The organism is Paraburkholderia edwinii, assembly GCF_019428685.1.
Lineage (GTDB): Bacteria > Pseudomonadota > Gammaproteobacteria > Burkholderiales > Burkholderiaceae > Paraburkholderia > Paraburkholderia edwinii.
Genome location: NZ_CP080095.1, coordinates 2,932,295 through 2,989,965 on the forward strand (window position 1 = coordinate 2,932,295; position 57,671 = coordinate 2,989,965).

Consider the following 57,671-nt stretch of genomic DNA (forward strand, 5'->3'; position numbering starts at 1 on the left):
TGCGGCACGGACTGCGCGAGCTGCGCATATTCGAGCCACAAGTTCTGCTCTTCAGGCGTAACCTGAATATAAGCAAAATACCGCACCTTCTCGAGGATGTCATCTGCGAGGATCTTGCGGCATTTCGGTGAATCGTCGGTCCAGTTGTCGCCGTCTGACGCTTGCGCGCCGTAAATATTCCATTCAGTGGGTGAATAGCGCTCGTCGAGAATTTTCTGCATCAACTCGAGCGCGCTCGATACGACCGTGCCGCCGCTTTCGGTCGAATGAAAAAACGTGTCTTCGTCGACTTCTTCCGCGCGCGTGTGATGGCGAATAAACACCACTTCGATGCGTTCGTAGTTCCGCTTCAAAAACAGATAAAGCAGGATGAAGAAGCGCTTGGCGAGGTCCTTGCGCTGCTCGTCCATCGAACCCGATACATCCATCAGACAAAACATCACGGCCTGACTCGACGGCTGCGGCTGCTTCACGCGGTTCACGTAGCGCAGATCGAACGGGTCGATAAACGGAATGCGCCAGATGCGGCCGCGCAGATGGTGAATCTCTTCTTCGAGCAGCTTGATCTCGTCGCGGCGATCGGCCGGGTCGGCCTTCATCTCTTCGAGCTGCTGCTCGAGTACATGCAATTCATTGACGAGCGGCGCGCCCAGCGCGATGCGCCGGCCCAGCGCGCTACGCAGCGAACGCACGACGTCGATGTTGTTCGGCGTGCCTTCCGCCGCCCAACCCGCGCGAATGCTCTTCCACGTGGGCACCGCGAGCAGATGCGTTTTGACGAGGCGCGGCAGTTCGAGGTCGTCGAAGAAGTACTGCATGAACTCTTCGCGCGAGAGCTCGAACACGAAATCATCCTGCCCTTCGCCTTCGTTGCTCGCGCTGCTTCCGCCGCCGCCACCGCCGCCCCCTTGCGGGCGCGGAATCTTGTCGCCGCGGATGTAATCGGAGTTGCCGGGATGGACGAGTTCACGCCGGCCGCCCGGGCCATGCCGGAACGACGGTTCAGCGATGTCCTTGCGGGGAATCGTGATGCTCTGCGTGCTTTGAATGTCCTTGATGCTGCGATCGCGCACTGCATCGGACACGGCACGCCGAATGTAACTCTTTACGCGGCGCAGAAAGCGTTCGCGGTTTGCGATGCTCTTGTTCTTGCCAGCCAGCCTGCGGTCGATGATTTGATGAAGCACACCGGGTCTCCCGCTTCGATGTCGAACACGCAAGACGCAAGTTGTGCATGCAACCTCAGGTCCATGCGGCTTGCGACTTGCAAGGAGCCCGCGCGGCGCGGTTCGGAAAACCCGCGCCGCGCGGGCTGTGCGTGCCGCGTGTCATGACGACTTGCGCACGCGCAGATACCAGTCACACAGTAGCCGTACCTGCTTGGGCGTATAACCTTTTGTGACCATCCGGTTGACGAAGTCTTCGTGCTTGCGCTGTTCCTCCGCCGACCCTTTCGCATTGAACGAAATGACCGGCAAAAGTTCTTCCGTGTTCGAGAACATCTTCTTTTCGATCACGACGCGCAGCTTCTCGTAGCTGATCCACGCGGGATTCTTGCCACCATTCGCCGCACGCGCGCGCAACACGAAATTGACGATCTCGTTGCGGAAGTCCTTGGGATTGCTGATGCCCGCGGGCTTCTCGATCTTCTCCAGTTCTGCGTTCAACGCGGCACGGTCGAAGCTCTCACCGGTGTCATGATCGCGGAACTCCTGATCCTGGATCCAGAAATCCGCATACGTGACATAACGGTCAAAGATGTTTTGACCATACTCGGAATACGACTCCAGATACGCGGTCTGAATCTCCTTGCCGATAAATTCCGCATAACGCGATGCCAGCACGTCCTTGATAAACGACAGATACTTCTGTTCGGTCTCCGGCGGAAACTGCTCGCGCTCGATCTGCTGTTCGAGCACGTACATCAGATGCACCGGGTTGGCCGCGACTTCCGTCGTATCGAAGTTGAACACGCGTGACAAGATCTTGAACGCGAAACGCGTCGAGACGCCGGTCATCCCTTCATCAACACCTGCGAAGTCACGATATTCCTGGTATGACTTGGCTTTCGGGTCCGTGTCCTTCAGATTCTCGCCGTCGTATACCTGCATCTTCGAGAACAGACTCGAGTTCTCGGGCTCCTGCAAGCGCGTTAGCACCGACATTTGCGCCATCATCTTCAGCGTGCCGGGTGCGCAGACCGCATTCGCGAGCGACGAGTTACGCAGCAACTTCTCATAAATTTTCATTTCTTCCGAGTAGCGCAGGCAGTACGGCACCTTCACGACGAAGATCCGGTCGAGCAATGCTTCGTTGTTGCGGTTGTTACGGAATGCCTTCCACTCGGACTCGTTCGAGTGCGCGAGAATCACGCCGTCGAACGGGATCGCGCCGAACCCTTCCGTGCCCTTGAAGTTGCCTTCCTGCGTGGCGGTGAGCAGCGGGTGCAGCACCTTGATCGGCGCCTTGAACATTTCGACGAATTCGAGCAAGCCCTGATTCGCGAGGCACAAGCCACCGGAATAGCTGTATGCGTCCGCATCGTCTTGCGCGTATTGCTCGAGCTTGCGGATATCGACCTTACCAACCAGCGACGAAATGTCCTGGTTGTTTTCGTCGCCCGGTTCCGTCTTCGCGATACCGATCTGCCGAAGAATGGACGGGTAGCGGCGCACGACGCGGAACTTGCGGATATCGCCGTTGTACTCGTGCAGCCGCTTCACGGCCCACGGGCTCAGGATGCTCTTCAGGTAACGGCGCGGAATGCCGTATTGCTCCTCGAGAATTGGACCGTCTTCGTCGTAATCGAAGAGACCGAGCGGCGATTCGTTGACGGGTGAACCCTTGATCGAATAGAACGGCACGCGTTCCATCAACTGCTTGAGACGCTCCGCAATGGAAGACTTACCCCCGCCCACCGGCCCCAACAGATAGAGAATCTGCTTCTTTTCTTCGAGCCCCTGAGCGGCGTGCCTGAAGTAGGCAACGACCTGCTCGATCACATCTTCCATTCCGTAGAACTCACGGAACGCGGGGTATACCTTGATGACCTTGTTCGCGAAAATCCGCGACATGCGCGGGTCGTTTCGCGTATCGATCTGTTCAGGCTCTCCGATTGCCGTCAACATGCGTTCGCCAGCAGTGGCGTACGCGGCGGGATTGTCTTTGCAGAGCGCGAGGTACTCTTCGAGTGAAAATTCCTCCTCTCTCGTTTTCTCGAAGCGGGTCGCGAAACTGCTGTAGATATCCATGCTACCTCCTCGCCGAAGTCTGGAACGATGTCGTGCGCGGCGCGCTATCAGGAAACGCCATCGTTCGAATTCATCCTAAACCCTTTTAAATTTTTTTTCACGAACTACGTTAAGAAAACGCGTCAAACCGAGTACGGGCAAGCTTCACTTGTAGACGCCGTTTCGGTCACCTACAATCTCGTGCCGCTCGCGACAAACGAAGCGCGAATCAATGCGGCCTTGCTGTACTACAGCTACTTCACACAGCTTGCGTGACGCGTTGCATGCAACGTACCTCAAACTGCGTTTGCGTGCGCGATTGCGCGCAGCAAGCACTTCCATCATCTGTTCCGCGCGCGGCAATCTCTTTGCCTGCAACGCGCGTTTAGCGCAATGGCTGCCGCATCGGCGCGTGTTGTGTTTCCGGCACCTTCGCAAACTCGTCCGGCGCGCGCCGTGTGGCGCCCCACATTGCGGCGCACCGTAAGCACCCGGCGCGGCTCGCAGTGTTGTCTGCCGCTCGTACCGCGTCATCCTGCTTCCACGCGCTTGCAATGCTGCTTACGTTAACGTGCGCAACGCCGCAAGCGTCGACATTGCAACGCGCTGTTACACGTTTGTGCACGCCCGACTATTCGTCCCCGCATACCTGTTTTCGTTCAACATCGACTGACAACGTTTCATGACGCGCGTGCACGAACGCACACAGTGCACGTCACACGTCGCATTGCAGTTTTTTCGTCCATTCTTCGCTCCGCGTTGGTCGGCGCGCGGGTACATCCGCCATCAAGCCGCCATGCACTTGCGATGCACTCGCCGTGCACCCGCCGTGCACCCGCCGTGCACCAATAAGCACGCCGATACCCGCGTCGTTCGCATGGTCGGCCAACAAGATTCGCGGCAACGTTCACGGGTGCGCGTCACCGCACACCGATCGCTGCGCGGCCAACGAAATCACATCGACTGCGCATTGCCCGATGCGCTTTATTGAACCTCTCGCCTGTATGACGGTTCGCCGGAGCGGCGTCTGAATCAGTAGATACACCGTGCGCGCGACGCCGCTTGTCGCGAGTCCGCCGTAAATCCGTCGCTGAATCCGTCGTGAACCTGTCGTGTATCGGAATGCCGTGCGTCATCGTCGCAACCAATCAGGCCGATAGTCGACGCTTCGATGCAACGCGCACGAAACACGCTTTCAAGCGTAAAAATGAGGGGAATTCAGACCAGTTCGACTTCGACTTCGCCGAGGCCGTCGATATGCCCGCGCACCATGCCCGGCTCGCCAATCATGTGCGCGCCGACGTACGAACCGGTCGTAATGGTCCAGGACGGCTCGATCGTGATGCCCATCGCGGCGCAATGGTTGACGAACCACACGAGCAGTTCGCGTGGGTCGCCGGCCGGATTGCCGGGCGCTTCGGGCACGAGCGACGCACCATCGAACGCGAGTTCGAGCTCGGGCGAGACGAAGTCGAAGCTGCGCGCGCAGCCCGCATAGCTGACCGGATGGCCCGTCACGAGCGCGCCATTGTTCTGGGCGTCGGCAAGCTGCGCGAGCGGCGCGATGTTCGGCCATTCGGCAAAGCGGCTATCGACAATCTCGATAGCCGGCAACACGGCGCCGACGAGCGCGAGCACTTCGTCGCGCGCATAGGTTTGACTGCGCGGCGCGACGGGCTCGGCAAAACGGAACGCAATTTCGAGTTCGATCAGCACACGAAAGAAAGACTGACGCTCCATGCGCGCCGGCGACTTGAACGTGAGCGGCGCCGGAATCGGCGCCCCCGACGCGTCGCCGCCCGGCGAACGGGCACCGATTTTCCACGCGCCGGTCGCACACTTGAGGCCTTCGATCACAGCCTGCTGGATCGCGTACGCGGTTGCCGCATCGGGCGGCAGGCAGCTCGAGGGCAGCGCTTCGATTGCGCGGTGCTGGCGGCGCGCCGAGATCAGGCGTTGCGCGAGGTCTTGTTGCGTCATGGCGTTCCTTTCTGGCTGGCTTGCTTCAACCCGGTGCTTCAACCCGTTGCTTCAACCCGGTGCGTCAACCGATGCCTCAACCTGGCGATCGAACCCGACGCGCTTGAACCCGGTGCCTGAACCTGGTGCTTACCATACGATCAAGCGCGATGTCTCGACCGCGATGTTTCAACAGCGATGTTCAACGGCCTTTCGAACGGATACCGATGCGAAACCACGTGCGCCTGGGCGGAGTCGAGCCGGCGAACGCCGGAACGTGCGTGAATGAAAAAGTACCGCCGCTTTTTGCGAAATTCATCGTTTTCCGGTACGCATTCAGACCGCATCGGGGCTCGCCGCGTATGCCACGCTCGTGCCGCATTTATGCCTTGTTTATGCCGCGTTCAAATCATCCACAACGCTTTCAGACACGCGTGACGGCGCAACGACACGCAACGATGCACAACGCGACTCGTGTAGCAACTTGCGTACACGCACCGATGGAGACACTCGACAGCCGTGCTCGCCAATGTACCGGAACAATGTCGCGGCGGGTCGATTCGAGTGTAGAGAATGCAAAAAGGATCGCCACGCCAATTTCTTATGGCGCAGCGTTGACGAAATCGGTGTGACAGCGGCCTGATGCGATGCATAGGCGGCGGCTATCGGCGATGCCGCACGGGGCGGCACCTAAGGGTAATGCCGGCAGGTAATGCCGGCAGGTAATGTCGACGCGTAATGTCGACAGATGATGCCGACGGTCGCGCGAAGGGCGACACGCCGGCACAATGACCGATCGCTAAACGCGGCCTGGCGGCCGCATCAATTGTGCAGAGCGGCGCGTCCGGCTCAGAACGTCTCCCAATCCTGTTCCGCGGCACTCGCGCCGGCCGTTTGCGCTGCTGCGCCCGAAGCAACCGGCATCGACTGCGCACTGCGGCTTTCATGGTGCACTGCGGATTGCGCGCTGGCCGGCACAGGCCTTTGCGCCGCCGCCTTCGGCACGCTCCTGCGCGCCGCGCGCTGTTGCACTGCGCCTGACACAACTGATTTATGTGCAGCAGCCGGAACGGCACTCGCCGCCGTCTTGCCGCGCGGCACACCGCCACTGACGGCGGCGGCGCCCTCTTCGACATCGAACACGGCGACCGCGGTGCGCAGCTTCTGCGCCTGGTCCTCCAGCGACTGCGCCGCGGCGGCCGCCTCTTCGACGAGCGCTGCGTTCTGTTGCGTCGCTTCGTCCATTTGCGCGACCGCGCGCGCAACCTGGTCGATGCCGCCGCTCTGTTCCGACGACGCCGCGGCGATCTCGCCCATGATGTCGGTCACGCGCTGCACCGCGCCGATGATTTCCGTCATCGTGCGGCCCGCTTCGTCGACGAGCGCCGAGCCCGACTGCACGCGGTCGACCGACGTATCGATCAGTTCCTTGATTTCCTTCGCCGCCGCCGACGAACGCTGCGCGAGGCTGCGCACTTCGCCCGCGACCACCGCGAAGCCGCGGCCCTCTTCGCCCGCGCGCGCCGCTTCGACGGCTGCGTTCAGCGCAAGAATATTGGTCTGGAACGCGATGCCTTCGATGATCGTAATGATGTCGGCGATCTTCGCCGAGCTCTGGTTGATTTCACCCATCGTGCCGACCACCTGGCCGACCACGCCGCTGCCCTTGTTAGCGATTTCCGATGCATTCGCGGCCAGTGCGCTCGCCTGGCGCGCGTTTTCGGCGTTCTGCTTCACGGTGCCGGTCAGCTGCTCCATGCTCGCGGCCGTTTCCTGCAAGGCCGACGCCTGTTCCTCGGTACGCGACGACAGGTCGATATTGCCGGCCGCGATCTCGCGCGTCGCGGTGGCGATCGAGTCGCTGCCCGAGCGCACCGTGCGCACCGTCGCGACGAGGCTTTTCTGCATTTTCGCGAGGCCTTCGATCAGTTGCCCCATCTCGTCGCGCGACTTCGCGACGACCGGCCGGCGCAGATCGCCGGCGGCGATCGCATCGAAATGGTCGAGCGCTTCGGCGAGCGGCCGCGCAATCGCCCGGCGCAGCGTCAGGTACGACACGAACGCCGCGATCATGCCGGCGACAAGCGCCGCGATGCTGACCACGCGAAACAGATTGAAGCTCGACTGCGACGCGTCGTAGCCGGTCTGCGCCTGCTCGAACTGGAGCTTGCGCAACTCGGCCGCCGCGTTCGCCATCTCGTTGTAGGCAACCTGCAAACGGTTCGCGCCCTCGACGAGCTTGCCCTGGTCGTTCGCGGTAATCGTCGCGGCGAACGCGTCGATCGCCTGATAGTACGCATCGCGCTTCGCGGCGACGCCCTGCGCGATGCGGTCCTCGTTGGCGTCACGCGGCAGATCGAGATAACGCTTCCAGCCCTCCTCGGCCAGACCGTGCAACATGTGCGCGCGGTCGATGGTCGACTTCGCCTCCGGCGTGCCGATCTGCAGCGCCGCGCGGTCGAGCGCAAGACGCTCGCGGCCCGCATAGATCTCCATCTTGTCGATCGCAACTGCAGACGGCATCGAATTGCCATACATGCTGTGCAGCGCGTCGTTCGTGCGGCCCATGCCGAGAAGGCCAAGCGCACTGGTTGCGGCCAGCAGCACGGCCAGAAAAGCCATTGCCACGCCAATCCGTGCCTTGATCGTGATGCCCTTGCTCATGTTGTTTGTCTGCCCTGTCGAGAGTGATGGCTGCATGCGCAGGCCGGGCGCCTTGATCCGAGGACGGCATGAGACGCTCTGAGGTTGTTTACGACAGGCCTATAAAAATCTTGAAATATCTATATGGTATGAGGAATATATGCGGTTTGATTGAAATTGTTACAATGTGGCTACATCGAATTGTAGTAATGACGATGACGGATAGGCGAAGCAACGCTACGCAAAGCGAAGCATTGCTTGTGAGGAAGGGTGGGTTGTGTTGCCGCCGCGTTGATGCGGCACGCACCAGCCCGGCGGCGCGGCGACGCTTAACGGATTGCGTCGACTTCTTCGCGAGTCGGAATGGACGGCTGTGCGCCCGCGCGCGTCACGGAGATAGCGGCAGCGCGCTGCGCGAAGCGAATCGCGTCATCGACGGGCGTGCGTTGCGCGAGTTGCGCAGCGAAGCCGCCAATGAAGGTGTCGCCAGCCGCGGTCGTATCGACGGCGGCCACACGCGGGGCGGCGAAATGCGCGGGCAAGGCGTCGCCAAGCGCGGCCAGCACACCTTGAGCGCCGAGCGTGATGATGACATTGCGGGCGCCCGCTTTGCGCAGCGCAGCGGCGGCCGCGGCTGCTTCATCGGGCGAGCGTACGGGCAGGCCCGTTAGCGTTGCCGCTTCGAGTTCATTCGGAATCAGATAGTCGACCAGCGGCAGCCAGTGCGACGGCAGCGGCTCGGTCGCGGGTGCAGGATTCAGCACGACGATCTTGCCGAGGCGCTGGGCGGCCGCGAGTGCCGCTTCGACCGTTTGCGGCGGCGTTTCGAGCTGACAGACCACCACTTCAGCGGCAGCCAGCACGGCCTCATGACGCGCGATCGTCGCCGGCGTCACTTCGCCGTTGCTGCCGGCGATAATCACGATCGCGTTCTGCGAACCATCGTCGACAATGATCAGCGCGACGCCGGTCGGCGCGTTCGCGCTCGTCTCGAGCGCCGCGCAGTCGATCCGCTCGGCTTCGAGCCCCGCGCGCAACTGGGCGCCGTTCGCGTCGTGGCCAACGCAGCCCACCATCGCGACCTGCGCGCCCAGGCGCGCGGCTGCCACCGCCTGATTGCCGCCCTTGCCGCCCGGCACCTGGGCGAACGTGTGCCCGGCAAGCGTTTCGCCCGGCTGCGGCATGCGCGGCGCGCGCGCAACGAGGTCCATATTGAGGCTGCCGACTACAGCCACGCGAGCGCCTGCCTGATTTGATGCCACTGCTGTCTCCTGCGATTCGATCAACGCTCCGCTTGAGCGTTTGCCGCGATTCCGCGCGGCACGACTGCAGCCTGCGCGTCAGCGACAGGCTCGAGTTGTGCCGCGCCAGTCTGTCAGATTAGTGCCTTCTCCGGGACGTCGCCCAACCCGCCACTGCGCTGCAACGAAGCCGCAACCGAGTTGCCAACTAATCTGCCAACTAATCTGCCAACTAATTTGCCAACTAATTTGCCAACTGAGTTGCCAACTGAGCTACCAACTAAGCCGCCACACCGCCACGCCGCGCGCCCGCAAAAGCCGCCGTCGACTCGCGCAACACAAGGCGCGGCGCGATCACGCGGCGCCGGCCGGGCGGCGCGCTCGCCGCGCTGCCGCTAATCCGTTCGATCAGCGTTTGCGCGGCCATATCGCCGAGCGCCCGTACCGACTGGCCGACCGTCGATAGCGCCGGGTACGTGAAGCTGCCGAGCTCGATATCGTCGAAGCCGATGATCGAACAGTCGCGCGGCACGTCGATGCCGCGCTCGGCCGCCGCGCGCAGCGCGCCGATGCCCATCATGTCGTTGCACGCGAAAATCGCCGACGGCTGGATCGTGTCGAACAGCCGGCTCGCAGCCCAGTGGCCGCCCATTCCCGAGAAATCGCTTTCGACGATCGCCTCGGGCGCGAATTCGATGCCGCGCTCGGACATCGCGCGAATAAAACCGTGCACGCGCATCGCGCTGACCGCGGTCTCGATCGGCCCCGTGATGCAGCCGATCTTCACGTGACCCAACTGCAGCAAATGACGCGTGGCCAGATAAGCGCCCTTCTCGTGGTCGATCTGCACGAGATCGGCGCTCACCCCTTCGATATTGCGATCGACGATCACGAGCGGTTCGCGCGAATCGGCGAGTGTTTTCGCCAGCACCGCGTCGTCGCCCGCGGACGCGACGATGAGGCCGTCGATGCGCTTTTCCTGCAGGACGCGCAGGTAGCTGCGCTGCTTCGACGGGTCGTCGTCGGAGTTGCAGAAAAACACGCAGTAGCCGTTGCGCGCGCAACCGTCCTCGATGCCGCGCGCGAGCTCCGCGAAATACGGATTCGTGCTGTTCGGCACCACGAGGCCGATCGTCGCGGTCGAACGCGCCTTCAGCGACCGCGCGACTGCCGACGGCACATAGTTGAGCTGGAGGATCGCGCGCTCGACCTTCGCGCGCACATCCGCCGAAACGGGCCGCGAGTTGTTCACGACATGCGACACCGTCGTGAACGACACGCCAGCCGCTGCCGCTACATCCTTGATCGTCGCCATAAACTGTTGCTCCCCTGCCTGTTTTCACCGCTAATCGATGCGCATTGTCGCGCCGCGTCGCAGACCGCCCACGCAACGCCGTAACCGGCACGCCGTCCGCCGGACCAGCTTTGCGCGATCTGCCGCGCGACGCAACGCTTATCGTACATGCCGCATGTGGCTATCATTCAATGCAAGTTTACGTCCACACGCCTCATACGCGTTTGCGATGGCTGCGATAAGTGTCGAGAACGACCGCCACGACGATTACCGCGCCCGTAATCATGCGCTTGGTCGGCTCGTTCGCCCCAATCTGGGCGAGGCCCGCCGCCAGCACCGAGATGATCAACACGCCGAAAAACGTGCTGATCACCGACCCGCGCCCGCCCATCAAACTCGTCCCGCCGATCACCACCGCCGCAATCACCTGCAGCTCGAGACCGACGCCCGCATTCGGGTCTGCCGCCTCGAGCCGCGAGATCTGGAACAGCGCCGCGAGCCCCGACAGCGCGCCCATCAACGCAAACACGATCACCTTGTAGGGCCGCGGATTGACGCCCGCGAGCCGCACCGCCTCCTCGTTCGTGCCGATGCCGATCAGATAGCGCCCGAACACCGTGCGCGTCAGCACAAGCTGCGCGACGATCATCACCGCGACCGCGATCAGGAACGCCGGCGAAATGCCGAGCGCGATCGGATTCGACAGGAAGTCGAACGCATCGCCGATATACGCGGTGCGGGAGTTCGTCATCTGGTACGCGAGGCCGCGCGCCGCTTCCAGTACGCCGAGCGACACGATGAACGACGGAATGCGCCAGCCGACCGTCACCGCGCCGGTCAGCGTGCCCGTCAGCGCGGCGGCGGCAAGGCCGAACGCGGCCGCGAGCAGCGGGCCGAGCCCCCACTTCAGCGACGCGACGCTCACCACCGAGGCCCCGAGCGCGAGCACCGAACCGACCGAAAGGTCGATGCCCGCGATGATCAGCACGAAGGTCATACCGACCGACATCACGACGAGATCGGGAATCTGATTCGCGATCGTGATGAACGTGTCGTAGGTCAGGAAATGCGAGCTCAGCACCGAAAACAGCGCGATCATCGCGGCGAGCGCGCCCGCGAGACCGAGGTAGTTCGAGAATCCGAGGCGCGTGCCCGCCGGCTTGCCGCTCGCCAGCGGCGCCGACGGGTCGTGCGCCACGGGGGTCGCGGAACCACCCGCAGCGCCCGCGCCGCCGCTCGATGTGCCGCTGCCGGCGTTGCCGCCGACGCCCGGTTCCTTGCTCATTGCGATGCGAGGCTGTTCGATCATGGCAGCTCTCCTGCGGCATCTGTTTCATGCGTCGCGAGCATCGCTTCGCGGCTCCGGTAACCGGCGAACGCGGCGGCGAGCAGCGCGTCCTGCGACCACGCATCGCGCTCGAACATGCCCGTCATCCGGCCGGCCGACATCACGCCGATCCGGTCGCAGATCAGCATCAACTCGCGCAGATCGCTCGACACGACGACGAGCGCGCGGCCCTCGCGTGCTAGCGCTCCCATCAATGCATAAATGTCGAACTTCGCGCCGACGTCGATGCCGCGCGTCGGCTCGTCGAACAGCAAAACCTTGCAGTCGCGCGCGAGCCAGCGCCCGATCACGACCTTCTGCTGATTCCCGCCGGACAGCTCGCCGACCGGCTGCGCCGGCCCGGACGTGCGAATGCGCATGGCGCCGATCTGCTGTCTGGCGAGCGCGTTCTCGCGCGCGGTATCGATTACACCGTGCCGCGCCACGCGGCCGATATTGCCCAGCGAGATGTTCGCGGCAACCGGTTGCGGCAGCAACAAACCTTCGCCCTTGCGGTCTTCGGTGATGAGCGCGATACCCTGGCTCACCGCATCCGCCGGCGAGGCGATGTGCACCGGCGCGGGCGTCGCGCCCGGCGCCGCAGCCAGCGAAACCGTGCCGCGATCCTTCAGGTCGGCGCCATAGATGAGGCGCATCAGCTCGGTTCGGCCCGCGCCGATCAAACCGCTGATGCCGAAAATTTCACCCGCACGGACCTCGAACGACACGTCGCGCACCACCTTGCCGCGGCCGAGCCCATCGATTTTGAGCAGCGGCGCGCCGATCCGGCGTTCGCCGAGATCGATGCGCTCGCCGATCTCGCGGCCGACCATCAGTGTGACGATCTGGTCGCTCGTCAGATTCGCCATTGCGTCGACATGCACGAGCTTGCCATCGCGCAGCACCGCGATGCGCTCGGCGACGCGCGCGAGTTCCTCGAGCCGATGCGAGATATAGACCAGCGCGACGCCGCGCGCTTTCAACCGGTCGATCTGCTCGAACAGCAGGTCGACTTCGCGGGCCGTCAGCATCGCGGTCGGTTCGTCGAGAATCAGCACACGGCAGTCGCCGATCAGGTTGCGCGCGATTTCGACCATCTGCTGATGACCGATACCGAGCTCGCCAACGAGCGTGTCCGAATCGATCGCATCGAGCCCGACTTGCGCCATTGCCTCGCGCGCGTCGTCGCGCAGACGCGGCCGGTCGATCCAGCCGAACGACAGGCCGCCGCGCTTGGGCAGGCGGTTCAGGAAGAGATTCTCGGCAACCGATAAGGTCGGCAGCAGGTTCAGCTCCTGCATCACCATGCGCACGCCGAGCGCTTCAGCTTCAGTGCGGCTGGCCGGCGCATAAGGCACCCCGCCGAGGCGCATCGTACCGGCCGTGGGCGTGACGAGACCGCCGATGATTTTCGACAGCGTGCTTTTGCCTGCGCCGTTTTCGCCGGTGAGCGCCAATACTTCGCCCGCGCGCAGCGTGAGCGCGACATCGGATAACACCGGCTCGGCGTAAGTTTTCCCGATTCCGGTTACGGACAGCACGGCAGACGATGCGTCGTTGTCGGTCGAATCCATTGTGATCAAGGTTCCGGGCTGCCGCGCCGGATTTCGCTCACCAGTTGTACAGCGAACGATGCGGCGCCGGGCAGCCACGCATGTCATGTCGGCATGCTACGCAGAGGTCGTGTGCGACTGTGATGCACACGGACGGTACGCGGACCACGCCGGACGCATATGCTGCGCCGCGCCGGCCGTCATGACGCTTAACTCGATAACGGCGGCGCAGCGGATTTCTTTAGCATTTATTGAATTGACGGAAAAACATTCGCGAATAACGAAAATGCACGGTTGTTTTTCATGCCTTTCGCATGCGCGGCAATTTTCCGACGGGTTGATGCAATCGCGGGCGCCGGGCGCTGCGCTTACTTCGTCACGAGATCGACGGGCGTTTCAACCACGCCGGACAGCTGCGACTGCTTCTTGTGCTCGCTCAACGCCTTCAACGCGGTATCGATGCCGAACACAGCCTGCTTTGCCGCGTACTGATCAGCGGTCGCGAGCACGCGGCCGTCCTTCAGCATCGGCTTGATCGCGTTGATGTCGTCGTAGCCGACCACATACACCTTGCCCTGCTTGCCCGTCGCGCGCACCGCCGACACCGCGCCGATCGCCATATTGTCGTTACCGCACAGCAGCGCCTTCAGGTTCGGGTACTCGTTGAGCATAGCGGATGCAACCGCGTTGCCCTTATCAATTTCCCACTCTCCCGATTGCACCGACACGATCTTCGCGCCGACTTTCTGCATCGCGTCCTTGAAGCCCGCGGTGCGCTGCTGCGCGTTGGTGGTGGTGGAGACGCCTTCGATAATGCCGACCTCGTCGCCGGACTTGAGCTTCTGCGCGAGATAGTCGCCGACCTTCTGCGCGCCCTTGCGGTTGTCCGGACCGACGAACGGCACGTTCAGGTCTTTCGACTTCAGCACCTCGGGGTCGAGCCGATTATCGATGTTGACGACGATGATGCCGGCATCGACTGCCTTCTTGACCACAGGCACGAGCGCCTTCGAGTCGGCTGGCGCGAGCACGATCGCGTCGACCTTCGAGACGATCATCTGTTCGACGATGCGGATCTGGTTCGCGGTGTCGGTTTCGTCCTTGATACCGTTGGTGATCAGGTCGAAGGTGCCGGAGTTGTGCTGCTGATATTCCTTCGCACCGGTTTCCATCGTGAGGAAGAATTCGTTGGCGAGCGACTTCATGACCAGCGCCACTTTAGGCTTTTTCGTGGCCTGCGCATGCGCCGGCATGGCGGGCAGCGCGACGGCGGCGGTCAAGGCGAGCCCGGCGGCAAGAATGCGGCGGCGGATGCGTTGGTTCATGCGTTATCTCCGGTTGTTGGCAGGCTTAAGCAAAAAGCCTTCTTTATTGAGGTCCGCAAACGTTTGCGGAGCCTATTCTCAACGTATGCGCTTGTTCGTGTCAACGACGGCTGGTGTTGCGCCGCACAGAGCGAGGCAACGGGCGCGCCGGATTCGACTGCGTCGCGATTCCAACGCATGGATTCGACCGCATCGATTTCGCCGCATGGACTCCACCGCATGGTTGCGTGTTATAGCCAGTTGGCCTTCTTGAAGCGCCACCACAGGAACACATCGATGGCCAGCATCACGGCAATACAGATCGGGTAGCCAAACTTGTAGTGCAACTCCGGGATCTTTTCGAAGTTCATCCCGTAGATGCCGGCGATCATGGTCGGCACCGCGAACAGTGCGGCGAACGAACCGAGGCGCTTGGTCACCTCGTTCTCCGCGAGCGAGATCATGCCGAGATTCACCTGGACCGCCGTGACGATCATTTCGCGGCGCGCTTCGATGGTCCGCACAATCCGGTCGAGATGGTCGTAGACGTCGCGAAAATACGCCTGCATGCCCGAACAGATAACCGGAATGCGCCCGCCCGTGAACTTGCCAATTGCTTCGAGCAGCGGCGCGATGTGGTGCTCGAGCGTAACGAGCCGGCGCTTCAACGAGTAGAGGTCTTGAATGATCGCGCGCGATGCGGCGAGGCTGTGCCTGTCGAAAATGCGGTCTTCGATCTGTTCGATCTCGGTGCCGAGCGCCTCGAGAATCGGGAAATAGCGATCGACGACCGCGTCCGCCAGCGCGTACAACACGAAGGCCGCGCCCTGCCTGAGCAGTTGCGGCTCGCGCTCGCACCGTGCACGGACCTCCTGAAAACCGTGCCGCGTGCGATTGCGTACCGTGAGCACGTAGTTGCTGCCGACGAACACGTCGACCTCGCCGATCAGTATCTCGCCGTCGTCATCGAGTTCGAGCGTGTGCATGACCGCGAACAGCGATTCGCCGTACTCCTCGATTTTCGGCCGCTGATGGCCGTTGCGCACGTCTTCGACCGCGAGCTCGTGCAGCCCGAACTCGTTCTTCATCACATCCAGTTCGCCGGGAGCCGGATCTTTCAGTGCAACCCAGACGAAGCACTCGGGCTTCGCCACATAGACGCTGATGTCGTCGATTTCGATGTCGGCGAGCTTTCGGCCGTCCTGGTACGCGGCGCAGTTGATCAGCATGGTCAGATACCTTGAAAACGAAATATGCGAACGAGAGATGTGGGATTGTCGGGCCGCTGGCCGCTATTGCGCAACGCGCGTAAGTACGATGCGGTGGTCGGCGTTGAACGTGATGCTCGCGCGGTTCGTATAACGCGGGTCGGCGGTGACGATGAATTGCAACTCGCGTACCGGATCGAACTGTGTCGAGACTGCAAGCCGGTGTAGGCCTGGCGTCAGGTAGAACACGATGTGTTCACCATTCATCAGATCGGCCACCCGCTCACCGTCGATATAGACGAGCGCATCGCGAAACCGCACGATAACGTCGTCGCTCCGCTCGCGCCTGACATCGACCGCAACCATGCCGCTGGCGGGCTCCGTGTAGCCGGGCTTGACGATGCGATCGGCGGACACGGCCTTGAACGGTACAGGCTCGGCGGGCGTCGCGCCGCATGCGGCCACGCAAAGCGCGGCCGCTGCGAGCAGTGCGGGACGAAACACGCGGGCGAACGCGCTTTTGATCGAGCCGCGCGCTTGTCTTAACGCACGTCCGGGCGCACGCGTGCCGCCTTGATGAAGCCGAAGCGCCGGTAGCCGCATCAGTTGTCTCCGTTGGCTCTTTTATGCTGGTGTTCTTTCTGTTGTCGACTCATGCTTTTCTTTGCCGCGCCGGCACTCAACTTGATCGCGCCCGGACCCTCGATTCGCGCTATGCGCCAAACGGATTGATCACCCTCGCGCCGGTTCCTGCGAAGTCGTCGGTATTGCGGGTGACAACAGTCAGGTTATAGATCAGCGCAGTGGCGGCGATCAGCTTGTCGAGCGAGTGCTCCGCGTGCGGCACACGTAGACGCCCCCATGTTTGCGCGACGTCGTCGCCCACCGTCAGGATGTGATTGGCGAACGTTCCGAGCAGCGTGTTCAGCCATTCCTCCAGTTTGGTGGCCTGCTCGACATCGCCGCGATGTCGCATGAGGTCGACGCCGCGCCGCAATTCGCCAATCGTGATAACCGACAGGTACAGCCCCAGTTGCTCCTTTTGCGCATGACTAAAAAACTCGCGCACGCCCTCGTCGGCGCCGCGCTGCTTGCGAATTTCGCTTATTACGTTGGTGTCAATCAAATACACGGCTTCCCTCACCTTCATCATTGTTGACGCGCTCGAAATCGGCATCCTTGCCGACATCGGGCATGCTCATGAGTACCTGAGCAAAGCTGAGCTTTTTCGGGTGGCGAAGTGCTTCCGCCAGGATTTCCCGATGCTCAGCTTCGACGCTGCGGTTATTCGACGCAGCACGTTTGCGCAGGCACTCGACGAGCGCTTCTTCCAGACCTCGAACCAGCAGAGTGGGCATGAACATCTCCAGGCTTTGACATGCTATCAATGCTATCACCTCCTTTCCAGAGTTGAAAGTAAATAGGTCGCCGGCGCTGCCACGACGCTTGCGTCGCGCAGCCTTCCGCGTAATGATCGTTGGGCGACCAACCCGCGCGCCGCCTTTACGGCAAGCGGCACGCGTTGTGTGCAGGCGTCAGTAAGCCATAGCCGAAGCGGGCTGCGAAGATCGTCCAAATGGCATATGGATAAGCCGCCCGACAGCGTGTAAGCGCTCGGTGTTCTAACAAAAATCAGGCGAAAAGGGAGACGTCCATGTGGTACTTCAGCTGGATTCTCGGTATCGGCGTCGCGTTGGGTTTCGGCATCATCAACGTGATGTGGCTTGAGGCGAACGGCAGGTTCGCGCGCGACTCCACGGAGTCCGCGACGTCCGCCTCGGCTGACGAACCGCCGGAGCCTGCGCCCGCGGCAGACAAACCGCTATGACCGGCGCCTCGAGCCGCGCGCATCCTCACGCGCATTGTTCAGCCGTGTAAGCGCGGCCGCGCCGCTATCGCGCGAGGTGTGTTAGGTGCGCGAGCGGCGGCTTATCGACCGGGAATGGCGGGAAGTGGAGAACAACGAAAAGCGACGGAAAGCGAGGAAAAACGGCGCGAGAATTCGCGTCGTCTGGCTTGCGGCAACCAACGACGTTGCGCGCGAACCGATCGCAGCGCGCGGCAAAATGATCACATAGCGAAGCAACCCGCCCCGCGCGCAATGCCCTACGCAACAGCACCCGTACCGCTCAAACCGTCGCCATCGCGTCCAGCGGCTGGCCCTCATACAACTGGCCGAAGCGGTTGCCGAGAAACTCGCGCAGCGACACCTGCTCCTGGCGCACGAACCCGCGTTGCGGCAGGCGCTGCTCCCGGAACAGATCGAGCACCGCGCACATTGCGCCCGCGGTGGTGATCTGAATCGCGCTCATCGGCATGCCGCACACAGTTTTCGCGAAGATCTTGCGGGTGAAGACTTCCTGCACGAGCTGACCGTCGCGCATGCCCGTCACCGTGATGAACACGAGCACGACATCCTGCGCAGTCGACGGCACCGCCCGGCGCATGATCGACTTCAGCGTGTCGCGGTCGCTCGACAGGCGCAGATCTTCGAGCAGGAACTGCATCAGGTCGCGGTGGCCCGGGTAGCGCACCGACTTGTAGTCGAGCGACTCGACGCGACCCGACAGCGTTTCGCATAGCGTGCCGAGCCCGCCGGACGTGTTGAACGCCTCGTATTCGATACCGTCGAGCGAAAAATGCTCGAGCCCTTCGAGCGGCTGGACCCACTGCGTGCGGTTATCGCGAATCGCTTCGCATGGCTGACAATATTCGTTGATCAGGCCGTCGACGCTCCACGTCAGGTTGTACTTCAACGCATTGGTCGGAAACTCCGGCAGCGCGCCGACGCGCATTTTCACGTCGCGGATTTCGCTGAAGTGGTTCGCGAGTTCATGAGCGGCAATGCCGATAAAACCCGGCGCAAGCCCGCATTGCGGCATGAACGCATGCTCCGCTTCGTCGGCGATCGCGCGGATTGCGTGCGTGGCGCGCACGTCCTCGGTCAGATCGAAGTAATGCACGCCCGCGCCCTTTGCCGCCGACGCGACATTGACGGCAAGGTAATACGGCAATGCATTGATGAGCGCATCGAAGCCCTGCACGGCAGCGCGCAGCGCGGCGGCCTCGGCGCAATCGACGCGGCGGGTCGGAATGCCTTGGGCGGCAAGCTTGTCGAGGGCGTGCTGATCGCGGTCGAGCGTGAGCACGTCGTAGTCGCCGGTCTCGCGCAGCATGTGAGCGATCGTGTGGCCGATCAAACCTGCACCAACGATGGCAACTTTCATGCGCTTCTCCTTTTTTGTGAATGTCGTGAGCGAAATCGCGCGCCACGTGGCTTGCAGCATTTCGTGCGGCGCCCGGCGGGCAAGCCCTACGAAAAGTTTAAGGAGAAGGACAGTCAGTTCCTACGCACAGAATGCTGCGTAATGACCACGATTTTCGTCATTTCGACAACGAAAACCGTCGTTATGTCGAAAACTCATAAAAACCGCGTAAATGACGGTACAAAGATGGCGCCGCTAACCACGCTCGCCGCCGATCAACCCGCGGTCGATCTTGCGCGCAAGAATGATCGACGTGGTCGTGCGTTCGACGCCCGCGAGGCCGCCAATCTGATCGAGCAGTTCGTTGAGCCGATCCGGCGAATCGGCGCGCAGCCAGGCGACATAATCGAACTCGCCGCTCACCGCGCACAGCAACTGCACCTCGGGCATTTTCGACAGGCGCTTCTGCACGTCGGGCCCGTACTTCGGCGCGAGGATGATGCCCACATAGGCGTAGATGCTCGCATCGAGCACGTCCTGGCCGAGTCGCACGCCATAGCCCGCAATTACATTCGTCTTTTCGAGCCGGGCAATGCGCGCAATCACCGTCGTGCGCGCAACGCCCAACTGGCGCGCGAGATTCGCAACGCTTTCGCGCGCATTGTTCTGCAGCAGCGCAACGAGGTTGCGGTCGAGTTCGTCGAGTTGATCGAGGCGCGGGGGTCTCATTGAAGGCGGCGTGTCTTGTCGTGTTGTTGCGTTGACCGTCGGTTGACGTGGGCACAGCGAGGTTCGCTGATTATGCCCGTGTTCGCCCCGCACGCGCACCGCCATCGTGCCGCAAGCACACGGCTAGCGAGAGACTAACGTGCCGTCGCCTGGCGGGACCGCTCCGGCAACGCCGCAATGTGCCGCCCGATTGCCTCGCGCGCACGCACGATCCGGCTCACCACCGTGTTGACCGGCACGCCGAGCACGTGCGCGGCCTCCGCATAGCTGAGCGCTTCGACGGCGACGAGCAGCATCGCCATGCGCTGCGCATGCGGGAGTTGATCGACGGCAGCCACGGTGTGACTGGACGCATCATGCGTGGAACCGGACGCGAGCGGCTGCCGAGGTCGCATAGGATCCTGTTCCCGTTGCGGCGCTTGCGCAGCGCCGCCGGTCCGTTTGCGCGAGCGCTGCGAGCGCAGTTCATCGATCCATACGCGATACGCAATCGCGTAGAGCCCGCACAGCGGCTGCACGTCATCGCGCAGCGGCCCGACGCGCTGCAGTGCGCGCATACAGGTCTTTTGCGTGAGTTCTTCCGCATCGAGCCGATCGCCGGTGATTCGCCATGCGAATGTCCATAGCCTCGGCAGCAGGTCCGGAAGCACTCCGGCCAGTTCTGTCGTAGTCGCCAACTTGATTCCTCAGTGGAGTTGCACGCGGTTGAGTGGCGGCGCGGCGTGAAAGCCGCGCGCGGCATGAGTCATGTGCATTGGCAAAACGACTGTCCGCGACGCATTTTCATTAAACTTATTCGTCGATGGGCCGGCTTTCACATTAAACCTGCATTTCGCCTCCCTCAGTCATCAAAGCGATGCGTTCAGTAAAGAAGCATCGGTGTCCGACGCAATTTAGCGGCGGCTTCATGAGGACGTGCCGCGCGAAATAGATGAGCGTAATCTTCTATCGCAGGCTTACGGCGCAGGCGGCCGGCCTCGGAAACCGTCCGCGGAATATCCGGCCGCAGCAGGTGTTGTATCGGCACCGCCATGTATCCGATGCCGCCTCCGCCGCGCATCTGGCACACGGCGCCCCGTCCGCACTCAACGACTACGGAGAAGAAGAAATGCACGCGACCACGGTCCACCCATGCGATGAACGCCTGCCCGCCGCCCGGCTGCTTACGCTCGGTTTTCAGCACGTTCTCGTGATGTATGCCGGTGCAGTCGCGGTGCCGCTGATCGTCGGCAGCGCATTGAAATTGCCGAAGGAACAGATCGCGTTCCTCATCAGCGCCGATCTGTTCGCATGCGGCATCGCGACGCTGATCCAGACGCTCGGCATCGGCATGTTCGGCATCCGCCTGCCGATCATCATGGGTTGCACGTTCACCGCGGTCGGTCCGATGATCGCGATCGGATCCGATCCGCGCCTCGGCCTGCTCGACATCTTCGGCTCGACGATCGCCTCCGGCGTGATCGGCATGCTGCTCGCGCCCGCGATCGGCAAGCTGTTGCGGCTTTTTCCGCCGGTCGTGGTCGGCAGCGTGATCGCGGTGATCGGGCTTTCGCTGATGGAAGTCGGCATCAATTGGGCGGCGGGCGGCGTCGGCAATCCCGACTATGGAAACCCCGTGTATCTCGGGCTTTCGCTTGCCGTGCTGCTGCTGATTCTCTTGATCAACCGCTTCGGGCGCGGGTTCTTCGCCAGCATCTCGGTACTGCTTGGCATCGTCGCCGGCTTTGTGGCCGCCGCGCTGATCGGCCGCGTGAATCTCGACGGCGTAGCCGCCGCGCCGTGGCTCGGCGCGGTGGTGCCGTTCCGTTTCGGCGTGCCGCACTTCGACCTCGTCTCGATCGCGACCATGACAATCGTCATGTTCGTGACGTTCATCGAATCGACCGGCATGTTCCTCGCGGTCGGCGACATGGTTGGCCGCCCGGTGGATCAGAAAGCGCTCGTGCGCGGCCTGCGCGTCGATGGTCTCGGCACGCTGATCGGCGGCGTTTTCAACGCCTTTCCGTACACGTCGTTCTCGCAGAACGTCGGGCTCGTCGGCGTGACCGGCATCAAAAGCCGCTTTGTCTGCGCGACGAGCGGCGCGATCCTGATCGTGCTCGGACTGGTGCCGAAGCTTGCGCAAATCGTCGCGTCGATTCCGGCATTCGTGCTCGGCGGCGCCGGCATCGTGATGTTCGGCATGGTGGCGGCAAACGGCATCAAGGTGCTATCCGAAGTCGACTTCACGAAGAATCATCACAATCTTTTTATCGTTGCGGTCAGCATCGGGCTCGGGCTCGTGCCCGTGGTGTCGCCGCAGTTCTTCGCGAAGCTGCCGCCTTCGCTCTCGCCGCTTCTGCACAGCGGGATTCTGCTCGCCGCGGTGGCCGCGGTCGTGCTCAATCTGATTTTCAACGGCCTGCGCGGCGAAAGCGCGGCGCTGCACGACGCTCAGCGCATGAGCCAATGAGGTGTGCCGCGGGTGCTGCTTGCGGGTGCTACTTGCGGGTGCTACTTGCGGGTGCTGCTTGCGGGTGCTGCTTGCGGGTGCTGCTTGCGGGTGCTGCTTGCGGGTGCTACTTGCGCGTGCCATTTGCCGGTGCCATTTGCGCGCCCCCTCGCGCTGGCACGATGACCGCGAGCTGACAAATGGCTTCACCCACGCTTCATACGGACTTCACGCGGCCTTGCAGATTGACGTGCGCTCGACGAGAGCCTGATGAGGATTTGAGCGCGCCGCGAGCGCGCTTTGTTCTTCTTACACAGCATTTACCGATCGTTTCGGTTGTAAGCAGTTGTCGCATTGGCGTCGCATTGCGGCGATATCGTGGTATTAATAATGCCCTGTCCGTACCCGTACCTCGATACCAACAGACATCAGGAGTCTCGATGAAAAAAACGCTCGTTTTGCTCGTATCTGCGCTCTCGATCAGCGGCGCCTTCGCCCAGACCCCGGCTTCGTCGTCGGCCGCGCCGGCCATGACGGCTGCTTCGAATGCGGACAAGTCCGCGCGCCGCGAGCAGCATGTGGAAGACCGCATTTCGTATCTGCATCAGCAGCTCAAGATCACGCCGCAACAGGAAACGCAGTGGAACGCGTTCGCCGACGTGATGCGCAGTAACGGCGACACGATGACGAAGCTCTTTCAGGAGCGCCGCGCCGACAAGAACATCTCCGCGCTCGACGATATGAAGCAGTATGCGGAGATCACGCAAGCGCATGCGGACGGTACGAAGAAGCTTGTCGATGCATTCCAGCCGCTTTACGACAGCATGTCGGCCGACCAGAAGAAGCTCGCCGATACGACGTTCCACGAGTCGCCGCCGCAAGGTGGCCGCCACCCGCACCGCAGCGGCAAGAAGGCCGCGCCGTCGAGCGATTCGACGGACAAGTCGTGATTTACAGGCCTCGATAGGCGGTACACGCACAACGCCCGTGGTGGCTCGCCAGGCGCGACCGCATCGCGTGAGTAGCCGGCTACCATTGCAACCCGAACGCCTGCCTTAAACGGCAGGCGTTTTCATTGGCGCGGGTCGCAAGCGCTTCGCCGAGCGCGTTCGCAGGCGCGTTCTTTCGTGGACATTTTCGTTGCGCTTCGCTTGTCGCTGCGCAATCTGGCATCATGCGAGTCCCGGCCGGTATCAGCGGCCTCCTCATCTGCCATCCTTGACAAGCCCGTCATGATCGAACTGACGAACCTCGATTTGCGTACCGATCCGCTCGCACAACGCGTCGTGAAGGATGAAACGGTCAGCGTCGAATTTGCCGCAGGCGTGGGCGAATTAATGAGTCTCGAAGGACCGAACCGTTATCAGGCCGACGATGCGCTGATTACCGGGTCGACCGGCGAGCGCTGGGTCGTATCGCGCGATCGCTTCGACGCGAAGTACACGCCCGCCGATCCCGCGATGGCGCACGGTACGTCCGGCGCTTATCGCAATCGACCGGCCGTTGTGCTCGCAAGGCAGATGAGCGAAGCCTTTTCGCTTGCGCGCACGGCCGCGGGCGGCGATGTGCTGCAAGGCACGGCCGGCGACTGGGTCATGCAATATGCGCCTGGCGATTACGGCGTCGTGCAGGCCGCGCGCTTTGCGAAGGTGTATCGCCGCGCGCCGTAAGCTCGCAAGTCTCGCGTGGCCGCGTGCGCCCGATAACGCCGTGCTGTACCGCGTCGCGACACGTCTTGCACGCCGGGCCAAGCTGAACCGCAAGGCACGAGTGCTTACCGCCCCGCTTGCTACCCTGCTTGCCAACCCGCCTGCCACACGTCAGGCAAACTCGTCCCCGAGTTCAACCGTCACTTCGCGCGGCACCGCTTCCCCATTTGCATACTGCTCTTCGAGCGAACCCAGCGACGCTTCGACAAACGCCCGCAGCACCGCAAAGCTGCGCGCGCGCGCCCGCGCCGGCATGGCGCGGTAACGCGCGAGCACAGGCGGCGCGACGACGATACTCATCGTGATCCGGCGCGCGGTCGCGCCGAAGCGCATGGCGACCCACTGCACGGTCAGCACCGGCGTGCCGCTTTCATCGGTGGGCTGCTCGACGAAGCGCGTCTGATCGGGAAACAGATCGCTGATCACGCGCGCGAGTTCTTCGATATCGGCACTCGCGCACTCGTATTGGTAGGCTTCCATATTGTGTCGTGGTGATTGAATGAGCCGCGGCGCTGTCTGCATCTTCGCGCCGCGCGCGCTACGCTAGCCTTTGCGTGTCGCTTGCAGCGCCTGCGCGTCGCGGCGAAACACGCGCACGAGTGCGATGGCGACCGGCACCGCAAGCAGCACGTAAATCGTATCGACGACCACGAGCGACAGCGCCTGTGTCTGCGACAACGCGGCCGGTACTTCGAGCAGCGCATGCACGGCGATCGCAAACGGCAGCACCGCGACCGAACCGCGACGTACGCCGCGCCACATCAGCAACGAGAGACCAAGCTGAAACACGAGCGCCGCGCCGCGCTCGATCATGAACACACCGGCCGCAGCCGGCGTCAGACTCACGACGAGCAGATGGATGCGCATCAGCGTATCGAGCGGCAGGCCCGACAGCGCGCTGCCGAGCCGCCCGGTATCTTCGAGCCACGCGAACACGATCCACTGAATCTGCAGGATCACGCCGGTGAACCACAGTTCAGCGCCGCCGTGGCCGAGGCCGTACGCAAGCGCGTTCGGCTCGCGCGACGGCGAAGCTGCCGCTTCGGCGCTCTCCTTTCTCGACGCGCGCCTGAACAGCCAGCGCATCCCGATGTACCGCCCGACTTCCTGGCAAATGCCGATCGACAGCACGCCGACGATCACAAAGACCGTCGGGTTCTGAAGCCATCCGGCAACGGTCGGGTTCACTCTCAGCATCAGGTCGTTGACGCCACGCTCGATCAGCATTGCAAACAGCGCGAACACGCCGATACCGAGGATCGCGGCGCGCCGGTCGAGTTCGAGCGGTTTGCGCAGCCGCATATAGAGGATGATCGGCAGCGCGGCCATGAAAAGCGTCGCGGCAATCAGGCAAGCGAGCGTAAATGGCGCGACGGGCGATGCAACGGACGGTGCAGCGGGCATGAGCTTCCTTACGAAAATCGGAAATCGGGATCGGGAATCGCAGTTCAGCGGCCTCGCGGGCAGGCCCGCGAGGCCGGGCGGCGCGCTCAGGTTGCCTTCGGTTGCCTTCGGTCGCCTTCAGGTAACCTCGGGTCGCGCGCCGCAGCCCGAATGATCGCAGATCAGCGCAAAGTCGACGCGCGTTCGAGCAATTCCCCTTGACTCTGATCCGCGCAGCAGACAGGAAGCAAACCGGCAAGGCGACGCCACGCGGCACCCGCACGGCACCCGCCCGGCAAGCTCAACCGCGCAGCACCTCGCGGTTGACGATATTGCGCGCGAGCGTGCCGTTGAGCGCGCCGATCAGATTCTCGGCCGCGCAGCGTGCCATCGCGTGCCGGGTTTCATGTGTGGCCGAGCCAATATGCGGCAGCGCGACCACGTTGCGCATCGTCAGCAGCGGCGAATCTGCGGCGATCGGCTCCTGTTCGAATACGTCGAGGCCGGCCGCGAGGATAGTCCCCGCTTGCAGCGCATCGATCAACGCCGCTTCGTCGACGACCGGGCCGCGCGCCGCGTTGATCAGGATCGCGGTCTTCTTCATCGCCTTGAGCTGCGGCGCACCGATCAGATGGCGCGTCTCGTTCGACAACGGCACTTGCAGACAGACGAAGTCCGCCTGTTCGAGCAGCGCATTCAGCTCGACGCGGCGCGCGCCATATTGCCGTTCCGCCTCGGGGTTCGCCGAGCGGTTCGCGTACAGCACGTTCATATTGAAGCCGAGTGCCGCGCGGCGTGCGACCGCGCCGCCGATGCGCCCGAGCCCGACAATGCCGAGCGTCTTGCCATGCACGTCGACGCCGAACTGCTCGGGCCCGACGCCTTGCGACCACTTGCCGGCGCCGACCCAGCCGGCGAGTTCGACGACGCGGCGCGCGGCCGCGAGCATCAGCGCGAACACGGTGTCAGCCGTCGATTCGGTCAGTACGTCAGGCGTGTGCGTCAGCACGATGCCGCGCCGTGTGAGGTCGGCAACATCGAAGGCGTCGTAGCCGACGGAAATTGTCGATAACGCCTTCAGGCGCGACGCGCCGTCGATCATCGCGGGCGTGATCTGCACCGTCGAGCCGATTGCGCCGTCCGCGTCCTTGAGCGCGGCGACGAACGCATCGTGCTTCGATGCATCGACTTCGATCACCTCGGCCTGCTCGCGCAGCCAGGCGAACACATCTTCGGGCAACGGCTTGTAGACGACGATCCTGCTTTTCATCGATGAATTCCTGACAGTGGGATGACGAGCCGGGCGGTCATCGACCCCGCTCAAAAACACATAAGGATGCCGCAGGCGAGCTCATCGCGCCATGCACGCGGGCGACAACGGTATACGAATACGAACCGGCGAACGCGGACGCACCGGCCGGCATCGGCTCACGCCGGTCAGCCTTCTGCGAGGCACATCTCGAGAAACCGCCCGACGAGCCGCGACGGCGCGCTCGCATGCGGCACGAGAATCGACAGGCGGCGCGTCAGTTGCGGCGAAAACGAACAGCGGCACAGCGCATCGTCCTCATGACGCATCGACATCGCGGAGACGAAGCCAATGCCCATTTCCGCGCGCACCGCTTCCTTCACGCCTTCGACGCTCGCGATTTCGAGCACCACGCGCACCGGCAACCCGGCGTCGGCAAACGCGCGCTCGACCAGTTGCCGCACGCCGGAGCCCTCCTCGCGTAAAACCAGCGGCTCGGCACTCAGCCGCGCGAGCGACACGCCCTGCTCGCAGTGATTCGCCGCGAGCGGATGCGTGCGCGGCATGATCGCGACGATCTCGTCCTCGCGCCACGGATGGACCGCCGTATCGGGCGGCAGATCCGGCCCGACAACGCCTTCGATCAGCGCAATATCGAGCGCCCCCAACCCGCCGACGATGTCCGACGTGTTGCCGCCCGCGGTATGCAGCGTCACATCGGGATAGCGCCGCCGGAACGCGGCGATCAGATAGGGCAACAGGTAGCTCGCGGGCGTGGTGCTTGCGCCGATGCGCAGCGTGCCGCGCTCCATGCCGCGCAGCGCGTCGCGGTACGCATGCGCCTGGCGCCAGGTGTCGCGCAAACGCGCCGCATAGCTCGCGAGCTGCTCGCCGGCAGGCGTCAGACGCACGCCGCGCCCGTCGCGCAAATACAGCGGCTCGCCGAATTCGTCCTGCAACTGACGCAACTGGCCCGACACCGCCGGCTGCGATAGATGGAGCGCCACCGACGCGCGGCTGATGTTGCGGTGCTCGGCGACCGCGGCAAACGTTATAAGCTGATCGGGGGTCATGGGGAATGAAATATCGGCTGTGTCAATATATTACGTCACAAATCACGATTTCTCATATCGATATATTCAATTTAGGATTGGGCCGTGGCTGAAACGCTCAGCACCTACTTATCGAGCCCAATCCATCATGTCCACTGTCAATCTTCACGCCGCTCCGGCCGCCGCGCCCTCCACGCGCGGACAGTTGAACGGCATCCTGTTCGTCGCCCTTTTCGCCGCCGCCGTGACGAGCGTCGCATCGCTGCCAGCCATCGCCGGGCTGGGCCTGAGTCCGCTGATCGTCGGCATCGTCGCCGGTGCGATCTACGGCAACGTATTGCGCGACGGCATGCCCGCGAGTTGGGCGGACGGCGTCAATTTCTCGGCGCGCAAACTGCTGCGCATCGCGGTGGCGTTCTTCGGGCTGCGTGTGAGTCTGCAGGAGATCGCGCAAGTCGGCCTGCCCGGACTCGCGGAATCGGTGCTGATCGTCGTCAGCACGCTCGCGCTCGGCACGTGGGCCGGCATGAAGCTGATGAAGCTCGATCGCGACACCGCGCTGCTCACGGCGGCCGGCAGCGCGATCTGCGGCGCGGCGGCGGTGCTCGCATTCGAATCGACGCTCCAGTCAAAGCCGCACAAAAGCGCGATGGCGGTCGGCAGCGTCGTGCTGTTCGGCACGCTGTCGATGTTCCTCTACCCGGCGCTCGTGCGTGCCGGTTGGCTGCATCTCGATACGGTCGGCGCGGGCCTCTTTTTCGGCGGCACGATTCACGAGGTCGCGCAGGTAGTCGGCGCGGCGAGCAATGTGGGCCCCGAAGCGACGCATATCGCGACCATCGTCAAGATGACGCGCGTCATGCTGCTCGTGCCGGTGCTGCTCGCGGTCGGTGTGTGGATCAACCGGCCGGCGCGTAAAGATTCGACCAGCAACGCAGCCAGAAACGCGACTAAAGGCGTAACACAGGATCACGCGGCCGGCAGCGCGCATCGTCACGCGCCGCGCAAGCTCGCGGTGCCGTGGTTCGCGCTCGGCTTCCTGCTGTGCGTCGGCCTCAACTCCGTGCACGTGCTGCCGGACACGGCGACGCATACGCTGAACCTGCTCGACACCTTCGCGCTGACGATGGCAATGACCGCGCTGGGCATGGAAACGCGGATCGCGCAGATTCGTGAAGCCGGTCCGCGCGCACTGATGACAGGCCTCATTCTTTACGTGTGGTTATTCGCTGGAGGACTCGGCATCACATGGGCGGTACAGCGTCTGTTCGGCTAAACGCGCCGAGCCGGTTATGTCATCAAGCCTCGCCTCGCGCGAGGCTTTTGGCGTTCCAGCGCAGCGATGCGCGGCAAAGCGCGCGGCAGGACGAACGGCAAGCCTCGCCCCGACGCCCAGGTCCGCAACATGCGTCTCCCTGGCGGCATACTCGATGCTTGCGCGCCGCACCCGCGACACGCAACCCGGGACACCACCGAATGAGGACCGATCGATGACTTACGAGCTTTTTTACTGGGACGGTTTGCAAGGCCGCGGCGAATTCGTGCGGCTCGCACTCGAGGAAGCCGGCGCCGATTACGTCGAAGTGGCGCGCGGCAACGAACAGGACGGACTCGGCACCGGCGCGATGATGGCGGTCATGGGCAGCAAGTCCGAGCCCTATCCGCCGTTTGCGCCGCCATTCCTCAAGGACGGCGACCTGCTGATCTCGCAGACCGCGAACATCCTGTTCTATCTCGGTCCGCGGCACGGCCTCGCGCCCGGCGTCGACAGCCTGCGCTATGTGGTCAACGGCCTGCAGTTGACCATCTCCGACGTCGTCGCCGAAGCACACGACGCGCATCACCCGCTGTCGACCAACCTGTACTACGAAGAGCAGAAAGACGCGGCAAAGGTGCGCGCGCACGACTTTATCGACGAGCGGATTCCGAAGTTCATGGGCTATTTCGAGCGCGTGCTGAAGCAGAACCCGGCCGGCGACGCCTATCTCGTCGGCGACTCGCTCACTTATGTCGACCTGTCGATGTTCCAGCTGATCGACGGCCTTTACTACGCGTTTCCGCGCGCGATGAAGACGTTTCCGAAGCACTACCCGCGCCTGGCCGCCCTGCACGACGCAGTGCTCGAACGGCCACGCATCGCCGCCTACCTCGAGTCGGACCGTCGCATCGCGCATAACGAGTCGTGCATCTTCCGGCACTACCCGGAGCTCGACAAGGACACCCGTTAACTTTTAACTTTTGCTGCAGAACTGCAGATGACCCGAGCTTCGCACAACAACACGACGAACGAGACAACCCGAAACACACCGGCTGGCGTACCGGACGGCACCCGCGCGGACGGCACCCGCGCGGACGGCACCAGCGCGGACAGCACCGGCGCCGACGGCACCGGCGCGCCGCACGCGCGCGAACCGTCCGGCGAGGAGACCGCGCCGGCGCCGCACGATGCTATGCTTGCGCGCGACACCCACGAACCTGCCGCCTATTCCGTGCTCTCGTTCCTGCTGAGGCTGCGCACACGCGCCGCGCGACTGTTCCGGCTTTCGGACGCGCATACGATGCTCGTCTGGTCGGTCATCATCGGTGTCGCGGGCGCGCTCGCGACGGCCGCGTTTCGCGAGGGCATCTCGCTGCTGCAGCGGCTCTTTTCCGGCACCGAGGGCAGTTTTGTCGAAATGGCGCGCGGCCTGCCATGGACCACGCGCATCTGGCTGCCGGCCGCGGGCGGATTGATTGCCGGTGTGATGCTCGTGCTCGCGCGGCGCGGGCAGGACAAGAAGGCGAGCACCGACTATATGGAGGCCGTCGTGATCGGCGACGGCGTCGTGCCCGTGCAGGCGAGCCTCTGGCGCACCGTGTCCTCGCTGTTTTCGATTTCGAGCGGCGGCTCGATCGGCCGTGAAGGTCCGATGGTGCAACTCGCCGCGCTGTGCGCGTCGCTGATCGGCCGCGTCGTGCATTTCGATCCGCCGCGCCTGAGGCTGCTGGTCGCGTGCGGCGCGGCGGCCGGTATCACGTCCGCGTATAGCGCGCCGATCGCCGGCGCCTTTTTCGTCACCGAAATCGTGCTCGGCTCGATCGCGATGGAAAGCTTCGGGCCGGTCGTGATCTCGTCGGTGGTGGCAAACATCACAATGCGCGAGTTCGCCGGCTACCACGCGCCGTACGAAATGCCCGCGTTTCCGGCCATCACCGGCCCCGAGGTGCTGCTCTTCGTCGGGCTCGGCCTGCTGTGCGGCGCCGCTGCACCGCAATTCCTGCGGCTTATCGATGCGTCGAAATCCACCTTCAGGCGCATCAAGCTGCCGCTGCCCTTTCGGCTCGCGATCGGCGGGCTCGTGGTCGGCATCATTTCCGTCTGGACACCGGAGGTCTGGGGCAACGGCTATAGCGTCGTCAATTCGGTCCTGCACTCGCCGTGGACATGGACCGCGCTCGTCGCGGTGCTCGTGTTCAAGATCATCGCCACCGCGGCAACGGTCGGCTCCGGCGCGATCGGCGGCGTCTTCACGCCGACGCTCTTCGTCGGCGCGGTGCTCGGCGCGCTGTTCGGGCTCGGCATGCACGCGATCCTGCCGAACTATACGTCGCCGTATTTCGCCTACGCGATGGTCGGCATGGGCGCGTTTCTCGCCGGCGCGACGCAGGCGCCGCTGATGGCGATCATGCTGATCTTCGAGATGACCTTGAGCTACCAGGTCGTGCTGCCGCTCATGCTCTCGTGCGTGGTCTCCTATTTCGTCGCGCGGGCGATCGGCAATGCGTCGATGTACGACATCACGCTGCACCGCAATCGCGAGGAACAGGAACGCATGCGCTTGCGTTCCACGCAGATGCGCGAACTGATCCGCCCGCCGCAGACGGTCGTGCCGCCCACGGCCACGGTGCAGGACATGACGCGCGTGTTCCTCGAATATCCGGTCAAGTATCTGTACGTGACCGACGAAACCGGCTGTTTTCTCGGCGTGGTCGCGCTCAAGGACATCACGTCGGACCTGATCGAGCGGCGCGACACGTCGGCGCGCACCGCCGCTGATTATCTGCAGCCGCACTTCGACGTGCTGACGCCCGATATGTCGCTCGGCGTCGCACTGCAGCACTTCCTCGCGCATCAGGGCGAGCGGCTGCCCGTCATCGAAAGCGTTTCGCGGCCCAAGCTCACCGGTGTGGTCTACAAGTCGTCGCTGCTCGATGCATACTTCCGGATGAATCCGACGCGCTGACCGTACCGGCCGCGCAGCATCGCTGATACCAAACGTCACAACCTGCTGCGTGCAAAGCGCGGCAATTTCTCTAAAATAAAACGACCAGAAAGCGACCCGCCGGCTGCCCGCTGCAAGCCGCGCGTGCCGCGCTGCCGCACGACAGGACCACGTGCCGGCGCGCGCGCAGTGCGCCATGCTTCGCGTTCGGAAAGACGCGGCACCCTTCGACCGGGAGCGAGCGAACATGAGCGAACCGTCCATCGATGCCGTACGGCGCGATCACGCGGGCTGGATCTTCGTGCATATCGAAGGCGAACCGTACGACCGCGGCGAACAACACGGGCAATTGCTCGCGGCCGAAATCCGCAATGCCATCCACACCGCGCGCTACCTCGCCAAATGGGATACCGGCGAGGACTTCGATACTTTCGTCAATGCGGCCGTCACCCAGTTCGCGCCGCGCCTCGACAACGAATTCGCCGACGAAATCCAGGGCATCGCCGACGGCGCGAAGCTGCCGTTCGCCGAAGTACTCGCGTGGAACGGCTATATGGACCTGCTGCAAAGCTGGTGGCCGAGCTTCGCCGCGGCGCAGCATCCGCGCGCCGGTCTGAAGCCGTGGCGCGGGCGGCGCGGCCACCACTGCAGCGCTTTTATCGCGACCGGCGACGCGACGCGCGACGGCCGCATCGTGATGGCGCATAACTCGTGGGACCGCTACGCGGCCGGCGACGCGTTCAACGTGGTGTTCGATATCGTGCCCGACTCCGGGCATCGGATCCTGATGCAGGGGCTGCCCGGCTGCATCTCGAGCCTGACCGACTTCTGGATCACATCGGCGGGCCTGATGGTGACCGAGACGACGATCTCGAACTTCGCCGGCTACAACGCGGCCGGCGCGCCGGAGTTCTACCGCTCGCGGCACGCGACGCAGTACGCGAACAACATTCGCGAGTGGTGCGACATGTTCGCCGTCGCGAACAACGGCGGCTATGCGAACAGCTGGCTGCTTGGCGACATCAAGACCGGCGAGATCGCGCGCTATGAACTCGGGCTGCGCCACTCGGGCTTCGAAAGCACGAAGAACGGCTTCTATAGCGGCTACAACACGGCCTCGGATCTGAAGATTCGCAATCAGGAATGCGTCGGCGAAGGTGAAGACTATACGGACGTGCGCAAGAACGGCGCGCGGCGCCTGCGCTTCATGCAGCTCGCGGAAATGCACCACGGCCAGATCGATCTCGAACTCGCGAAGCAGATGATTGCCGATCATCACGACGTCTATCTAGATCGCGCCGACAACCCGTGCTCGCGCACGATCTGCGGACATCTCGAGCTCGACGACGCGCGCTTCGGCGGCTCCGATCATGGACCGTTCAATCCGTGGGGCGCGAACGACGGGAAAGTGGTCGACAGCGAAATGGCGCGCGATATGGCGTTTTTCGCGCGCTGGGGCCATCCGTGCGGACGCGCGTTCGACGCGCAAGCGTTTATGAAGCGTCACCCGCAGTGGAACTGGCTGAATGGGTATATGCGCGACCGGCCGTCGTGGCCGTGGACACGCTTCGAGATGTTGCGGTAGGCGCGAAGGCCCGTCATTGCGTCTGCTTATTGTGTCGGACCTTTGCGCCCGACCGGTTCGCACGCCCTGCTGCATCACAGCATATACGCCGTTATGAACGCGATTGGGCCGCGCGCGCCCCTGCTTCTCCCCTGGCCCACATTCTTTCGCCTGACTTACGATTTCGCATTCCCCCGCTCGTCTTGCCGCTAACCGAATGCCGACGCGGGTCTGCGCGTCGCCAAGGCGCTTGAAAAATTTACCATCTAAGATAGGCGTAACGGCGTTGCGCTGAAGCGTTGCGGCCATGTCAGGCAAGACGCGCCGTCGACGCGCGAATGGCATAACGTTTGCAAGAGTTGCTGCGCTGGCTTTGGAAAGGAGGTCGGGCGATGAAAACCTCGACACTGTTGACCATGGTAACGTTGTCCGCCTCGTGTTTTGCCGCGCCGGTTCACACCGCGCAAGACGCACTGACCGACATCGCCGCACAACGCATCAACGCCGCACCGGTCGCTCCGCCCGCGCCCGAGGTCGCGGCGCAGACGGATATCCGCCCTGACCGCTGGCAGCACATCACGCTGCCGAAATCGCGGCATCTCCAGCGTGGTTTTGCAGCACGCGACGAGCATTTGCAGACGTGACGGCGCGCCAGCGCATGCGCTCGACCGGATGCGTGGTTGCGGGCTTGGCTTGCGCGTAACTTGATTCACCCATCACTTCACCGCGAGGAACAGGCTCATGACCCGACCGGCGTCTCACGATGTGCCGCACGAATCGATCGACCTGCAAATCGCCGACGTGCTGCGCGCGGCGACTTATCCGGCCAATAAAGACGCACTTGTCGCCGCCGCTCGTGAGGCGGGAGCGAGCAATGAAGTGCTCGCCATGCTCGATGGCCTGCCCGAGCAGGACTACATCGATGTCGCGTCGGTGACGAAACTGATCGGCAGCAACTTCGGGCCGGGCATCGGAGCGTGAATTTTGGGACGTGATTCCGGGAATGTAATTCCGCTATAGCAGGCGTTCGAGACGATCGATTTCCTGCTTTTCGCGCACGAGTTCGCCTTCGAGGGTCGCCAGATCGAGTTCCAGCGTCGACACCGCCGTCGTGGCACGGACTTTCGCATGCCACGCATCGCTGTACTGCTTTTCAAGCGTCGAGCGGTGGTCGCCTGCCTTTTCTCTTTCATGAATGTCCGAGCGCTGCCGCAGCTTGTACCGTTCGTTATCCAGATCAATGGTGAGCTTATCCACGTCGTCGTATGTCGAGCGAGCCAGGTTCAATTCGCCTTTCTTTGTTTCCACCAGTCTCTTCTTCGCAAGCAGCGCTAATTTGGCTTCTTGCACCTTCTGCTGCGCGCGCGACCTATCGGGCTCCGTGGGCCGCTTGACGGAACCGTGTCTCATCGCGCGATAGGGCCCAGCCATGCTGCTTGCAACCGCCTGCGACGCAGCGGTCGTGACCGTATCCGCGGCGAACGCGCGAGGCTGTACGACATCGGCGCCAGGCTCCTGCAAACTCTTGAAAACTGTGTTCACGTGAATGCTGGACATGCAATCTTCTTCCCCAAAGAATGTGGTTGGCGCGCCAGCCTCAACCTCGCTGGCCGACGTTCGAGTAACCATTACAGCAACTCGAAGCATCGACGTGTGATATTCGGCCATCATTGATTCAACGCGCATCTCAACGATGCGCGCGTCAATGAACAGAAACGCATCCTGCGCAAAGTGTTGTCGTCGGCTGAGACCTTACGCGCATTGGCCCGCCACCACGATCATCGGGCGCGCGCGATCGCCGTTAGTGAAGTCCTGGATGTTCGCGTTCGATACCGGCGAGCTCGCGCTCGAGGTCGGCAAGTTCCCTATCGAGACTCCGGTGCTCATGCTCGAGCGCCCTCACCTGGGAATGAAGGTTTGATATCCTGGTTTCGGTTTGCGCAATGGAATCTGCAACGCGTCTATGGTCGTTTTCGACTTCCGTCAATCCGCGTTGATAGTCGAGTGCCTTTGCAGTCCATTTGCGATGCTCGTCCTCATTCTGCTGTTGATGGAATCGAAAAGTATCCACCGTCGATGCATCTTCAAATACCGAGTGCAGCCTTTGACCGGTGTTCCACAACTCGCCCACTCCGAATGGCAAGTCGGTGTTCGCCGACGATTGCGCCCTGTCATAGCGTTTCTGTGCATCCTCGGTATCCCGGCGTGACTGTTCACTCTTCAATTGATATTCCTGCGCCTGGCTCCTCGCGTCGTTCAGATCGTGGGTTATCCTGTCTTTTTTCCTTTCCAGCTCGGCCTTTTGCCTCCGTGCGTCGTTCACGTCAGCGTTAGCCCTGTCCAGTTCCTGCAGCTTTACCGCGTTATTTGAGCGGTTGGATTGCAGTGCGGACCGGGTCGCCTGCACGGACGCCTGCAGGTTCGCCTTGTCCGCCGCCGATCTGTGGCCTCCTTGCAGCCCTACGTCGCTTTGCAGAGTCCACCGTCCGTCTGCGTTCTGTTTAACAGGAATGCCAGGTTTGACGGGTTCATCGTGAACGATCAAGCGCCATGTCCCATTGGCTTCGCCTTGGTCTTTGCCGCGCGTTATGCCATACAAGTTCCCATTACTCTGCATGTACCGGCGGCCGCGTTCGTCGATTAAAATGCCGGGATTTTCCGTGTCGGACCGCAAATCGCCGTTTGGATGCGCGATATAACGGTCCGGCAAAACAGCACCTTGCGCATGCGTCGAGCCGGTACTCTGCGTGGTGGACATGCTGCGGACGTCATTACCGATTCGGTGGCCCGCATTGCCGGGTGATCGCGGCTTCGAGGCCGGGGCCGCCGCCCCCGGGGCTGTCTCGGGGGACGCCGTGGAGCCGGGACGTTGCTGCCCCGGCCGGTCGGGAACGCCATTTGGCGAGCCGGATTTTCCGGTGTTGCCTGCAGGCTCGCGATAAGTAGTACCGTGCACATCGCCGAAGTGAATGGTAAGCATAGGTATCCTTATACAGATCGGGTTGGCACGTCCGCCCCTTCGGGTGCAATGACGCGCGAGCAACCATTACAACAGCGAGTTGCCCATACCATGTGGTATGCGGGATCGACAGATTTTGTCTTCGACATCGGCATCGATGTCACGATGCGGACGTACAGACTCTCTCCCCGTCGACGCATCAGCCCCGCGGAAGCTTGCTGAGTTTGTTCTCCAGACGCCTGCACTCTTTCTCGTATCGCTCCACCGCCGTCCGGTAGGGCCAGGCCGCGAAAGTCTTCGCGTGATAGTCGTCGTTCGCTGCGCGCCACTGCCTTTGTATTTCGTCCCGGTGCGCCGGATCTCCCGCGAATCGCGCGCGCTCGTCTTCGAGACGCAGCAAGTGCGCGCGCATTGCATCGAGGTCGGCTACTGCAGACTGGTATTTCTGTTTTGCCTCGGCGAGTTCGGCTTTCGCCCTGTCGAGCCGGCTCTGCAGTTCACTCCGTTTCGTCATGGCCGCCACACGCTCGGCCGCCGATCCGCTCGCGCCGCCGTGGTGTGCGCGATAGCTGCTGCTCTCGCCCTCCGGCATGAGTTGTGCACGGTCCTGATCGTCCCTGGACGACTTGCCGTGCACGCCACCACCACCTCGCAGACGCAACACAGGTTCGTTCGCCGGCTGACTCGCGCGTTCATCCTTCACCCGCGGTTGTGTTTCGTCGATGCGATCGGTTCGACGGCTTAGTCCGGCAGTTGCATCGGTCGAGCGAGGATCAATATGGCCGATGCGATGCCCTGAAACTGCCGCCCCATAGGAGTGGGCTGTCGCGGAAATGTTGGGCGGACCATTAGATAAAGCCGCGTGCCGCATGTCGCCTGAAACGGCGTGCGGCGGTCCGGCATCCGGCACGTGCGTCGTACGCGGAAACGATTCGCTGATGTGCATGCCAGGCATAGATGACTCCTCCCGAAGACGAGGTTGAGTGCACAGTCAGACGCATTACATCAGCGAAGCAGAGGGGGATGTAGTACCGGGCCAAGGACGCACCGGCATTAAAAAAGCACGCCGTGTTTTCCTGCTGAAGGATGACGGGCTTTCGCGCACATTTGGGAAGTTGCGTTCCAGCACAAGGTCATGCCCGAAGATCGGGCAAGGAACGTCGACCGATGCGAGGCGGCGTATTGCTCGCCGGTCGCTATTGATTCGCGCGCTCACTTTCGAGGCGAGCGATCTCCTGTTTTGCAGCAGATATCACGAAGCTCATACCGTTCGCCTCGCGCATCCCACGCCGGATCTCCTCTTTCGCCGCTTCCATTTCCGAGCTGAGTCGCCCGACGTCCGCGGACTTTTCAGACCTTGCCTTTTCCAACTGCGGACTAAGCAAATTCACCTTCGCTTGACCACTGTTAACCAGATCAGTACCGCGCCTGAGTTTATCCTCTGCATCCTGCAATGCACGCTGCTGTCTGTCTATGCTCGATTGCAGGTCGAATTTTCTTTGGCCCCACCCGCCTGCGCCCCCTTTCTGCATCCCTCCCTTGAGACCCGTGTCGTCACGCGGACCAAAGCGCCCGTCCGGTTTACGTTCGATCGAAATGCCTGGCTTGGCGGGTTCACCGGGCATGACGACACGCAATGTTCCTTCGCCTTCGCTGCCGGACACGGCGTATAGATTTCCACCCATCGACACGTATCGCTGGTTCTTGCTATCCGTTAAAAAGCCGGGGTTCGTCGGGTCGGTCTGATACTCGCCATCCGGATGAGCGATGTAACGGTCCGGTACACCGGTAATATTCGCGCGCGACGCACTGGATGGGCCACGTCCTCCCGCGGTGGACGCCACCCCGGCTCTTTCAGGCCCGGCTGTGCCTTTCGACGACTGGTCATCCGAACCTCGCGGCACGCTCTCCGGCTTACTACTTCCTGCCGGCTCGTGGAAAGGCTCGATATGACCCGGGCTTGTCTCGACGTGAATCATCGGTCTACTAACGTGTGAAATGGTAGGCATGCAAACTCCTGTGCAGGGTCAAAGGTTGACATGTCCGCGCGACCGGGCAACCCGAACGCGCGGACATCCATTTCATCAGCTAGCCTCCGGTGCATGGTGGTATCGCGTTTCTGCAGGAACACGTCGCGTCGCCCCCAAAAAAAAAGCGCGTCCGGGCAATTTGCCACGGACGCGCTTTCCGATTCCCTCGGATGCCTATTCGATCATCAAGGCTTGTTCGATTCGAACAGATCGAGAATCTGCTTCTTCTCCGACGACGACACAGTAGGCTGCGGTTGCGCCTGCTGCTGCGGCGACATCGACGCCGGGCCCACGCCGCCCTGCACGTCGCTCGCGGCGGCGAGCGGGTTCGCGCCATCCATGCCGATGCTCGCGACAAATCCGCTGCCCGGCTCCCTGTCCGCATAGAACAGTTCGCCGTCCACATTCGCCACGCCCGCGGGCATTTCCGGTTCCGCCTGAGGCACCCCCCGCAGCGCGCGGCCCATATAGTCCATCCAGATCGGCAGCGCGAGCTGCGCGCCGAATTCACGGCTGCCGAGGCTCTTCGGCTGGTCGTAGCCCATCCAGGCGACCGCGACGAGCGATTGCTGGTAGCCGGCAAACCAGCCGTCCTTCGCGTCGTTGGTCGTACCGGTTTTGCCCTGCAGGTCGTTACGATGCAGCGCGTTCGACGGTGCGCCCGTGCCGGCGGTTGCGACCGAATGCAACAGGCTGTTCATGATGTACGCGTTGCGCGGATCGACCGTGCGCGGCGCATCGCGGCCCGCGACGAGCGGCTGCGCGCGAGAGATCACGACGCCGCGCGCATCGGTCACTTCCGCGATCAGATACGGATTGACGCGGTAGCCGCCGTTCGCGAACACCGAATACGCGCTCGCCGATTGCAGCGGCGTGACGAGCCCCGCGCCGAGCGCCATCGGCAGATAAGGCGGCGTCTTGTCCGCATCGAAGCCGAAGCGCTGCGTCACATAGTCTTGCGCGTACTTCGTGCCGATATACGAGAGGATGCGGATCGACACGAGGTTCTTCGATTTTTCCAGCGCCACGCGCATCGACATCGGCCCGTCGGGCTGGTCGTCGTCGTGCGGTTCCCACGCATCGCCGCCCGGCGTCGATGGCGGGAAATACAGTGGCGCATCGTTGATGATCGTCGCGGGGCCGAGGCCCTTGTCGAGCGACGCCGAATAGATAAATGGCTTGAAGCTCGAGCCCGGCTGCCGCCACGCCTGCGTGACGTGGTTGAACTTGTTCTTGTTGAAGTCGAAGCCGCCGATCAGCGCGCGGATTGCGCCGTCCTGCGGCGTGAGCGACACGAGCGCGCCCTCGACTTGCGGCAGCTGTGTGATCTGCCAGTTGCCGTTCGCATCGGCCACGAGGCGCACGATCGAGCCGGGCCGGATGCGTTGCGCCTGCGATGCGCGCGCCGACAGCGCGGCGGCCGCGAACCGCAGGCCGTCGGCCTTCACCGTTGCGGTCGTACCGTCCTGCAACTGCGCGGTCACTTCCTTCGGGCTCGCCGCCGTGACGACGGCCGAGACGATCTCGCCGTTGTCCGGATGCTCGGACAGCGTGTCTTCGATCGTTTCCTCGCGGTCGTCGGCGTTTTGAGGCAGTTCGATAAAGCCTTCCGGGCCGCGATAGCCATGCCGGCGCTCGTAGTCCATCACGCCTTTGCGCACCGCCTGATACGCAGCGTCCTGATCGGCCGAATCGATCGTCGTGACGACGTTCAGACCGCGCGTATAGGTTTCGTCCTTGTATTGCGCATACATCATCTGCCGCACCATTTCGGCGATGTACTCCGCGTGCACGCTGTATTCGTTGCCCGAGACCTTCGCGTGAATGTCTTCCTTCACAGCCTGGTTGTATTGATCCTGCGTGATGTAACGCAGATCGAGCATGCGCTTGAGGATGTACTCCTGGCGAATCTTCGCGCGCTTCGGATTGACGACCGGGTTGTACGCGGACGGCGCCTTCGGCAGTCCCGCGAGCATCGCTTCCTGCGCGAGCGAAATGTCCTTGAGATCCTTGCCGAAATACACGCGCGCGGCGGCGGCGAAACCATAGGCGCGCTCGCCGAGATAGATCTGATTCATATACAGCTCGAGAATCTGGTCTTTCGACAGCGTGCGTTCAATCTTGTAGGCGAGCAACATCTCGTAGATTTTGCGCGTATAGGTCTTTTCGCTCGACAGGAAGAAGTTGCGCGCGACCTGCATCGTGATCGTGCTCGCGCCCTGCGATGCGCCGCCATGCGAAAGATCGGCGAAGCCTGCGCGCAGAATGCCGACGAAGTCCACCCCGCCGTGCTCGTAAAAGCGATAGTCCTCGATGGCGAGCACCGCTTTTTTCATCTGATCGGGGATATCCTGGAAACGCACGAGACTGCGGCGCTCCTCGCCGAATTCGCCGATCAGCACGTGATCGGCGGTGTAGACGCGCAGCGGCACCTTCGGCCGGTAATCGGTCAGCGCTTCGAGCGACGGCAACTGCGGGTTCATCACGACGAGCGCATAGCCGACGATCAGCGCACCGACCACGCCGAGCGCCGCGATCAGTCCGAAAAACCACAGCGTGAGACGCGTCAGCAGTGACATACGGCGGCGCGGCGGTTCGTTGTCATAGCGGTGGTACGGATTGTCGGATCGATCCGGATCGCGGCCCCGGTCGCCAGGATGATCCGATGAGTTCGAGGAAGGCGGTCGTTTGATGATAGGCATGACTTGGAATGTCGGCGCATCGCTGCACGCCGTCTATATTCGTGCTTTCGTACGCAGGTGCGTGTCGGAATGCACGCCGTTCGTGAATGTAGCGTGATCGTAGCGTGGTAGCGTGGTTTGGGGGCGCGTCGTGCCCAACGTAACAGTGCATTTTAAAGAAAACCAGCATTATGCTAGCCGATTTTTTTGTAAGAATTTCCTCGTGCGTGCGAGCTAACAACGCGAAAGAACGAAAAAACAGCAACCCGATAGGGTTCAAACGGGGTTCAAGCGGGGTTCAAACCGGTTCAAGCCGGGTTTAAGCCCGATTTAAGTGGCATTCCCCACGCTCAGCCGGTCTGGCATGCCGGACCGTTCGCGCACGGGAGTGCGGTTATCAACAGAAAGGCTTGATAAACCTGTGGACAATCCCCGTCTAATGTACACAAGCCGTTGATGTCACAACAGATTCACGACGCGCCCGGTTTCGCATCCGGGCCAGTCGTTTTATGATGGTTTGCATGCGCCATGCCGGCACATGCCCGCTCGGAACAACCCGCCGCATCGGCCAACAGATTGATGCCTATAAATACGCGAGCCGCCACATGAACAAGCCTAGCGAACGCATCGTCGTTTTCGTCTCGCCCGCCCAGAAGCGCGCGATCGCCGCAACGGCCGAAGGACTCGGCATCAGCGTCAGCGAACTGATGCGGCGCGCCGTGCTCAATTTCGGCGCGACCAGCGAACAGGTCAAAGCGGCGAGCATCGTCGACCGGCTGCGCGCGCCGCGCGAACCCGATGCATTGAACGCAGCGCTGCAACGTGTCGCGCGTTCGGCGAAGGCGAACCGCGACGCGCTGCCGCCGGCGCTCAGAAACACGAGCCCGGCGACACAAAAGACGAGCGATCATGCGCTCGACCCGCATCGCGACAGCGTGCCGCAGTCTAGCTCGTCACCCGCGGCCGCGCCCGCGAGCATCGCGCCGCTGGCGGCGCCTGTTCCGCTCGACCCACTGCAAGCGCTGGCAGCGATGGCGGCTGAAACAGCCGATGTCGATACGCATGTCGACGAAGCGGTGCGCGCCGCCGAAGCACAAGCGGCCGCCGAAGCCGCGGCCCGCGTCGCGGCCGCGAAAGCGGCTACGTTAAAGGCGGCGAAGTCGCCGTCGAAATCGAAGCCCGCCTCGGGCACTTCCTCACGTGACGAAAGTCCGTTTATCGACCCCACCGAAGGCACCGGGCGTTTCGCGTGAACGTTGCTGTAACCAGCGTCGCGCACCGCGCACGATGTATCGATCGCCGATGCGTCAGGGTTCCGAAAGAGTCGAGCTTATGGTGCGCGTCCGGTACGTGTTCCAGGCAGTGTGCCGCGCGTGCACATCAGGTCGGACGCGCCTGTCGGCGCGCTCGTCGATGTCATAGTGTTTAAGCCCTTTTTAAGAGAGCACGTGGTGTAATATCCGCGAGCCCATTCGGTACAAGCGGGGTACACGCGCGGCGCAAGCGAGGCAACAGAGGCTTGCTGCGCACCAGGTTTCAGGCGGGTATTCCGGCACTGCATCACGGTTGTCCGCACATCGGTTTTTGCAGAGCGCGCTTGCAATGCGCACGCGCGCCCCGATGTAGAACCGCGCCGAATGCGCAGTGTGCTGCGCGACGGCATAAACTAGTGGATGAACGGGTCAGCGCGCCGGGAATTCAGCGCCGATTTCAATCAATGGAGGTATTTCATGTCGCTTTTCGACAGCATCTCGCGAACGCTCAAAGGTCTGCTGAACGATGCAGCCGATTCCGTGCAGGACCCGTCGCGAGATGCGCGCCAGATTGTGCGCGAACTCGACGAGAGCATCGCGAAAGCCGAGAACTCGCTGATCGAGATTCAGGCTCAGGTCGCGACGCAGCAGAGCAAGCGCGACGTCGCGGCGGACAAGGCGAAGAAGTACGAAGACGGCGCGAAGCGTGCGCTGCAAGGTGGCGACGAAGGCCTCGCGCGCGAGGCGCTCGCAGCGCAGGCCAATGCCGAAACCGAACGCGATGCGCTCGCACGTGAATTGACGACGCTCGAGCCTTCGGTCGATCAATTGAAGCAGCAGATCGACGACATGCGTCAGCGCCGCAACGATCTCTCCGCGCGTTCGAACATCCTGCAGGCGAAGCAGCAGATCGCGCAGGCGAAAGATACGGCAGCGACGGCATTGGGCGGCATCGGTGGCAAGAACCTGTCCGAGGATTTTCAGAAGCTCGAAGACAAGGTCGCGTTGTCGAATGCGCGTTCCGACGCACGTTTGAATTCCGCCGACACGAAAAGCGGCAAGGCGCTCGACGACAAGCTCGCGGAACTGAACCGCGGCCCGTCGGTCGACGATCGTCTCGCGGCATTGAAGAAGCAGTTGAACACGCCCGCCGAGTGACGTGCGGCGTCACGGCGCCTGTGCTGTTAGCGGGCGTCACCGCGGTCACGGTGGGCGGCACACGCCGCGCGATGCTTCGAAGCATGATTCTTGCACGGCGTAATTCGCCTCACAGCGGAACCGATCGACATGGAGACGGGTGTCAAGGCGCCCGGCCTGCATCATGAGAAAACCCTTTACCGCGTCGTTTATCGCCTTTCTGGCAGCCGTATTTGTTTCGCTGTCGCTGGTGTCGGGCGGCGCCTATGCCGCAGTGCCGACCGCGACGCAGGTCGAAACGGCGATCCAGCAGCAGGACTGGCAGAAGGCCGGCAGCGAACTGCAGGAAGTGCTCAACGCGCATCCCGACAATGCGCGTGCGCACTACCTGTACGCGCAGGTGCTCGATCAGCAAGGCCGCTACGCGGACGCGCTCAAGCAGGTCGAACAGGCGAAGACGCTCGATCCGCAAGTGCGTTTCACGGATCCCGGCCGCTTCGCGCAAACCGAAGCGCGCATCCGTAGCGACGCCGCGCGCGCCGGTGCGACGCAGACCAATACGACGCACAATCCGTTCGCGCAGCAGTCGTCCGGCGGCGATCAGCAAACGGCCCTCGCATCCGAAGCGCCGCAACACCATGGGCCTTCGACCGGCATGTGGATCGGTATCGTCGTGGTGATTGCAGCAATCGCGCTGGTTTTGCGCTGGACGCTGCGCCGCGCGCGTTCGCAAAGCGATTCGAATGCCGACGATGAACGGCGCGAGCAGCTCAAGCGCTCGACAGACTTGCTGAACGAAGTGCGTTCGCTGAAGCTCGACGTGCGGTTGTCGACCACACCGGGCCACGAGCAGCTCGAAAAAGAAGTCGAAGGCATGGAAGCGCAACTGCGCGACGTGGTGCAGGGCTTGTCGGATCGCAAGAATCCGGTGCCGCCGTATCAGGTCGACGAACTCGAACGGCAGGTCGCGAGTTTGAAGGCACGTGCCGAAGGCCGTCCCGATCCGAACGCAGCTGCCGCGCCCGCGCAGAACTATTCGAGCGATTCGTCGTTCGCGCGTGAAGCGGATGCCAATTTCGGCCGGCAAGTGCCTCCGGGGCAGCAACCCTACCCGTATCCGCCGCAGCAACAGCAACCGCCTGTGATCATCCAGCAAGGCGGCGGCGGGTTCGGTGGCGGCATGGGTGGACTGCTGACGGGCGTGCTGCTGGGCGAAGCGCTGAACTCGGGGCGTGACCGCGTGATCGAGCGCGACGTCATCGTCGACGACGACGAACGCCGTCGTCGCGCTGGCGGCGACAACTCGTCGGTCGACTTCGGTCAGGGATCGAACGATTGGGACGACGGCAGCGGCGGCGGTGGCGGTGATGTCGATATGGGCAGCGACGATTCAGGCGGATGGAACGACAATACCTGAGCGGCCTCGAATCACATCAAGGCACGCGGCACCCGCCCTCGCAGGCGGCCGTGTGAGCCACGAAACACCAGGCAAAAGCCCCATCGAATACGATGGGGCTTTTGCTTTTTAGTGATTGATCCGTCGTTACACGGCGGCGGCGTATCCGACGTACACGCGCGTCTCATACGCGATCTCCACACTGCCGTCGTGCTGCGTGCGATCGAACAGATCGCGCAACGCGTCCAGCATCGGCTCGTGGTTCGGATGGCCTTGCTTCGGTGCATACGATGACGACATGAGCCGCCCTTTGAGCCCGTCGAAATCAAGCGATTGAGCGTTCGCGAAGCACCCTTTGTGAGCGAATTCGGAGCCGAACCATGCGGCCATCGATTGATCATCGCCGTAGCGTTCGGCTACCGCCTGATAATCGGTGCTGTAGTGCTGCAGCAGTGCTTCATAGTCGCTTAGAAACGGCGAACCGTCGAGCAGCCGGCTATTCCACATCAGCGCGATGAGACCGCGGGGCTTCAGGATGCGCGCGAATTCGCGGCGCGTGGTGACGGGATCGAACCAGTGAAACGCCTGTGCCGCGATGACGAGCTCGACGCTGGCGTCGGCGAGCGTCGTTGCCTCAGCGGTGCCGGCGACGCTCGAAAAGCCGTCATACGATGCGAGCCACGCGTCGGCTGATGCGCGCATGGCGTCGTTGGGCTCGACCGCAACGACCGGATGGCCGGCGTCGAGAAAGACCTTGGCCGAGATGCCCGTGCCGGCTCCGATATCGGCGACGCGCGCGCCCGGCGCGAGCCCGCAGGTGTCGTGCAGGAACGTGACGATTTCGCGCGGATACGTGGGGCGAAACTTGACGTAGTCGGCGACGCGGTCGGAGAAGCGCTGGGTGGAATTGGCAAACGTCGGCATGGTTGTCTCCGTTCGTAGCGGGTGCTTTGGCTGGGAACCTCACGTTACGCGAGTTCGGCTAGCACTGCATGACGCAGTGCTTTCATCCGCCACCTAGCAGGCGTAGCAGGTTCCAGAGAAATTTGCAGACCAGCACGATCAATTCCCACAAGCGGACCAGTTGATCCCAGCCCGAAACTTCCATCGTCACCCCGTTGTGTGTGAAGCGCTGGTCGCACGCCTCAACTGCGTCGTGAACAGGCTCCCGAGCGGCATTCGCCATCGCCGACGCAAGACTACTCCTACACGTCCCCTACCCTTCACCGACTTCAGTTTCAGGACTTACTGATAGGCAACACGATCGCCAACCGCGATGATGTTACCCGCTTGCAGGCGCATTCGCGATCTTGTCGCCGCGTCCATCTCACACGGAACCATCGAATTCATGATCCGCTATTTTCTCGCGAAGGGAGATCGCGCCGGGGGCGCGACGATCATCGACGGACTCAAGCAGGTGACCTGCTCGAATCCGCCGCCACGTGTCGAAATCGCGACACTCGGCATGAAAACGTACTGCACAACCTGCAAACGCGAAGGGTTCATTGCACCGAAAGGTCCGCGTCGCAAGGGAACGGCACCCAACGGCAAAGAGTGGGCGTTGAGCGGCGACGTCAATATTTGCGGCTGCAATCCCGCACCTGTCTTTTATGCCGAACGCGGGATGATGGTGACACTTGCGCCGCATGAGATTGAAGCGTGGAGACAAGCGGCTGGGCTTCCTCCGCTTGCGGAATCCACACGCGCACGCCGCCAGTATGACGAACTGATCGTGCTGAAAGACGAGCAAGGTCATCCTGTCGCCAATCAGCGCTACAGGATCGAAACGGCTGACGGACAGATCTTCGAGGGAGTGACAAACAACGCCGGCGAAACGACGCGAATTCGCACGGATGGCCCTACGCAATTATTCATCGAACTATTGGTGTAAGCATGTCCGACTTCTTGCGTAACTCTATCGCCACCACGAATCAGCACGAACGCACGCATACGGCTACCGTTGACACTCGCTATGTGCGATTACCCGAGGACACCAAAGGGTGGCTGCTAATCAAACTCTCACCTTCACACACGGACGCATTCATTTGCGAATACACGAAGGTGACCATGGTGAAGTCTGAAGGTGGTCGGACCTATTTCAAGGTAGCGGATGGCCTGAGTTCCGTCGGGCTCACAGCGAGCCTCAGTGACGAAAACGCGAAGAGGCTTCTCCTGAAGACGCCGCCAAGCACGGCAGTCGCAACGGTGAAAGTGAAATACGGTGCACGCAAGGAAGAGCATTCGCCGTTCAAAGGACCTTTGCTCCAGCAATGGGGCACATTGAACGTAGGCAGCCAGCCGATAACAGTCACGCTCAATAGTAGATGGACGGGAGAATTCACTCCCATTCCGGCTGGTGTTCATCGCATCATGGCGCCGGACTACTCACATGCAGAGTCGTCGACGCTCGGCTATCGAAACACGCACCCGGGAAGGATCAAGGCCAACGACGTCTGGTTTCCCATTGAACTGGCCGGAACCAAAGGCAACTCGACGCGATACGTTCATATTGGCCATCTGTCGGAAGGCTGCGTCACTGTCCATCAGATCGAGCGATGGAACGATGTCTACAACTTCCTCATCTCACATCGGTTACCGAATACAGATGGGAAATATGTGGCGCTGCTGGAGGTAACAAAGTGAAGGTCCTCATTGCCCTTTCCCTCGCCGCGTCGCTGAATAGTGCGGCAAAAGCGCAAGCGGCACCCGAGCCGCCACTGGTATGCGGTGATTTCCTTAAGCAACTCGATCTGCAACGCCCCGATGTCAAATTTGCCAGTTGTGGATCGATGCGTGACGGTGCTCAACCCGATGGGCTGGAAGCCGTCTATCGGGTGGAAGGCAAGGATATCGCCAAGGTTGAAAACTGGCTGATCCGGGTCGCAAAGGTGAAGCGTCTAGTATTTGCGTGCTGTGGCTGGCAAACTCCTAACCACGGGACGCTTAGAGACAGAAATGGTTCGACGTACCTCATCAGCATGGGTGGAGAGGCGCTCGTCAGTCAGAGAAGGGACTTCTCGAAAATTCCGTATCTGAACGTGTACGTGAGGCACTACCTCTATACGCCCTGAGCGGAATGAGCGCAGCAGGCGGATAAATCGTAGCCGGCCCGCTCAAAAGAAGGTGTTATGCCCAACCGAGAGGCGCGCGTAGCGCGCGAAGCGGGATGAATGAGTGCCTTGTCACTGGGGAATGTGGTGCGATGAGTCAGTGGGTCCGCGCACCACTATCTTTACTGTGCGGGGTTCCCGCTTAGTACCCGAGGCGCCTTTCTTTTGCCTACTTTTCTTTGGCAAGACAAAGAAAAGTAGGTGCCGCCCCGCACAGGGGCAACGCTTGCGCCGCGAGGCGAAATCGCGGATGCCAGCGACGGCGCGTCGCAAACAAAGCAAACAAAGCAAGCGAACAAACAAACCACAAGCAGCTCGCCGCGCCCTAAGCGGCCATCTCCAGCCTACGCTTCTCCGCCCGCTGCATAAACACATTCGCAGCAACCACCCCAACGGAAACGACAGCGATAAACAGCGTCGCCAACGCATTCATCTCCGGGTTCAACCCAAGCCGCACGCGCGAGAAAACGACCAAAGGCAACGTCGTCGACCCAGGCCCCGACAAAAACGCAGACAGCACGAGATCATCGATAGAGAGGGTAAAAGACAGCAACCACCCCGCGACCAGGGCCTGAGAAATCAACGGCAGCGTCACGCTAAAAAACACTCGCAATGGCGTCGCGCCAAGGTCGAGAGCAGCTTCCTCAAGCGAAGGATGCAAATCCCGCACACGCGACTGCACAATAATCGCGACATACGACATACAAAGCATCACATGCCCGATCCAGATCGTGAGGATCCCACGGCCGGCGGGCCACCCAAGCCACTGCGCCATTTCGACGAACAGCAGCAGCAACGAAATGCCCTGAATGACTTCGGGAATCACCAGCGGCGCATTGATCATCCCCGTATAAAGCGTAAACCCGCGAAACCGCCCCATGCGGGCAAGCACAAACCCAGCCCAGGTACCAATAAACACAGAAGCAAATGCAGTCAGCAACGCCACCCGCAACGACAGCCACGCAGCCGCGATCAACTCATCGTCCTGCAGCAACGCCGCATACCAGCGCGTCGAAAACCGCGTCCACACGGTGACGAGCTGCGATTCGTTGAACGAGTAAACAACGAGACTGACGATCGGGATATAAAGAAACAGAAACCCAATCCCCAAAGCAAGAATCTGCAACCACCGATTCGGCTTCATCCGCGCTTATCCTCCAACGCTTTCGCCTGCGAATGCTGAAACAGCGCCATCGGCACCAGCAGCAGCAGCAGCACCATCGCGCAGGTCACCGCGGACGCCATCGGCCAGTCCGCATTGTCGAAGAACTCATTCCACATCACGCGGCCGATCATCAGCGTATTCGCGCCGCCGAGCAGTTCCGGAATCACGTACTCGCCGACCGCCGGAATAAACACGAGCATGCAGCCCGCGATAATCCCGTTCTTCGACAGCGGCAGCGTGATCTGCCAGAACGCCTTCCACGGCTTCGCGCCGAGGTCGTAGGCAGCTTCGAGCAGCGTCAGGTCCATCTTCACGAGATGCGCGTAAAGCGGCATCACGAGAAACGGCAGGTACGAATACACCATGCCGATATACACGCCGGTATTCGTGCGATACAGCTCGATCGGCGCATGAATCAGCCCGATCATCATCAGGAAATTATTGAGCAAGCCGTTGTTCTTCAGGATGCCGATCCATGCATACACGCGAATCAGGAACGACGTCCAGAACGGCAGCATCACCAGCATCATCAGGATGTTGCGCGAGGCCGGATTCGAGCGCGCGATGTAATACGCCATCGGGTAGCCGATCAGCAGACAAAGTAGCGTCGTCACCGCGGCGACCAGCAGCGAATTCAGATAGGTCGCGAAATACAGGCTGTCCTGAAACAGAAACGCGTAATGCGAGAAGTCGAGCGCGATATTGAGCACGCCCTCCTTGAACGCCGTCAACTGCGTATAAGGCGGAATGCCGAGCTGCTGATCCGCGAAGCTGATCTTCACGACCAGCAGAAACGGCACAAGGAAAAACAGCAGCAGCCAGATAAACGGCCCCGCCACGACCGCGGTTCTTCCCGTCAGCCGGAAGCGCCGCGCCGGCCACGTCGCGATTGCGTTCAGCGTGCTCATGACGTCAGCACCACGCCAGCCGACGCGCTCCAGCGTACGTACACTTCGTCGCCCCACGTCGGCGTTTCGATCTCGCTCAGCGCGAGGCTCGATACGTTCGCCACCACCGTCTTGCCGCTCTCGAGCTTCACGTGATACAGCGAGTAACCGCCCATATACGCGATGTTCATCACAACGCCCTTGCCCCAGTTGAACGCGCCCTCGGGCGGCTTGCGCGTGAGCGCGATGCGCTCGGGCCGCACCGAGATCGTCACCGGCATGCCGAGCGGCCCCGTGATGCCGTGGCTCACATACAAGCGCACGGGCAGTTCGGGCGTTTCGATGTACACGTGGTCGGGCTCATCTTCGACCACATTGCCGTCGAACAGATTCGTCGAGCCGATGAATTCCGCGGAGAAACGGCTATTCGGATATTCGTAGACCTCGTTCGGCGTGCCGATTTGCACGATCTCGCCTTCGCTCATCACCGCGAGGCGCCCCGCCATCGTCATCGCTTCTTCCTGATCGTGCGTGACCATGATGCAGGTCACGCCGACCTGATCGAGGATGTTGATGAGTTCGATCTGCGTACGCTGGCGGATCTGCTTGTCGAGCGCCGACATCGGTTCGTCGAGCAGCAGCAGTTTCGGCCGCTTGACGAGGCTGCGCGCGAGCGCCACGCGCTGCTGCTGGCCGCCCGATAGCTGATGCGGCTTGCGCTGCGCGAAGCGCCCCATCTGCACGAGTTCGAGCGCCGCATGCACGCGCTCGCGCAGCTCTGCCTTCGGCACGCCCTCCTGCTTCAAGCCGAAGGCGACGTTCGATTCGACCGTCATATGCGGGAACAGCGCATACGACTGGAACATCATGTTGGTCGGACGCCGGTACGGCGGCAGGTGCGCGAGATCCTCACCGTCGATCAGGATCTTGCCCGACGTGACGGTTTCGAGGCCCGCGAGCATGCGCAGCAGCGTGGACTTGCCGCAGCCCGAACTGCCGAGCAGCGCGAACAGTTCGCCCTTTTTCACGGACAGGTTCACGCCTTTGACGGCCACGGTCTCGCCGAACTTCTTCACGACGTCGACGATCTGCACGAAGTTTTCCGCTGCGTGATCCGCAGCGGCAGAATTGCCCTGAGGCAGCGTACCGGCCCCCGCCGGCGCGCCAGACTGATCGCTCATGATGTGCTGCTTTCCTGCTGCATTTGACGAACAAAGCCCCCGGTGGACGCCGAGGGCTTAGGGATGAGGCGGACCCGCACGCTGGCGGCGCTTTATCGAGGACGCTTACCGGCCGGACTTGAACTCCGTCCACAGCCGCGTCTGCAGCCGCTGGATTTCAGGCGGCAGCGGCTTCAGCAGAAACAGCGTCTTCACCACTTCGGGCGGTGGATAAACGGCCGGATCGTTCGCGACGTCCTTGTCGACATACTTGCGCGCTTCGGCGTTCGCGCTCGGATAGTAGACCGCATTCGTGATCGCCGCGTGTACCTGCGGCGTCTCGATGTAGTTGATCCACGCGAGCGCGGCTTCCTTGTTCTTCGCATCCTTCGGGATCGCCATTACGTCGAACCAGACCGGTGCGCCACCCTTCGGAATGTAATACTCGATCTTGTACGGCTTTTTCGCCTCGACCGCGCGGTGCTTCGCAATCACGACGTCGCCCGACCAGCCGTACGCGAAGCAGATGTCGCCGCCCACCAGGTCGTTGATATAGCCCGACGAGTTGAACTGCGTGATGTACGGGCGGATTTTCTTCAGCATCTCGAGCGCGGCGCGATAGTCGGCCGGGTTCGTGCTCATCGGGTCCTTGCCCATATAGTGCAGCGCGGCCGCGAACATCTGGTCCGGCGCGTCGAGCACCGACACGCCGCACGCCTTCAGCTTCGAAATGTTTTCGGGCTTGAAGAGGACGTCCCAGCTATCGAGTGCAACGTTCTTGCCGAGAATCTGCTGTGCCTTCGTGACGTTGTAGCCGAGGCCGGTCGTACCGTACGCCCAGGGCACGGTGAACTGGTTGCCGGGGTCGGCGCCGGCGACGAGCGCCATCAGCGACGGGTCGAGATATTTGAGGTTCGGGATCTTCGATTTGTCGAGCGGCGCGAAGATGCCGGCCGCGATCTGCTTGCCCGCGTAGTTGCTGGTCGGCACGACGATGTCGTAGCCCGAGTTGCCGGTGAGGAGCTTGGCCTGCAGCGTGTCGTCGCTGTCGTAGTTGTCGTACTTGACCTGAATTCCGGTCTGCTTCTGGAAGTTCGGAATAGTGTCCTTGGCGATGTAGTCCGACCAGTTGTACACATTCAATTGCGTATCTTTTGCCGCGGCCGGCAACCAGGGCGCGGCACACAGCACACATGCCGCAACCAACCGGCCCAACACCAGTTTGTTCATTCCGTTCTCCGATCCTGGCCAGCCGACGCCGGCCGTCTACCCCGCTTATGCCGCGGCCCGCGCGCCTGCTTAAGCCTGGCTCGAGCCTGATGCTGCCGGCTCGTCCCACTCAGGCGTGGCGCGCCCGCGACTTCCCTGAAAACCCCGAAAGCTACCACTAATCGTTGTGCGCCACAAAAAAAATGCCCCGATGTCGCGCAAACGGTACAGCCGGCGGTGCGCGGGCGCAATTGGAGCAAGCGCTGCGGCAACCGACAAAATGGGCGCAATTTTATCGGGTTATCGGCGCGTGTCTACCTCGAATCGCACCTGATATCGGTCGTGCGTCACTATAAACCGTCAGAAAGGGCAAGGCGCGCAGACCGCATCGGCGTGGCGCTTGCCCCGTTGCGCGGAAGATGAGCAGTCGTACCGGCATCGGGAACTGCACCGGCCTTTCGCCTGTCCTTTCTTTTCGTAAGTCTCCCGTTTCTTGAACGAATACGTCGCGCCACTCGCTGTTCATGCGAGCGATGCCGCGCACATCGGGGACGTGTCGACTATGCGCTTTGACGCTGCTTCGCCAGGCCGCTTTGTTTGCTTAGCCCGACTGACCGGTTCGACGCGTGGGTTTGCGCGGGGCTCGATGCGCGGGGTGAGGCTTTTCGCATTGGCGTGGCTCGCTATCTTCTATGCTTGCCGCGCGGATGCCGCAGTCGCCATGTTGCAGCCGCCGCGTGAGGCCTTTTTCAGCGAGCCTCTTCGGATCACGCTGCTCTACTCCGCCGACAACGGCCAGCCGCTCACGATCGCGCTTCCTCCGACCATCCACGTCACGCTGACCAACAGCGATCACGCGCCTCAGGCCGTCGAACTCGTTCGCGACGCAGGCGTCCCCGATGAGTTGCGGCTCGAAGCAGGCCAATACCGGAAGGTCGAATACGCGGCGCCGTGGCCCGCGTGGGTGCGCGGTGAGGTTCGCATCGATCCGGTCGGGTTCGATGCGTCGCCGGCTATTGTGGCGATCAATCGCACCGTGCAACCAGCTGCGATGGCGCAGGCCGGGCATGCAGACACCACTGCGGCGGCGCCTGCGCAAGCAGCAAGTACGGCGACGGCAGCCGCGCCTGCAGAGGCCGCGAGCAGCGCCGCGGCATCACAAGCCACCGGCACCGAGCCCACCGCCGCTGCGACTGCTACCGCCGCCATGCCTGCGTCCGACACCTCGCCCGTCTGGACCCCACCAGGCGATTCGCTTTCGACCGCCGGAAACGGCTCGCAGTCGCGCATCTCGTACTTCGAGCCGATGTTCTTCGGGGTCGGCCATAACGGCGATACGAGCGCGAGTTTGCAGCTGAGCTTTAAATACCGCTTGCGGATGCCCGACGACCTGCGCTCGAAAGCCTTCCTCGACAACCTGTACTTCGCGTACACGCAAAACTCGATCTGGGACCTGACCGCTGAATCGCGGCCGTTCCGCGACACGACTTACCAGCCGCAGCTTTTTTATTACCTTGCGGACACAGGCTGGCGCGCGTCGTGGTTCACGCGCATGGGCATTGCCGCGGGCGTTGGGCACGAATCGAACGGCAAAGGCGGCGATCAATCGCGCGGCCTCAATATGCTGTTCGTGCGCCCGACATGGGAATTCGGCAACCTCGATGCGTACCACTGGGTCGTGTCGCCGAAATTCTATGTGTACGCGGGCAAGAGCGATAACCCCGATATCGCCGACTATCGAGGCTATGTCGATCTGCTCTTCAAATACGGCAGCGCCAACGGCTGGCAACTCGCGACCACCTTGCGCAAGGGCACGAAGCACTGGTACGGCAGCATCGACGCGCAGTTGACCTACCCGCTCGCGAAACTGCTCGGCAGCAGCGCCTGGGGCGGTTATCTCTGGGTCGGCTATTTCAACGGCTATGGTGAAGATCTGCTGGACTACAACGTGCGGCAGCACTGGATAGCGCGCATCGGGTACAGCATCGCGCGGTGAGCGGGTTGAGCAGGTTGGGCGGCATGACGCACCGGCTTTTCGTTTACCATAACGGACCGCCCGCGCTTTTCACCTCTTTCCCGATGGCTTCAAATCTTCACGACCTTCCCGACAGCCCGTGTATCGGTGTCTGCTCCACGCTCTTCGACGAAGTGTGCAAAGGCTGCGGCCGCACCGCCACTGAAGTTGCAAACTGGGTGTTTATGACGGACGACGAGAAGCTCACGGTATGGGAGCGCATCGAACGCGAAGGCACGGCGATGCGCTTCAAATACGACAAGATCTAGCCGCGCCGACGGTGCGAGCCACCGGCGAACGACGGCGCCTTACGCCGGCTTATTGACCGCGAGCTGCATCGCCTTGTACTCGAGATACTCATCGAGTCCATACGTGCCGTTCTCGCGGCCATAGCCCGACTGCTTGTAGCCGCCGAACGGCGCGGCTGCGTTCCACCCGCCACCATTGATATTGACCTGCCCGGTGCGCATCCGGCGCGCGATACCGAGCGCGCGTTCGTCGCTGCCCGCCCATACGGCGCCGGCGAGGCCATACACCGAATCGTTCGCAATACGGACCGCTTCTTCCTCATCCTTGAACGTGAGAATCGTCAGCACGGGGCCGAAGATTTCTTCCTGCGCGATCGTCGCTTTCGGATGTACGCGGCCGAACACCGTCGGCTTCGCGAAGAAGCCTTGCTGCACGCCATCGGGCATGCCTGGGCCGCCCGTCACGAGGTCCGCGCCCTCTTCGATGCCGCGCGCAATGTACTGCTGCACGCGTTGTTGCTGGGCGGCCGAGGCAAGCGGACCGAGGCGCGTTCTGTCGTGACGCGGATCGCCGGGCACGTAGGATTCGGCCGCGCTTTTCGCGAGCGCGCGCACTTCGTCGTAGCGGCTTTCCGGCACGAGCATGCGCGTGTGCGCTGAGCACGTCTGCCCCGAGTTCAGGAAGCACGCGCCGACTGTCGCTTTCACGGCGGCCGGAAGGTCCGCATCGTCGAGAATCACCGAGGCCGACTTGCCGCCGAGTTCGAGCGCGACGCGCTTGACGCTCGCCGCGGCGAGTTCGGACACGCGCTTGCCCGCACGCGTCGAGCCCGTGAACGAAACCATGTCGACCAACGGATGCGACGCCAGCACCTCGCCGACCACCGGCCCATAGCCGCAGACGAGATTGAAGACGCCGGCCGGCAAGCCTGCTTCGTGAATCGCTTCGGCCAGCACGAATGCATTGAGCGGCGCGATCTCCGACGGCTTCAGCACCACCGTGCAGCCTGCCGCGAGCGCCGCGGCGACCTTCAACGTGATCTGGTTGAGCGGATAGTTCCATGGCGTGATCGCGGCCACGACGCCAACCGGCTCACGCACAACAAGTGAATTGCCGACCTTCTCTTCGAACGCGAATTCGGCCGCGAGCTTCGCATAGGCGTTCCAGTTTTGCACCGCGCCGCCAACCTGAATCGCGCGTGACAGCTTGATCGGCATGCCGACTTCGCCGCAGATCAGTTGCGCGAGTTCGTCGGTGCGCGCCTTGAGGTTGTCGGCGATTTTTTGCAGATATGCGCCACGCTGTTGCGGCGGCGTCGCGGCCCACGCGTCGAATGCGGCACGCGCCGCGACAATCGCCGCTTCAGCGTCCGCTTCGATGCCTTCGGGGATGCGGCCCATGATCTCTTCGGTCCCGGAATCGATCACGTCGATCGTGCCGGTGCCGCATGGTTTGAGCCATTTGCCGTCGATGTAGAACTGGTCGAAGGTCTTCATGTCGGTACGGTCCTTTGTGTGCGGCGCTTGGGGTCAAAAACATTCTAGCCGGTGCGGCTTATGCGTGTTGAGTCATGCATGCAGAGCGAGGGAGCAAAACAAAGGCCTGCTTGATGATGACCCGATAGCCATGGCCGCAGCGCCGCCTTACAATTCGGCACCACAACAAAATGCCGGCGCAAATTGCCCCGGCGTAAAGACCAAACAATGAACACGATCCAGAGATCAATGCTGCTGGCGGCATTGTTCGCAACGGGGATGGCGGTGAGTGCAACGTCGGCGCAAGCCGCCAGGCAGGCCCAGACCCAGGCCGAGCCCCAGGCAGACACCCAGACCGACGACTCCGCCGAAGTCGAAGTGGCGCCGGCCCCGGCCACGGCGCCCAATGCGCCCAATGCGCCCAATGCGCCGAATGCATCCAATAGCCACACGGGCCAACCGGTCGAGCTTCCCTCGGGACTAGGCGACTTCTGCTTCTTCGCGCATCTGCCGTCCGCCGATCAGAAATACACGGTCATCAAGAAACTGAAGGTGGGGAAAGGGACCTACGGCGGTGTCAGCGACATTCTGCCCAAGCTGGCCGAGAACGCGCGATCGCGCGGCGCGGACGCCATCATCGAATATGGCGGCTCGCAGCACTTCGGCTTCTGGCCATGGCGTATGGTCAGGCCCGTCGTGCACGGTATCGCGGTGAAGTGGACCGGCTCGGCGCCGGTGAATTGCGAAGCCGCGGGCGGCACCACGCTGAGCACGATTCTGTCGACGAACCAGGCGCCGGAGAAGTAGCGCGTCCGCGCCAAGCGGCGATGGCGATGGTGATGCACTCGCTACCGCGCGCTCGATCGCGCCGGTAGCGATGATGCCCATTAACGGTTACTGCACGCCCTGCCCTGCGAGGAAATCCTCGTAGTTGCCACCGAAGTCGTTCAACGTGCCATCGGTCTTCACTTCGATGATCCGGTTCGCGAGGCCGCTGACGAACTCACGGTCGTGCGACACGAAGACCAGCGTGCCGTCGTACTTCTCGAGCGCGATCTGCAGCGACTCGATCGACTCCATGTCCATATGGTTGGTCGGCTCGTCCATCAGCAGCACGTTGTGGCGGCCGAGCATCAGCTTGCCCCAGATCATGCGGCCCTTCTCGCCGCCCGACAGCACCTTCACCGACTTGCGGATATCGTCCGCATTGAACAGCAGCCGGCCGAGCGTGCCGCGCACCGACTGTTCGTCATCGCCTTCCTTGCGGTACTGGTCGATCCAGTCCATCAGCGTGACGTCGCTGGGAAACTCTTCGTAGGTATCTTGCGGCATATAGCCGATGTTCGCGTTTTCGGCCCATTTCACCGAGCCGTGCTCGAGCGGCAGATTGCCGAGCAGCGAACGCAGCAGCGTGGTCTTGCCCGCGCCGTTCTCGCCGATGATCGCGATGCGCTCACCCGGCTGCACACTGATGCTGAAACGGTTGAAGATCGTGCGGTCGTACTGCTTCGTCATCTCCTCGCCGACCACCGCGATGTTGTGCAGCTTCTTCTCGTACTCGAAGCGGATAAACGGGTTCTGCCGCGACGACGGCTTGAATTCCTCGATCTTGATCTTGTCGATCATCTTCAGGCGGCTGGTGGCCTGACGCGCTTTCGACTT

At 62.4% G+C, this 57,671-nt stretch carries 51 protein-coding genes (2 of these 51 running past the window's edge); 19 read left to right on the top strand and 32 right to left on the bottom strand.

Features of this window, described 5'->3' with window-relative positions:
- The 13 genes from KZJ38_RS12960 to KZJ38_RS13020 all read right to left on the bottom strand — a co-directional run.
- On the bottom strand, window positions 1-1,187 hold the 5' portion of the coding sequence (locus tag KZJ38_RS12960; RefSeq protein ID WP_219796280.1) for a YeaH/YhbH family protein. The gene continues 82 nt to the left of window position 1, outside the view; the window shows 1,187 of its 1,269 coding nt (coding positions 1-1,187); it begins with the start codon at window positions 1,185-1,187; its stop codon lies off the left edge, out of view.
- Window positions 1,188-1,328: 141 nt separating this feature from the next.
- Window positions 1,329-3,251 carry a PrkA family serine protein kinase gene (locus tag KZJ38_RS12965; RefSeq protein ID WP_075157018.1) on the bottom strand — a complete coding sequence of 641 codons (1,923 nt, stop codon included), beginning with the start codon at window positions 3,249-3,251 and terminating at the stop codon, window positions 1,329-1,331.
- Between the two features lie 1,197 nt (window positions 3,252-4,448).
- Window positions 4,449-5,210 carry a 2-keto-4-pentenoate hydratase gene (locus tag KZJ38_RS12970; RefSeq protein ID WP_219796281.1) on the bottom strand — a complete coding sequence of 254 codons (762 nt, stop codon included), beginning with the start codon at window positions 5,208-5,210 and terminating at the stop codon, window positions 4,449-4,451.
- Window positions 5,211-6,038: 828 nt separating this feature from the next.
- The gene (locus KZJ38_RS12975; RefSeq protein ID WP_219800310.1) at window positions 6,039-7,853 is read right to left on the bottom strand and encodes a methyl-accepting chemotaxis protein; all 1,815 of its coding nucleotides are present in this window, start codon (window positions 7,851-7,853) and stop codon (window positions 6,039-6,041) included.
- 308 nt (window positions 7,854-8,161) lie between these two features.
- Window positions 8,162-9,043 (bottom strand): ribokinase, encoded by an 882-nt coding sequence (gene rbsK, locus KZJ38_RS12980; RefSeq protein WP_425518355.1) that lies wholly within the window; start codon window positions 9,041-9,043, stop codon window positions 8,162-8,164.
- A 310-nt stretch (window positions 9,044-9,353) separates the two neighbouring features.
- Window positions 9,354-10,388: a LacI family DNA-binding transcriptional regulator gene (locus tag KZJ38_RS12985; protein WP_219796283.1), complete on the bottom strand. Its 1,035-nt coding sequence runs from the start codon at window positions 10,386-10,388 to the stop codon at window positions 9,354-9,356.
- Window positions 10,389-10,581: 193 nt separating this feature from the next.
- Window positions 10,582-11,652 carry an ABC transporter permease gene (locus tag KZJ38_RS12990; RefSeq protein WP_219800312.1) on the bottom strand — a complete coding sequence of 357 codons (1,071 nt, stop codon included), beginning with the start codon at window positions 11,650-11,652 and terminating at the stop codon, window positions 10,582-10,584.
- 20 nt (window positions 11,653-11,672) lie between these two features.
- Window positions 11,673-13,268: a sugar ABC transporter ATP-binding protein gene (locus KZJ38_RS12995; protein WP_219796284.1), complete on the bottom strand. Its 1,596-nt coding sequence runs from the start codon at window positions 13,266-13,268 to the stop codon at window positions 11,673-11,675.
- A gap of 347 nt (window positions 13,269-13,615) precedes the next feature.
- Window positions 13,616-14,572 carry a sugar ABC transporter substrate-binding protein gene (locus KZJ38_RS13000; protein ID WP_219796285.1) on the bottom strand — a complete coding sequence of 319 codons (957 nt, stop codon included), beginning with the start codon at window positions 14,570-14,572 and terminating at the stop codon, window positions 13,616-13,618.
- 230 nt (window positions 14,573-14,802) lie between these two features.
- Window positions 14,803-15,780 (bottom strand): magnesium/cobalt transporter CorA, encoded by a 978-nt coding sequence (gene corA / locus KZJ38_RS13005; protein ID WP_219796286.1) that lies wholly within the window; start codon window positions 15,778-15,780, stop codon window positions 14,803-14,805.
- A gap of 63 nt (window positions 15,781-15,843) precedes the next feature.
- Window positions 15,844-16,362, bottom strand: a complete 519-nt coding sequence (locus tag KZJ38_RS13010) for a hypothetical protein (protein ID WP_246641462.1) — start codon at window positions 16,360-16,362, stop codon at window positions 15,844-15,846.
- 109 nt (window positions 16,363-16,471) lie between these two features.
- A complete protein-coding gene (locus KZJ38_RS13015; RefSeq protein WP_219796287.1) occupies window positions 16,472-16,891 on the bottom strand; it encodes a type II toxin-antitoxin system VapC family toxin in 420 nt (139 codons plus the stop codon).
- On the bottom strand, window positions 16,878-17,117 hold the full coding sequence (locus tag KZJ38_RS13020) for a FitA-like ribbon-helix-helix domain-containing protein (RefSeq protein WP_219796288.1): 240 nt from the start codon (window positions 17,115-17,117) through the stop codon (window positions 16,878-16,880). Before KZJ38_RS13020 ends, KZJ38_RS13015 begins: the two co-directional genes overlap by 14 nt.
- 296 nt (window positions 17,118-17,413) lie before the next feature.
- On the opposite strand from KZJ38_RS13020, the gene cydX reads away from it, so the two are divergent.
- Window positions 17,414-17,587: a cytochrome bd-I oxidase subunit CydX gene (gene cydX / locus KZJ38_RS13025; protein ID WP_219796289.1), complete on the top strand. Its 174-nt coding sequence runs from the start codon at window positions 17,414-17,416 to the stop codon at window positions 17,585-17,587.
- Between the two features lie 301 nt (window positions 17,588-17,888).
- On the opposite strand, the gene KZJ38_RS13030 is transcribed toward cydX, so the two are convergent.
- From KZJ38_RS13030 to KZJ38_RS13040, 3 genes are all read right to left on the bottom strand, one after another.
- Window positions 17,889-18,986, bottom strand: a complete 1,098-nt coding sequence (locus KZJ38_RS13030; RefSeq protein WP_219796290.1) for a saccharopine dehydrogenase family protein — start codon at window positions 18,984-18,986, stop codon at window positions 17,889-17,891.
- 234 nt (window positions 18,987-19,220) lie between these two features.
- On the bottom strand, window positions 19,221-19,694 hold the full coding sequence (locus KZJ38_RS13035) for an Lrp/AsnC family transcriptional regulator (RefSeq protein WP_219796291.1): 474 nt from the start codon (window positions 19,692-19,694) through the stop codon (window positions 19,221-19,223).
- A gap of 134 nt (window positions 19,695-19,828) precedes the next feature.
- Entirely contained in the window at window positions 19,829-20,371 is a 543-nt protein-coding gene (locus KZJ38_RS13040; RefSeq protein ID WP_219796292.1) for an RNA polymerase sigma factor, read from the bottom strand.
- A gap of 431 nt (window positions 20,372-20,802) precedes the next feature.
- Between KZJ38_RS13040 and KZJ38_RS13045 the strand changes: the two genes are divergently transcribed.
- The 3 genes from KZJ38_RS13045 (at window position 20,803) to KZJ38_RS13055 (ending at window position 23,795) form a co-directional block, all read left to right on the top strand.
- On the top strand, window positions 20,803-22,146 hold the full coding sequence (locus KZJ38_RS13045) for a nucleobase:cation symporter-2 family protein (protein ID WP_219800314.1): 1,344 nt from the start codon (window positions 20,803-20,805) through the stop codon (window positions 22,144-22,146).
- A 419-nt stretch (window positions 22,147-22,565) separates the two neighbouring features.
- On the top strand, window positions 22,566-23,075 hold the full coding sequence (locus KZJ38_RS13050; RefSeq protein ID WP_219796293.1) for a Spy/CpxP family protein refolding chaperone: 510 nt from the start codon (window positions 22,566-22,568) through the stop codon (window positions 23,073-23,075).
- 282 nt (window positions 23,076-23,357) lie between these two features.
- The gene (locus KZJ38_RS13055; RefSeq protein ID WP_219796294.1) at window positions 23,358-23,795 is read left to right on the top strand and encodes a PGDYG domain-containing protein; all 438 of its coding nucleotides are present in this window, start codon (window positions 23,358-23,360) and stop codon (window positions 23,793-23,795) included.
- 150 nt (window positions 23,796-23,945) lie between these two features.
- Here KZJ38_RS13055 and KZJ38_RS13060 read toward each other — a convergent pair whose 3' ends face one another.
- The 4 genes from KZJ38_RS13060 to KZJ38_RS13075 all read right to left on the bottom strand — a co-directional run bounded on the left by KZJ38_RS13060 (window position 23,946) and on the right by KZJ38_RS13075 (window position 27,539).
- A complete protein-coding gene (locus KZJ38_RS13060) occupies window positions 23,946-24,314 on the bottom strand; it encodes a DUF3022 domain-containing protein (protein WP_219796295.1) in 369 nt (122 codons plus the stop codon).
- Between the two features lie 63 nt (window positions 24,315-24,377).
- Window positions 24,378-25,238 carry a YhfC family intramembrane metalloprotease gene (locus KZJ38_RS13065; RefSeq protein WP_219796296.1) on the bottom strand — a complete coding sequence of 287 codons (861 nt, stop codon included), beginning with the start codon at window positions 25,236-25,238 and terminating at the stop codon, window positions 24,378-24,380.
- Window positions 25,239-25,518: 280 nt separating this feature from the next.
- The gene (locus tag KZJ38_RS13070) at window positions 25,519-26,487 is read right to left on the bottom strand and encodes a 2-hydroxyacid dehydrogenase (RefSeq protein ID WP_219796297.1); all 969 of its coding nucleotides are present in this window, start codon (window positions 26,485-26,487) and stop codon (window positions 25,519-25,521) included.
- 167 nt (window positions 26,488-26,654) lie between these two features.
- Window positions 26,655-27,539, bottom strand: a complete 885-nt coding sequence (locus KZJ38_RS13075; protein ID WP_219796298.1) for a LysR family transcriptional regulator — start codon at window positions 27,537-27,539, stop codon at window positions 26,655-26,657.
- Window positions 27,540-27,666: 127 nt separating this feature from the next.
- On the opposite strand from KZJ38_RS13075, the gene KZJ38_RS13080 reads away from it, so the two are divergent.
- The 6 genes from KZJ38_RS13080 to KZJ38_RS13105 all read left to right on the top strand — a co-directional run bounded on the left by KZJ38_RS13080 (window position 27,667) and on the right by KZJ38_RS13105 (window position 34,265).
- Window positions 27,667-28,794, top strand: coding sequence for a YeiH family protein (locus KZJ38_RS13080; RefSeq protein ID WP_219796299.1), 1,128 nt, complete (start codon window positions 27,667-27,669; stop codon window positions 28,792-28,794).
- Window positions 28,795-29,008: 214 nt separating this feature from the next.
- Entirely contained in the window at window positions 29,009-29,746 is a 738-nt protein-coding gene (locus tag KZJ38_RS13085) for a glutathione S-transferase (protein ID WP_219796300.1), read from the top strand.
- 261 nt (window positions 29,747-30,007) lie between these two features.
- Complete coding sequence (locus tag KZJ38_RS13090) at window positions 30,008-31,741, top strand: ClcB-like voltage-gated chloride channel protein (RefSeq protein WP_219800315.1); 1,734 nt, start codon at window positions 30,008-30,010, stop codon at window positions 31,739-31,741.
- 226 nt (window positions 31,742-31,967) lie between these two features.
- Complete coding sequence (locus KZJ38_RS13095; RefSeq protein WP_219796301.1) at window positions 31,968-33,305, top strand: C45 family autoproteolytic acyltransferase/hydrolase; 1,338 nt, start codon at window positions 31,968-31,970, stop codon at window positions 33,303-33,305.
- A gap of 371 nt (window positions 33,306-33,676) precedes the next feature.
- Window positions 33,677-33,928: a hypothetical protein gene (locus tag KZJ38_RS13100; protein ID WP_219796302.1), complete on the top strand. Its 252-nt coding sequence runs from the start codon at window positions 33,677-33,679 to the stop codon at window positions 33,926-33,928.
- Between the two features lie 97 nt (window positions 33,929-34,025).
- Window positions 34,026-34,265 carry a DUF2795 domain-containing protein gene (locus KZJ38_RS13105; RefSeq protein WP_219796303.1) on the top strand — a complete coding sequence of 80 codons (240 nt, stop codon included), beginning with the start codon at window positions 34,026-34,028 and terminating at the stop codon, window positions 34,263-34,265.
- 33 nt (window positions 34,266-34,298) lie between these two features.
- Here KZJ38_RS13105 and KZJ38_RS13110 read toward each other — a convergent pair whose 3' ends face one another.
- The 5 genes from KZJ38_RS13110 to KZJ38_RS13130 all read right to left on the bottom strand — a co-directional run bounded on the left by KZJ38_RS13110 (window position 34,299) and on the right by KZJ38_RS13130 (window position 40,975).
- The gene (locus KZJ38_RS13110; RefSeq protein ID WP_219796304.1) at window positions 34,299-34,970 is read right to left on the bottom strand and encodes a hypothetical protein; all 672 of its coding nucleotides are present in this window, start codon (window positions 34,968-34,970) and stop codon (window positions 34,299-34,301) included.
- A gap of 115 nt (window positions 34,971-35,085) precedes the next feature.
- Window positions 35,086-36,264, bottom strand: a complete 1,179-nt coding sequence (locus tag KZJ38_RS13115; protein WP_219796305.1) for a hypothetical protein — start codon at window positions 36,262-36,264, stop codon at window positions 35,086-35,088.
- 178 nt (window positions 36,265-36,442) lie between these two features.
- Complete coding sequence (locus tag KZJ38_RS13120) at window positions 36,443-37,189, bottom strand: hypothetical protein (RefSeq protein ID WP_219796306.1); 747 nt, start codon at window positions 37,187-37,189, stop codon at window positions 36,443-36,445.
- 250 nt (window positions 37,190-37,439) lie between these two features.
- Window positions 37,440-38,252: a hypothetical protein gene (locus KZJ38_RS13125; RefSeq protein ID WP_219796307.1), complete on the bottom strand. Its 813-nt coding sequence runs from the start codon at window positions 38,250-38,252 to the stop codon at window positions 37,440-37,442.
- Between the two features lie 206 nt (window positions 38,253-38,458).
- A complete protein-coding gene (locus KZJ38_RS13130; RefSeq protein WP_219796308.1) occupies window positions 38,459-40,975 on the bottom strand; it encodes a penicillin-binding protein 1A in 2,517 nt (838 codons plus the stop codon).
- A gap of 584 nt (window positions 40,976-41,559) precedes the next feature.
- Here KZJ38_RS13130 and KZJ38_RS13135 point away from each other — a divergent pair.
- From KZJ38_RS13135 to KZJ38_RS13145, 3 genes are all read left to right on the top strand, one after another.
- Window positions 41,560-42,207 carry a hypothetical protein gene (locus tag KZJ38_RS13135; protein WP_219796309.1) on the top strand — a complete coding sequence of 216 codons (648 nt, stop codon included), beginning with the start codon at window positions 41,560-41,562 and terminating at the stop codon, window positions 42,205-42,207.
- 477 nt (window positions 42,208-42,684) lie between these two features.
- On the top strand, window positions 42,685-43,365 hold the full coding sequence (locus KZJ38_RS13140; RefSeq protein WP_219796310.1) for a PspA/IM30 family protein: 681 nt from the start codon (window positions 42,685-42,687) through the stop codon (window positions 43,363-43,365).
- 163 nt (window positions 43,366-43,528) lie between these two features.
- Window positions 43,529-44,761 carry a tetratricopeptide repeat protein gene (locus KZJ38_RS13145; RefSeq protein ID WP_219796311.1) on the top strand — a complete coding sequence of 411 codons (1,233 nt, stop codon included), beginning with the start codon at window positions 43,529-43,531 and terminating at the stop codon, window positions 44,759-44,761.
- Window positions 44,762-44,887: 126 nt separating this feature from the next.
- Here the strand turns inward: KZJ38_RS13145 and KZJ38_RS13150 are convergent, their stop codons facing one another.
- Window positions 44,888-45,664 (bottom strand): class I SAM-dependent methyltransferase, encoded by a 777-nt coding sequence (locus tag KZJ38_RS13150; protein WP_219796312.1) that lies wholly within the window; start codon window positions 45,662-45,664, stop codon window positions 44,888-44,890.
- 424 nt (window positions 45,665-46,088) lie between these two features.
- Here KZJ38_RS13150 and KZJ38_RS13155 point away from each other — a divergent pair, with 424 nt between their 5' ends.
- From KZJ38_RS13155 to KZJ38_RS13165, 3 genes are read left to right on the top strand one after another with little or no spacing between them, the layout of a single operon-like run.
- Entirely contained in the window at window positions 46,089-46,631 is a 543-nt protein-coding gene (locus tag KZJ38_RS13155; protein ID WP_219796313.1) for a PAAR domain-containing protein, read from the top strand.
- A 2-nt stretch (window positions 46,632-46,633) separates the two neighbouring features.
- Window positions 46,634-47,383, top strand: coding sequence for a hypothetical protein (locus KZJ38_RS13160; RefSeq protein ID WP_219796314.1), 750 nt, complete (start codon window positions 46,634-46,636; stop codon window positions 47,381-47,383).
- Window positions 47,380-47,811 (top strand): DUF4952 domain-containing protein, encoded by a 432-nt coding sequence (locus KZJ38_RS13165; protein ID WP_219796315.1) that lies wholly within the window; start codon window positions 47,380-47,382, stop codon window positions 47,809-47,811. Before KZJ38_RS13160 ends, KZJ38_RS13165 begins: the two co-directional genes overlap by 4 nt.
- A 364-nt stretch (window positions 47,812-48,175) precedes the next feature.
- Here KZJ38_RS13165 and KZJ38_RS13170 read toward each other — a convergent pair whose 3' ends face one another.
- From KZJ38_RS13170 to KZJ38_RS13185, 4 genes are all read right to left on the bottom strand, one after another.
- Complete coding sequence (locus KZJ38_RS13170) at window positions 48,176-48,994, bottom strand: ABC transporter permease subunit (RefSeq protein WP_219796316.1); 819 nt, start codon at window positions 48,992-48,994, stop codon at window positions 48,176-48,178.
- Entirely contained in the window at window positions 48,991-49,923 is a 933-nt protein-coding gene (locus KZJ38_RS13175) for an ABC transporter permease subunit (protein ID WP_219796317.1), read from the bottom strand. The genes KZJ38_RS13170 and KZJ38_RS13175 overlap by 4 nt, the downstream gene beginning before the upstream one ends.
- Window positions 49,920-51,083, bottom strand: coding sequence for an ABC transporter ATP-binding protein (locus KZJ38_RS13180; protein ID WP_219796318.1), 1,164 nt, complete (start codon window positions 51,081-51,083; stop codon window positions 49,920-49,922). Before KZJ38_RS13180 ends, KZJ38_RS13175 begins: the two co-directional genes overlap by 4 nt.
- Window positions 51,084-51,188: 105 nt before the next feature.
- Window positions 51,189-52,292 carry a polyamine ABC transporter substrate-binding protein gene (locus KZJ38_RS13185; RefSeq protein WP_246641463.1) on the bottom strand — a complete coding sequence of 368 codons (1,104 nt, stop codon included), beginning with the start codon at window positions 52,290-52,292 and terminating at the stop codon, window positions 51,189-51,191.
- A 625-nt stretch (window positions 52,293-52,917) separates the two neighbouring features.
- On the opposite strand from KZJ38_RS13185, the gene KZJ38_RS13190 reads away from it, so the two are divergent.
- Window positions 52,918-54,267 (top strand): phospholipase A, encoded by a 1,350-nt coding sequence (locus KZJ38_RS13190; RefSeq protein WP_425518248.1) that lies wholly within the window; start codon window positions 52,918-52,920, stop codon window positions 54,265-54,267.
- 83 nt (window positions 54,268-54,350) lie between these two features.
- On the top strand, window positions 54,351-54,554 hold the full coding sequence (locus tag KZJ38_RS13195) for a DUF1289 domain-containing protein (protein ID WP_219796320.1): 204 nt from the start codon (window positions 54,351-54,353) through the stop codon (window positions 54,552-54,554).
- A 39-nt stretch (window positions 54,555-54,593) separates the two neighbouring features.
- Here KZJ38_RS13195 and KZJ38_RS13200 read toward each other — a convergent pair whose 3' ends face one another.
- Window positions 54,594-56,030, bottom strand: coding sequence for an aldehyde dehydrogenase family protein (locus tag KZJ38_RS13200; protein WP_219796321.1), 1,437 nt, complete (start codon window positions 56,028-56,030; stop codon window positions 54,594-54,596).
- Window positions 56,031-56,237: 207 nt separating this feature from the next.
- Here KZJ38_RS13200 and KZJ38_RS13205 point away from each other — a divergent pair, with 207 nt between their 5' ends.
- A complete protein-coding gene (locus tag KZJ38_RS13205) occupies window positions 56,238-56,816 on the top strand; it encodes a hypothetical protein (protein ID WP_219796322.1) in 579 nt (192 codons plus the stop codon).
- An 87-nt stretch (window positions 56,817-56,903) separates the two neighbouring features.
- On the opposite strand, the gene KZJ38_RS13210 is transcribed toward KZJ38_RS13205, so the two are convergent.
- Window positions 56,904-57,671: the 3' end of an ABC-F family ATPase gene (locus KZJ38_RS13210; RefSeq protein WP_219796323.1), read on the bottom strand. The gene runs 825 nt beyond the window's last position; the window shows 768 of its 1,593 coding nt (coding positions 826-1,593); its start codon lies off the right edge, out of view; it ends in the stop codon at window positions 56,904-56,906.

Coding starts and splice junctions, on each gene's coding strand:
- KZJ38_RS12965 (WP_075157018.1), bottom strand. CDS start 3,251: ATGGATATCTACAGCAGTTTCGCGACCCGCTTCGAGAAAACGAGAGAG.
- KZJ38_RS13195 (WP_219796320.1), top strand. CDS start 54,351: ATGGCTTCAAATCTTCACGACCTTCCCGACAGCCCGTGTATCGGTGTC.
- KZJ38_RS13055 (WP_219796294.1), top strand. CDS start 23,358: ATGATCGAACTGACGAACCTCGATTTGCGTACCGATCCGCTCGCACAA.
- KZJ38_RS13190 (WP_425518248.1), top strand. CDS start 52,918: ATGCGCGGGGTGAGGCTTTTCGCATTGGCGTGGCTCGCTATCTTCTAT.
- KZJ38_RS13000 (WP_219796285.1), bottom strand. CDS start 14,572: ATGAACCAACGCATCCGCCGCCGCATTCTTGCCGCCGGGCTCGCCTTG.
- rbsK (WP_425518355.1), bottom strand. CDS start 9,043: ATGGACCTCGTTGCGCGCGCGCCGCGCATGCCGCAGCCGGGCGAAACG.
- KZJ38_RS13135 (WP_219796309.1), top strand. CDS start 41,560: ATGAACAAGCCTAGCGAACGCATCGTCGTTTTCGTCTCGCCCGCCCAG.
- KZJ38_RS13160 (WP_219796314.1), top strand. CDS start 46,634: ATGTCCGACTTCTTGCGTAACTCTATCGCCACCACGAATCAGCACGAA.
- KZJ38_RS13100 (WP_219796302.1), top strand. CDS start 33,677: ATGAAAACCTCGACACTGTTGACCATGGTAACGTTGTCCGCCTCGTGT.
- KZJ38_RS13205 (WP_219796322.1), top strand. CDS start 56,238: ATGAACACGATCCAGAGATCAATGCTGCTGGCGGCATTGTTCGCAACG.
- KZJ38_RS13125 (WP_219796307.1), bottom strand. CDS start 38,252: ATGCCTACCATTTCACACGTTAGTAGACCGATGATTCACGTCGAGACA.
- KZJ38_RS13185 (WP_246641463.1), bottom strand. CDS start 52,292: ATGAACAAACTGGTGTTGGGCCGGTTGGTTGCGGCATGTGTGCTGTGT.
- KZJ38_RS13105 (WP_219796303.1), top strand. CDS start 34,026: ATGACCCGACCGGCGTCTCACGATGTGCCGCACGAATCGATCGACCTG.
- KZJ38_RS13170 (WP_219796316.1), bottom strand. CDS start 48,994: ATGAAGCCGAATCGGTGGTTGCAGATTCTTGCTTTGGGGATTGGGTTT.
- KZJ38_RS13035 (WP_219796291.1), bottom strand. CDS start 19,694: ATGAGACCCCCGCGCCTCGATCAACTCGACGAACTCGACCGCAACCTC.
- KZJ38_RS13085 (WP_219796300.1), top strand. CDS start 29,009: ATGACTTACGAGCTTTTTTACTGGGACGGTTTGCAAGGCCGCGGCGAA.
- KZJ38_RS12970 (WP_219796281.1), bottom strand. CDS start 5,210: ATGACGCAACAAGACCTCGCGCAACGCCTGATCTCGGCGCGCCGCCAG.
- KZJ38_RS12985 (WP_219796283.1), bottom strand. CDS start 10,388: ATGGCGACGATCAAGGATGTAGCGGCAGCGGCTGGCGTGTCGTTCACG.
- KZJ38_RS13180 (WP_219796318.1), bottom strand. CDS start 51,083: ATGAGCGATCAGTCTGGCGCGCCGGCGGGGGCCGGTACGCTGCCTCAG.
- KZJ38_RS13110 (WP_219796304.1), bottom strand. CDS start 34,970: ATGCGCGTTGAATCAATGATGGCCGAATATCACACGTCGATGCTTCGA.
- KZJ38_RS13145 (WP_219796311.1), top strand. CDS start 43,529: ATGAGAAAACCCTTTACCGCGTCGTTTATCGCCTTTCTGGCAGCCGTA.
- KZJ38_RS13065 (WP_219796296.1), bottom strand. CDS start 25,238: ATGCCCGCTGCACCGTCCGTTGCATCGCCCGTCGCGCCATTTACGCTC.
- KZJ38_RS13045 (WP_219800314.1), top strand. CDS start 20,803: ATGCACGCGACCACGGTCCACCCATGCGATGAACGCCTGCCCGCCGCC.
- KZJ38_RS12990 (WP_219800312.1), bottom strand. CDS start 11,652: ATGAGCAAGGAACCGGGCGTCGGCGGCAACGCCGGCAGCGGCACATCG.
- KZJ38_RS12995 (WP_219796284.1), bottom strand. CDS start 13,268: ATGGATTCGACCGACAACGACGCATCGTCTGCCGTGCTGTCCGTAACC.
- KZJ38_RS13050 (WP_219796293.1), top strand. CDS start 22,566: ATGAAAAAAACGCTCGTTTTGCTCGTATCTGCGCTCTCGATCAGCGGC.
- KZJ38_RS13175 (WP_219796317.1), bottom strand. CDS start 49,923: ATGAGCACGCTGAACGCAATCGCGACGTGGCCGGCGCGGCGCTTCCGG.
- KZJ38_RS13030 (WP_219796290.1), bottom strand. CDS start 18,986: ATGAAAGTTGCCATCGTTGGTGCAGGTTTGATCGGCCACACGATCGCT.
- KZJ38_RS13115 (WP_219796305.1), bottom strand. CDS start 36,264: ATGCTTACCATTCACTTCGGCGATGTGCACGGTACTACTTATCGCGAG.
- KZJ38_RS13130 (WP_219796308.1), bottom strand. CDS start 40,975: ATGCCTATCATCAAACGACCGCCTTCCTCGAACTCATCGGATCATCCT.
- KZJ38_RS13020 (WP_219796288.1), bottom strand. CDS start 17,117: ATGCCCACTCTGCTGGTTCGAGGTCTGGAAGAAGCGCTCGTCGAGTGC.
- KZJ38_RS13080 (WP_219796299.1), top strand. CDS start 27,667: ATGTCCACTGTCAATCTTCACGCCGCTCCGGCCGCCGCGCCCTCCACG.
- KZJ38_RS13200 (WP_219796321.1), bottom strand. CDS start 56,030: ATGAAGACCTTCGACCAGTTCTACATCGACGGCAAATGGCTCAAACCA.
- corA (WP_219796286.1), bottom strand. CDS start 15,780: ATGCTGATCAACTGCGCCGCGTACCAGGACGGCCGAAAGCTCGCCGAC.
- KZJ38_RS13010 (WP_246641462.1), bottom strand. CDS start 16,362: ATGCGGCTACCGGCGCTTCGGCTTCATCAAGGCGGCACGCGTGCGCCC.
- KZJ38_RS13075 (WP_219796298.1), bottom strand. CDS start 27,539: ATGACCCCCGATCAGCTTATAACGTTTGCCGCGGTCGCCGAGCACCGC.
- KZJ38_RS13140 (WP_219796310.1), top strand. CDS start 42,685: ATGTCGCTTTTCGACAGCATCTCGCGAACGCTCAAAGGTCTGCTGAAC.
- KZJ38_RS13155 (WP_219796313.1), top strand. CDS start 46,089: ATGATCCGCTATTTTCTCGCGAAGGGAGATCGCGCCGGGGGCGCGACG.
- KZJ38_RS13095 (WP_219796301.1), top strand. CDS start 31,968: ATGAGCGAACCGTCCATCGATGCCGTACGGCGCGATCACGCGGGCTGG.
- KZJ38_RS13120 (WP_219796306.1), bottom strand. CDS start 37,189: ATGCACATCAGCGAATCGTTTCCGCGTACGACGCACGTGCCGGATGCC.
- KZJ38_RS13150 (WP_219796312.1), bottom strand. CDS start 45,664: ATGCCGACGTTTGCCAATTCCACCCAGCGCTTCTCCGACCGCGTCGCC.
- KZJ38_RS12975 (WP_219800310.1), bottom strand. CDS start 7,853: ATGAGCAAGGGCATCACGATCAAGGCACGGATTGGCGTGGCAATGGCT.
- KZJ38_RS13070 (WP_219796297.1), bottom strand. CDS start 26,487: ATGAAAAGCAGGATCGTCGTCTACAAGCCGTTGCCCGAAGATGTGTTC.
- cydX (WP_219796289.1), top strand. CDS start 17,414: ATGTGGTACTTCAGCTGGATTCTCGGTATCGGCGTCGCGTTGGGTTTC.
- KZJ38_RS13060 (WP_219796295.1), bottom strand. CDS start 24,314: ATGGAAGCCTACCAATACGAGTGCGCGAGTGCCGATATCGAAGAACTC.